Here is a 53,943-nt window from a genome sequence, read left to right on the forward strand (position 1 = left end):
ATAGGACTCAAACGACTAACGTTGGATTTTATTGATTTCTTTAGTGAATGCATTCAAACTTTTATCAGATGGATACAGATCCAATTTACTTATCATCAATCTTTTATAAATTTCCTCGGGTAGAGTAGATTGAGACAAGAGAATATATACAGTTTATTTAATTTAAAATTTGACGATTTGATTACTTTTTACCCAGGCCCTTCCAAAGTGTATCCGCAAGTACGACAGTACATGCTGGATGCCTACGATTCTGGTATTCTGAGTGCCAATCACCGTAGCTCTGCTTTTATGCAGATCTGTGAGAAGACACTTGGCTTGTTACAGGCAAAACTCAACATTCCAGAAACCTATTCTGTGGTGTTTGTCTCTTCGGCTACGGAATCCTGGGAGATAATCGCCCAGTCCTTTACCCAAAAGTTCAGCCACCATTACTATAATGGAGCATTTGGACAAAAATGGTATGAGTATGCTCACAAGATTGTTCCGCAGGCTACTTTTCAAGCATTTGACAGCAATCAGAATCCTGTACTAACAGAGGTTCCAGAAGAATGTGATGTGATCTGCCTTACAAAAAATGAGACTTCCAATGGCACACAGCTCCCTGCTGCATTTATTGAATCTGTAAGAGCAACCTATCCTGATAAATTACTAGCAGTAGATGCTACATCTTCTCTGGGAGGAGTGGCACTCAGAATCGAAGAGGCAGATATCTGGTTTGCTTCTGTTCAGAAATGCCTGGGTCTGCCTGCTGGGATGGGTTTACTGATTGTTTCACCCAAAGCATTGGAACATGCCAGAAAGATCAGCGATAAACGGTTCTATAATAGCTTCTTGTTTATGTATGATAACATACAGAAGTACCAGACCCATTATACTCCCAATGTATTGAATATTTACTTGCTGATGCGGGTGTTGGAGTCAGTAGAACCGCTGGATAGCATTGCCGACAAAATCCGGCAACAGGCAATACATTGGTATTCATTCTTTGATAATCATCCTGTACTAAAACCATTGATACAGAATCCGCAAGTTCGTTCGGATACCGTGATTACGATTGGTGCTACAGAGGATAAAATCACCTTCATAAAACAAGCTGCACAGAAGGAAGGCATTGTGTTGGGTAATGGATACGGTGACTGGAAATCCAGTACTTTTCGTATTGCTAACTTTCCAGCAATTACACAACAGGAAATTAGTCAGTTGCAAACTTTGCTCAAAGATATTGACAAGTAAGCATTTACATTGTTGTACCAACTTTTTCAACAAACTATCTCTTTATGTTTAATCTAAAAGAAATTTTTTCAGTTACCCTCATTCTTTTCTCTGTAATTGATATTGTAGGTTCCATTCCTATTGTCATTGATCTGCGAAAGAAGAACGGCAAAATCGAATCTGAGAAAGCTACCCTGGTGGCGGGTTTGCTGATGGTAGTTTTTCTGTATCTGGGTGAATCTATTCTCAGACTTTTCGGGGTAGATGTACAATCTTTTGCCGTTGCCGGAGCTATTATTGTCTTTCTGATTGGGATGGAAATGATATTGGGACGGCATATTTTTCGTCCGGATACAGACAATAATACTTCTTCTATTGTCCCTCTGGCATTTCCATTGATTGCCGGAGCCGGAACTATGACTACGATCATCTCTTTGAAATCAGAATACCAGACTCCCAATATTTTAACAGGAATATTACTTAATCTAATCATAGTCTATCTGGTCTTGCGTAGCTCAGAGTGGATTGGCCGTAAACTCGGAACTGCCGGAACAGAAATGTTACGGAAGGTTTTCGGAATTATTCTGATTGCTATTGCCATCAAGCTTTTCAGAGGAAATCTGGGAATCTGACAGATTACAAAGTTACTTACCCTACAAACCATACCATGAATCAACCTGTTTTACTGATTATTGATGCGCAGAAAGGAATAGATGAGGCAACCCATTGGGGAGGAAACCGGAATAACCCCGAAGCAGAAAGGCGGATTTTGCAACTATTAGAGCATTGGCGGAAACAAAAATGGCCTGTTTGTCATGTATACCATGACTCAGCACATCCGCAATCACCCTTTTATCCTGGTAAAGTGGGCAATGAGCATAAGCCCGGATTTGAACCTTTGTCACACGAAGTTGTATTACGAAAGTCTACTACCAATGCGTTTATAAATACTAACCTTGAATTATACCTATCCCGCAATCAGTTTTCTACATTGGTGGTGACTGGTTTTGTTACCAATAATTCCGTAGAAGCTACTGTTCGTATGGCAGGTGATTCCGGATACGCCGTTTGGGTAATTTCTGATGGAGTGGCTACTTTTAATAAAAAAGGGCTGGATGGTCAGGTGTATGATTCTGAGTTGGTGCACACCATCAGTCTGGCCAATATGCAGGGAGAATATGCGACAATTATAAGTACAGAAGAATTATTATCAAAACTACCTGAACTCTACCAATCGTGAGATTAGATACTATATACCTCTAAAGTCCTGATACAAGTAATCATTACCTCATTACCTGAAACCTAACCATACTGATGAAAAAATACGCATTACAGATTGTATTGCTTCTGAGCTTTTATTCCTCTTTTTCCCAGCAAATCATTACCCGAGATCCTGAAATTGCTGCATTGGTCAGCCAGGTATCCAGGGATTCCCTTCAGGCCTATGTAAACAAGCTGGTTAGCTTTGGAACACGACATACCATGAGTGTCACAAACGATAAAAAGAAAGGCATTGGTGCTTCCAGACAATGGGTGCTTAGCAAGTTTCAGCAATTTGCCAGCCAGTCAGAAGGTCGGATTACGGCTATGATTGATACTTGGACACTCAAAGCCGATGGGAAGAGGGTAGACAAAGACCAGGAGATTGGTAATGTGATGGCAACCCTTAAGGGAACAGACCCATCCGATAACCGGATCTTTATTGTGAGCGGGCATATTGACAGTCGGGTCACAGATGTAATGAACCGTACAGCTGATGCTCCTGGAGCCAACGATGATGGCAGTGGTACGGCTGCTGTGATTGAGTTGGCCCGTATACTGGCTAAGTCTAAATTTTCAGCTACGATTATCTTTGTCGCAGTGAGTGGGGAAGAACAGGGTTTACTGGGGGCAGAGCATCTGGCAGAAAAAGCTGTGACTGAAAAATGGAATATAGAAGCAGTATTGAATAATGATATTATGGGTTCTAATAACAGCAATGAGACAAATATCATTGATAATACCCGGCTACGTGTATTTAGTGAAGGGCTACCTGCCTTTGAGATAGACAAAAAAGCTGCAAATATCCGCCAGTATGGATTGGAAAATGATGGCAAAGCCCGTCAGCTAGCCCGGTATGTAAAGGAAGTAGGAGAGCGGTATGTAGAAAATCTGGAGGTAGTGATGGTGTATCGTAACGACCGTTTCTTGCGTGGTGGAGATCATACACCATTTGTTACAAAAGGGTTTGCCGCAGTTAGATTCTCTGAGATGAACGAAAACTTTCTGCATCAGCACCAGGACTTGCGTACAGAAAAGGGAGTGGAATATGGGGACTTTAGCAAGTTTATGGATTTTGAATACCTGCGAAAAAACACCTGTATCAATCTGGCTAATCTTGCCAATCTGGCCAAGTCACCCGGAATGCCACGGGAGGTACTAATTGAGGTAAGTGGTTTGTCTAATTCTACTACGTTAACCTGGCAAGCTCCGGAAGCGGGTAAACCCAAAGGCTATTACGTATTGATGCGGGAAACGTATCAGCCATTCTGGCAAAAGAAATTTTTTACTACTGAACTGAAGCTAGCATTGCCCTATTCAAAAGACAATTACTTCTTTGCTGTGCAGGCCGTCAGTGAAAGTGGAAATGAAAGTTTGCCGGTAATTCCTTTACCCAAACGTTAATAAAACCGATGTTTCTGCTGTGAGAAACTCTCAGAAGTATTAACTTTCTGTTAAATTCCGATGGAGTGATGTATGGGAGCCGGATGTTGCTCTATCTTTGAGTAAGACTTTACATACCATCATCTATACAGACAACCTATTTTAGAACCAAGAAAATGGATACCCGCCGAGAGTTTCTCAAGAAAGCCGCTTTATTGTCTGGAGGTGCCGGACTTTGGAGTGTCTTACCTGCCTCGATTCAGAAAGCTTTTGCGATTGACCCCAAAGCAGGAAGCACTTACCTGGATGCCGAACATATTGTCATTCTGATGCAGGAAAACCGTTCGTTTGATCATGCCTATGGAACTCTGCAGGGAGTACGGGGCTTTAACGATCCCAGAGCTATCCGGTTGCCCAACAAAAATCTGGTATGGTTGCAAACCAATGTTGCCGGACAAACTTTTGCTCCGTTCCGCCTGAATATAAAAGATACCAAAGCTACCTGGATGAGTTCATTGCCACATTCATGGACAGATCAGGTAGATGCACGCAATGGAGGTAAATATGACAAATGGCTTACTGCTAAGCCATCGGGAAATAAAGAATATGCTCAGATGCCTCTTACTATGGGGCACTATACCCGTGAAGATATTCCTTTCTATTATTCGCTGGCAGATGCCTTTACGGTTTGTGATCAGAATTTTTGTTCCTCACTGACAGGAACAACCCCCAATCGTTTGTATTTGTGGACAGGGACAATCCGCGAAAAGCCGGACATGGCTGTGAAAGCGAATGTACGCAATGAAGATGTAGATTATGGGGTGCCTGCCAACTGGACTACCTTTCCGGAACGTTTGGAAGATAATGGCATTTCCTGGAAGATCTATCAGAATGAGATCAGCCTGCCAACAGGTTTTACGGGTGAAGAAGATGCCTGGCTGGCTAATTTTACAGATAACCCAATTGAATGGTTTACCCAATACCATGTAAAGTACTCTCCGGAATTTTACCGTTACCTGCAAAAACAGGAGAAAGTACTGCCAGAAGAAATCAAGGCATTGGAAGCAAAACTTCAGTCACTTCCTGCTACGGGTAAGGAAACCGAAGAAGTACAAAAGAAGCTGGAGGAAAAAAAGCATTGGTTGCCCATTGTAAAAGAAGAGCTGAAACAATGGACACCAGAAGGATATGCCAAATTAAGTCAGCGGGAAAAGAATCTGCACGAAAAGGCTTTTACCACTAATCGCAAAGATCCTCATTACCGTGAATTGACCACACTGAAATACAAGGATGGAGATGTGGATCGGGAAGTGCAGATGCCGAAAGGGGATACATTGTACCAGTTTCGGGAAGACGTAAAGAACAAACAGTTGCCAACCGTTTCGTGGATTGTAGCACCTGAGAATTTTTCGGATCACCCTGGCGCGCCGTGGTATGGAGCCTGGTATGTATCAGAGGTGATGGACATTCTGACCAACGATCCTGAGGTGTGGAAGAAAACTATTTTCATTCTGGCATATGATGAAAATGATGGATATTTCGACCACGTGCCTCCTTTTGTACCACCACATCCTGATAAGCAACAAACGGGGCTGGTTTCCAATGGCATTGATACACGGGTAGAGCATGTAACTATGGAGCAGGAGTTACAACGTAAAAGCAAAAACGCCAAACGGGATGGTCGGGACGGACCTATTGGCTTAGGATTTAGAGTGCCACTGGTTATTGCTTCTCCCTGGAGTCGGGGAGGGTGGGTAAACTCTCAGGTATTTGATCATACGTCTGTGTTACAATTTCTTGAGAAGTTCCTGAGCCATAAGACAGGAAAGAAAATTGAAGAAACCAATATCAGTGCCTGGAGACGCACTGTATGTGGAGATCTGACTTCCGTATTCCGGCCATACAACGGAGAAAAAATGACAATGCCTGCTTTCCTGGAAAAAGATACTGTCATTGAAGGAATACACAAAGCCCGATTCAAAAAGCTACCTTCTGATTTTAAACAACTCACACCAGAAGAGATCCAACAGATCAATCAAAATTCTGCTGGTTCGGATTGGATGATTAAGCAGGAGAAAGGTATCCGTCCATCTTGTGCCTTACCGTATCAGATATATAGTGATAGCCAGTTAGTAGCTGAAAAGAAATCTGTACAGATAACGTTTGACGCCCGGAAGGAGATTTTTGGGACTGCATCCGCAGGTGTTCCTTTTTATGTGTATGCCTCTGGTCTGACTAACCCAGATGCTTTGCCCAGAAATTATGCTGTTAAAGCAGGAGATAAGCTTACAGATACCTGGTCATTGACAGACTTTGACAATCAGAAATACCAGCTTCAGGTATATGGACCAAATGGCTTTTTCCGGCAATTTTCTGGTAACGCCAATGATCCCTTACTGGATATACAGTGTGCCTATCAGCGTCAGGGAGCTAACCTGTTGACTGGTAATGTGGAGATTGTGTTGAGCAATCTGGATAAGAGTCATTCTTATCTGGTAGAGATAAAAGATAATTCCTACTCGGGTACAACAAAAACGCAAGCGCTGGAAGTAAGTAGCTCCAAAAAAGGAAAAGCAGTCGTTGTATTAGATTTGAGCAAAAGTTTTGGCTGGTACGACTTCAGCGTGCGTATTGCTGGTAATGGTGTGTTTGAGAAACGCTATGCCGGAAGAGTTGAAACTGGAAAGCCTTCACAAACTGATCCATTGATGGGACGTGTAGTAGTATCGTAAGCAAAAGTATACCAAACAGGTTCGTTTCGAATCTTGAATAAGAATAAAACCCAAGCCTATACTTTTGAGAAGTATGGGCTTGGGTTAATTTTTGAGAAAGCTTTCTTTTTCTTCTCAGATTCCAGCACTTTTCTTATAGCTTCTTCATTTTTCGCTTGTTCATTTTCAAAGTTGGTTTAAAGTCCAGAACATATCTCTTCTTACCGTCCTGTCACTTTTTTGCTTGCCCAAAAAAGTAACCCAAAAAGGGCACTTTCTGCCGAACCTCCCACCCGCAAAGCCATGGGCTTTCCTCGCGGCAGAAAGATTGCCAGCGCACAGTTACGACCTTCCACGATTATAGTCATCACAACTCTCTTTGTATCATCTATAAGATAATTGTAGGCTTTGTCTTATAACTCAACTATCACATGGACACAAAGGGATTTCTGGTCACTTCAATCGTGTGAGGTAGTGTAGGTGCGTGAGGATAAAAATTCCGCGGGCCTAGCGTTAGCCCTGCGGGGCGAAGCTTTGGAATTTTTTGCCCTTTTTTGCTTCGTTTTTTGGGCAAGCAAAAAATGAAGAGGCCTGTGGAAGAATGAAGTAAGGGACTATAAACAAACCTAGGAAAAGATAAGCACAAAAGTGACAGGGCGATAAGAAGAGATATGTTCTGGACTTTAAACCAACGCAGGAAGAGATCATGAAAAAAATGAAGAAGCTGGTGAAAGTATAATGATTAGGAAAATAAAGAAATAAAGGTTGAGAGAGACTTAAAAGTAAGTATTCTATACAAACCAAGAGACTATACTCTTTTCAAAAACATATGCGATCAACAAATAAGTTTATTCATTGATGGCATAAATAAAACCTACCCCTGTCTCTCCGGTTTCCAATTCAAATTGGGCTAATAGTCGTCTGTATTCTTCACCTTCAAATTCATCCAACGCTGCCCAGTTTTTAACTAATTCATCTGATGAAAGAACATATACGTTTATCTCTTGTTGCTCTTCTATCCCTACATGTTTAAAGCCCGGATACCCTTGCACTGCTCCCCAGCCTTCATTGTATAATTTTCCTCGGATAGTTCCTTTCTGCCATCTTCCCTGAATATGTTGTACTATATGGTGATTGGGTTTATCTGGAGCCAGTGTACCATAAACAATCAATGATTTTTCAGGTCTATAGGTCTTTAGAAAGTTTCTTTCAACTTCAGTGAGATCCAGACTACCAAGTGTCTCTGCACTTACAGTCTGGATGTTCTTTTTATTATTCAGTTCGTTAATTAGTTTATCCGATTGCATAGGCTATGGTTTGTTGTTTCTCTATAGTATTCTATCATCTGGTAGTAAACAGTATGTTCTGCTAACAAGTTATATTACAAGATCTATTCCTGAGATAGTATCACGTTTATACTTTGGATTTGAGTCGACTTAGTGTTTCCTGAGAGAGATTAAGATACGAGGCTACTACTTTATTGGGTAAACGCTGTACAATAATGGGATTTTCTTCCAGAAGTTGTTTATAGCGTTCTTTCGCAGTCATAGTGACAAAGCTCATCAGTCTTTGAGTATTGTGGACATAGGCTCTCTCCAGGTAACTACGATAAAATTTTTCCCAAACCGGGATATGTTCCAGCAAGTGATAAAAATCGGTACGACTGATATACAAAACTTCAGTATGTTCCAGAGCCTGAATAGATTCCAGAGAAGGTTCTTCGGTAATGAAACTGCTGAGTGCTGTGGCAAACTTATTTTCAAATGCAAGATACCGGGTAGCTTCCTGTCCATCGGGCTGAATGAAAAAGATACGCAAACAACCTTTGTTAATAAAAAACATACGTTGGTTTACTTGTCCTGATGGAATCAGAATCTCATTTTTGACAGGTTTCAACGGATGAAAGTAAGCGAGAATATAATCTAACTCTTTTTCTGAAACCGAAATGATTGTACGAATATAGTGGGCAAGCTGGGTTTTACTCATAGCATCAGGTATAATGCAAAAGTAAGCCATTACCCTTTAATCAGCACAAAGTTATACAAAGGTTTCTTTGGCGAGAGGAATTGACGAGGGGATAAACATTTGACGAATAAAGAGAAAAGACTGTCTTAAAATGTGTAAGACAGTCGGCAGATCTATCGTTGGAATCTGTTCTCTTTGATGTGTCGCTTATATTGGATTGATTGCCGACTATTCTCTTATCGCAATTTTTTCAGCCAGTTTCCGGGCATTAGGAATAATCAGAAAAGCAGATACATAAGCTACGGGAGCCATGATAATCCAGGTATTGAAAAACCGGATGTGCCAGTTTTCGCCAAATCCGTAGGTACGCATCAGACCTACAAACGCCATGATCAATGTCATAGGCACTACAACCAAAAGTGTGTTGATGTACTTGAAATGCTTCTTTTTCATTGTATAACTGTGTTTGTTTAACGGAGCAAAATTGGGAAGAAGAAAAATGCAAACCTTTGACCCAGATCAATAAATTACAGCGTCTGCTGTAATGGATACAATTTTAGAAGAGACTCTACTTTGCCGGGAAGAGTAACTCTCTTAACATTAAAAATCTTTCGTTTCTACACTGTTTACTTTAAAATCTAAGTAATTCGGTAGTCTGATTTATGAAAGAAGTCCTTTTTCAAGCTATTGCATAGAATGCCATGTTATGTTGCATCCTTAGTACGTACCTGAAGAAATAAGCATATGGATAGGTTACAAAGAATGGAAGATTACTTACTAATAATCATAACCATTTATAACTCTATCATTCAGACAATTATGAAAACTTCAAAGAAATTGTTCTTGTTTATTTTAACAGTAGGTAGTTTCACTTTTAGTTGTAAGAAGGATGACCCTAATGGGGGATTCTCTGAAGAAATTAACAATATAGTACCTGCTGAGGTCATCTCAACCATTCGTAAACAAGGAATGACTATTTACGAAGGCAAAACCCCACCCCAAATCGAAGGTATTTATTTGTTTAGCGACAACGTATTGTCAGGAAGTACCATTGAAGATGATGAAATTGGTGAGATATATGCGGATTATCGTTATCAGTTTTATGAACAAGACCAAACTACACTAGCCGTAAAGACAAGTTTTCGTGGGTATAATAGGAAAGGGGAACTCCTAAGTGAAGGTATTGGAAAAGGCTCGTTCATCTCTGGAAACAAAAACGTTTTCTCTGTTTTTTCGGAAGAACATACTACTTCCAGCACAGGTGCAACTTCGGTGATTCTGACCATTTATTCTGGTGAATATACGGATACAGGTATCAAAAACTTTCAATATGCGTTTTATATGAAAGATAAAAATGATCCCAATAATGATTTGATTGACATCGGATCGACCCGGGTTTTTAAAGACGGCGATGGAATATCAGAACCAATGAGCAATCTAAGGGTAAGTTTTGAAGAGGGTCTAAAGCGAAATCCTTCACAGGCAGTGATGAAAGAAAACTCAGGGCGTTACTAGTGTAGCCTTGTTTGGCAGGTAATTCATACCTGTAGATAATAACTTGACATACTCATTGTTGAACGAAGCACCCAGATTTTAGGAGTTTGATTTAGGGAAGGTTTAGAAAAATCTTCCCTAAATCTGTAGGTGCGCATCGACAATGCTTAGTTAGAAACACTACCTTGTTATCGTAAATAGTTTCAAACGCCAAAATGTGTTAAATGAGTATCCAGATACTGATAGGCAAATGCCTCACATTCCATTTGGTGTGAGGTGGCTCTGGCTGGAGCATCCATTACAAAATGGCGAATAAGCTGCATTAATCGCAGTTTCTCCTGATGAAAGTCTTTAGGACTGTTAGAGTGTAAGGATTGCTCAGATTTAAAAAAACGCCCCATCGAAAGTTGGGAAAAGGGACGAGGGGGAGTCGTTTTTCCGAATGCCAGTTCCAGCTTTTCAGCACAGTCTGTCAACATTTGGGTTGCGTTTTTTGTACCTGCTTGGGTTAGAGTATAGGGAAACAGCTGATCAAGTCGTTTCAGGAGTAATTCAGCATGGGTTTCGATAAACAAAACAGGCACAAGCTGGTCATTGATACGTTGGGTTTCCATACGGTTCAGGCGTAGTAAAGAGTTTGATGACTCAAAAATAGTCCTCCTGTTGACAGCCCTATGTCAGTAGGTTTTGAAAAGTTTTCTATCTCAATCCTTCTTTGATGTTGAAATAGCTTACAAGCCTCGTAAGAAATATAAAGTATTATTAAACTAAAGTTAGTTTGGTAAACGTATCCTGTAACAGATTGAAAATGGTCAGGTCGTCGGATACTTTACCAAATCCTGTAATAAGCCGTATTACCTGATTGGCCATAAGTGTACCTATCACACCAGGTAGAACACCTATGACACCTACTTCACTGCAATTAGGTACATCTTCGGGATTGGGTGGTTCCGGATAAATGTCACGCAGATTTTTACCACCCTGGTAATTAAACACAGCCAGTTGACCTTCAAATTTGAAGATACTTCCGTATACCAAGGGTTTGTTATATTTCACACAGGTATCATTGACCAGATAGCGGGTGTGAAAGTTATCAGAACCATCAATTACCAGATCATAGACGGAGATAAGATCTTCTGCATTTTCTTCATGGATCATGACTGGATGAACGTCAAAGCGGACATATGGATTTTGTGTCTGCAGTTTTTGGGCTGCCACCTCAGCTTTGAGTTTACCTATATCTTCTGTATGATACAGAATCTGCCGATGGAGATTGTGTAGTTCTACTTTATCAAAGTCAACAATGCCAATAGTACCTACACCTGCCGCTGTTAGATATTGGAGAATGGGGCAGCCTAACCCTCCTGCACCTATGACCAGTATCCGGGCTGTCTTAAGTTTTTCCTGTCCTTCGATGCCTACCTCTGGCAACATTAGCTGGCGACTATAGCGAATAAGTTCGTCGCGTTCAAAGTTTTTCATATGTATGATGTGATGTTAATCTATCCATTATCCCCAGTAACTTCTATCCCAGTCTTTCCACACTGGTTCATAGCCCTGGTCTGTAATGACCTGTGCCATTTCCTGAGGACTACGTTCGTCTGAGATTTCAAATTGTTCCAGTGTGTCTGGTTCTACTGCATACCCACCCGGATTGGTTTTGGAACCTGCACTGATGGTTGTAATCCCCAGTGAAAGGATATGATTCCGAAACTTCTCTGACTCTCGTGTAGACATAGAGAGTTCTACCTCTTCACTAAAAAGCCGATAGGCACAGATCAACTGAACCAGTTCGCGGTCTGTAATAATATATTCCGGGGCGGTAATACCTTCTGCCGGACGGATGCGTGGAAACGAGACAGAGTACTTTGTTTGCCAGTAGGTTTTTTGCAGGTAGTCCAGATGAAAGGCACAAAAAAACGAATCTGTACGCCAGTCTTCCAGGCCTAGTAAAGCTCCCAGTCCAATTTTATGAATCTGTGCTTTACCCAATCTGTCTGGTGTCTCTAAGCGATAGTAGAAATTTGCCTTCTTGCCTTTAGGATGATACGTTTTATATCGCTCTTTGTGATAGGTTTCCTGATAGACAAGTACCGAATACAATCCTTCCGGAATCAATGCTTCGTATTCATGCTGCTCCAGGGGTTGTACCTCAATGGAGATATTGGCAAAGTGGGGACGAAGCAGACGAATGGCATTTTTGAAATAGTCCACATGTACGGTATGATTGGCTTCCCCTGTTACAAGCAGAATATGATCAAACCCCATCTGTTTTATTACAGATGCTTCCTGAAGAATTTCTTCATCCGTAAGGGTACGTCGTTTTACTTTGTTGTCAAAGCTAAAGCCACAATAGGTACAGATATTCTGACACTCATTGCTTAAATACATAGGGGCAAAGAGTTGAATTGTCTTACCAAACCGTTTCAGAGTGGTTTGACGACTTAACCGTGCCATGGATTCCAGATAGGGGAGAGCAGCAGGCGAAATCAGTGCTTTAAAGTCTTCCAGTGTGCGCTTTGAGGAGGACAATGCTTTTTCTACATCTGTCTCTGTCTTGGCATAGATAGACGATTTTACCTGTTCCCAGTCCTGTTTGTCAAAAAGAGTCTGAAAGTTAGTCATCTAAAAAAGCAGTTAAAGGGCTGGAAGCTATTGCATGAGTCACCAATTTGGCCAGACAGGCATCATGGGCTATACGGCCACATTCGGTAGCTATTTTAAAGGCTGTTGCCATCTGAACCGGATTTTCAGAAGCTGCAATGGCTGTATTAACCAGTACTGCATCTGCGCCCAGTTCCATAGCTTTGGCTGCATCGGAAGGCGCTCCAATACCTGCATCAATAATGACTGGAACATTGCTTTGTTCGATGATGATTTCAAGAAAGTCCAGGGTTCTTAGTCCCTTGTTGCTACCAATGGGCGAACCGAGAGGCATCACAGCTGCTGTACCTACTTCTTCCAGTCGTTTGCATAAAACCGGATCTGCATGAATGTATGGCAATACAATAAAACCTAGTTTGGCCAGTTCTTCAGTGGCTTTAAGGGTTTCTATCGGATCGGGCATCAGGTACCGTGGATCGGGATGTATTTCCAACTTTACCCAATTGGTTTCCAAGGCTTCACGTGCCAGTTGGGCTGCAAATACGGCTTCCCGTGCATTGCGTACACCGGATGTATTGGGTAGCAGATTGATTCTGGGATGTTTCAGGTGATCCAGTAAGCGATCCTGGGGATTATGAACATCAACCCGTTTCAGCGCTACCGTGACGAGTTCTGTGCCTGATGCCAATATGGCATCCTGCATTTGTTGGGCAGAGGCGAATTTTCCGGTGCCTAGAAAGAGGCGGGAGGAAAAGGTTTTTCCTGCTATGGTAAGTGGGTTTTTCATTGCTTTTTGTTTACGTTAATGTGATACTAAGTTCTCTGAGTACTTTTCTACATTTTGCTTTGTTTATTTATCCAAAAGAGCCTAGTATTCCTAAGTTTCTTTATTGTCACTATCATCATTTTTCTTGCGGCCCCTTCATTTTTTGCTTGCTTGTATTCATATTGTTTTAAAGTCCAAAACATATCTCTTCTTACCGCCCTGTCACTTTTTTGCTTGCCCAAAAGAGGACAACAAATGAGAATTTGTTGGGCCAGCATGTGTGCCAGCCGCAAAAAAGTCACTTTTCTCCGATCCTTCCTCCCGCAAGGCCAAAGGCCAACCTTGCGGAGAAAAGATTCCCTACGCACCTCCACGACCACACACGATTGAAGTGATCATAACTCTCTTTGTAACTTCTTTGTATTAAATATTAACTCTGCTTTTTCCTTCTGAAAAGTTCATCCCTTCTCTGTCTTCCTGAAATAATTACTGCCTCTTTTTTTGTCCTCCTGAAAGGAGCTCGTGGCAAGACCGGCGACCTTTACGATTGGAGTGTATTTCTTCTCCTAGAAACCAGAGATCACTCTATTTGTCACAAGGTTCTTTCAGAAGGACAGCGAGGGAGAATTCCTTTCAGGAGAACAGCAGCGTGGCTTAATATACATAGTTGCTTTAGTTGATAAGTAGGACTATGCCTGAATCTGTTCTTCATCCAGTAAAGCTCTGAGGTTTGTGACCAGGGTTTCTTTTTCTGCACTTTGTGTGATTAAGCCTGATACGGCTATTCCGTGTACTCCTGTTTTGAGTAAAGCGGGAAGATCTTCCTGTTGTAATCCACCAATGGCAATAATCGGGATAGAAATGGCTCTGGAACGGAGTTGATGCATAATGGCATGGTATCCTTCCAGGCCTAGTATTGGGCTGAGTTTTTCTTTGGTGATAGTAAACCGGAAGGGACCCAGGCCCACATAGGTACATTGTTCCTCTACCCGCTGAAATATATCTTCCAGGGTATTGGCTGTTCCTCCAATGATTTTATCGGGACCAACGATCTGCCGGGCCTCTATTACGGACATATCTGTGAGACCAAGATGGACACCATGTGCCTCTACTGCATGGGCAACATCCGGGAAGTCGTTGATAATCAGTTTCGCCCTATAGGGTTCGCACAAGGCTCTGATGGCAATAGCTACCTGTTCTACTTCCTGGGCCGGCACATTTTTCCAGCGCAGCTGTATCCAGTCGCATCCAGCATCCAGGGCACGTTGAATGTTGCGTAATTGTTCGGCTGGACTATGCCCCTGAGAGATATAATGAAGTTTACTTACCATGGTTGTTATTAGTAGGTGTCTGTAATGTGCTTTAAACTTCTGAATCGTTGTACTGCTTTCTGTGGTTCTGTCCATAGAGTACCCAATACGGCTACACCTTCAAAACCATAGGCTGCTGCCTGGTGTATATTGGTTTCATCTATACCCCCTAATCCAATGCGTTTCGCTTGAGTGGATTGGCGTGGCGGTAATCGAAAATCATTTGATACAACAGCCGTATACCCTTGTTTGGAAATGCTGTTGAAGACAGGGCCATAAAACACATAATCAAACTGCTGAGCTGTAGTATTATAGTCACTAAGTTGGTGCAGGGAAGTTGAAAGCGTAATATCCTTCTGCCGATGCAAAGACAACTCGGTTTGTGAAACTGTTTTTCTATTTGCCTCAGTGTAATGCAGACGTTGTAATCCTAATTCCTCTGCCAGTTCATGGTGCTGATGAATAGTAATCTGACTTCGGTAGGGAAGCGCAATAGCCTGTATAAGCTCTGCTACCTGATCAGCAGACCATTGAGGTTTACGACAGTGAAATACAGACAATCCTTCCTCAAAAAGAACATTGACTATCTGTGCTTCTTTCTCAATAGCTTCCGGACTGGATAGTACAATAAGATCCATAGCTGGTATCATTTTAAACCTGTTGTGGTTCATTTACAGGAACCACAACAGGCCATAGTGAATAACTTACAAGTACAGTTCGCTTCCCTGTTGTTTAAATTCCTCCGATTTCTCTACCATATTCTTTTCTGCAAAGTCACGGATTTCCTGAGTAATATGCATAGAGCAGAATTTAGGTCCGCACATAGAGCAGAAGTGGGCGACCTTGGCCCCGTCAGCAGGAAGCGTTTCATCATGAAATTCGCGTGCAGTATCTGGGTCCAGTGAAAGGTTAAACTGATCTTCCCAGCGAAACTCAAAGCGGGCTTTGCTCAGGGTGTTGTCCCGGTATTGTGCTCCCGGATGTCCTTTTGCCAGGTCGGCTGCATGAGCGGCAATTTTATAGGCAATTACTCCATCTTTTACATCTTTCTTATTTGGTAGACCCAGGTGTTCTTTGGGCGTAACATAACAAAGCATAGCTGTACCAAACCAACCAATCATGGCTGCACCAATAGCAGATGTAATATGATCATAACCAGGAGCAATGTCTGTTGTTAATGGCCCTAATGTGTAGAAAGGTGCCTCATGGCATTCTTTCAGTTGTTTGTCCATATTCTCTTTGATCAGATGCATAGGCACATGGCCGGGGCCTTCGATGATAACCTGTACGTCATGTTTCCAAGCTATTTTGGTGAGTTCTCCTAAGGTCTCCAGTTCCGCAAACTGAGCTGCATCATTGGCATCGGCAATAGAACCCGGACGCAAACCATCACCCAGAGAGAAAGAAACATCATACTGTTTCATGATTTCACAAAGTTCCTCAAAGTGAGTATACAGGAAGTTCTCCTTGTGATGCGCCAGACACCATTTGGCCATAATAGAACCGCCTCTGGAAACAATACCTGTGACCCGTTTGGCTGTAAGTGGAATATAACGTAACAACACCCCTGCATGAATGGTAAAATAATCCACACCCTGTTCAGCCTGTTCGATGATCGTATCCCGAAATATGTCCCATGTCAGTGCTTCCGGACGACCGCCTACTTTTTCCAGCGCCTGATAGATAGGGACTGTTCCGATGGGTACAGGGGAATTGCGTATAATCCACTCACGGGTTTCATGTATATTTTTGCCTGTAGACAAATCCATGATGGTATCTGCTCCCCAGCGACAGGCCCATACAGCTTTTTCTACTTCTTCTTCAATGCTGGATGAGACTGCACTGTTGCCCAGGTTGGCATTGATCTTCACCAGAAAGTTGCGTCCGATGATCATTGGCTCACTTTCCGGGTGGTTGATGTTGGATGGAATTACAGCTCTTCCTGCTGCTACTTCCTGTCGTACAAACTCTGGTGTAATGAGTCCTTTGGGTGTGTTGGCTCCAAAAGAATGGCCTGCGTGTTGTTGGGTCAGGGTTTCGTATTGTCCATTTAATACTTCTTTCAAATAGTCAATACGCTGATTTTCCCGAATGGCTATGTATTCCATTTCAGGTGTAATGATTCCTTTTTTGGCATAGTGAAGTTGAGTGACATTGCTTCCTGCCTTGGCACGTAATGGTTTTTGAATATGCTCAAACCGAAGATGATCCAGCGAGGTGTCATACAGTCGTTTTTTGCCATAGTCAGATGTAATCTCAGGAAGTTGCTCTACATCTCCCCGTTTCGTAATCCAGCTTTGGCGTAAGCGAGGCAATCCTTTGCGTACATCAATAGCAATAGCCGGGTCTGTATAGGGGCCACTGGTATCATATACCGTAACTGGAGCATTCGTTTCTTTGCTGCCGGATGACAGTTTGGTATCTGTTAGAGAGATTTCGCGCATGGCTACCTCAATGTCATGCAGATTACCTTTGACATAGATCTTTTGTGAGCCCGGAAACGGATCACAGGAAATGGTGTGTGTGGATGGTTGTTCGGTTGTCATGGAATTATCCTCCTTGAGTAGCTTTGATGAGTAATACGTTGTCGTTGGGATGTAGCGTATGAGTGCTCCAGTTGGGTCTGGGTATGACAGCCTGATTGATTGCAACCGCAACTCCTTTTTGTTTATCAGGCAAAACAATATCCATCAATTGCTGCACAGTGCAATTGTCCGGAAAGGTCTTTGATTCTTGGTTAAGTATGATGTCCATTCCTGAAAATAGGTTATTGACTTCAGGAGTGGCTACACAGGAGGAGAATGCTATGGATATAGCACTACTATAATGTGTTGCGGTACTTTTCCCTTCGCCGGTACTAACCGGATCAGGTTCCAAGGGTATCATCTCAGCCAGTTAAGGCACCCCTAAAGCTTAGGACAAAGGTATAAAAACTTGTTTGAACTTTCCTAGAAAAAAGTTTTGAGCTTTGATTTAATTAGATAGGTATCTTTTTTACTAAAAATTATTTTTCCGATGAAACATCAGATAAGATCGGGAGGAAACTGTTATTTTTGTGATCTTATACGATCAATCCACACTCTATGAAATCTTATTGTATCCTGCTTTTTGCAGTTATTTGTTTTATTAGTATTTCTTGTAAAAAAGATGACCCAGCTGTAATAGAGCCGAAATTTGGCTGCAAATTGATCAAACTGGCAAATGAAACGGGGGAATATGTTGAATTTACCTATGATGGAGATAGATTATCAGGATCTTCAGTTGTTGATAAAAACGGAAAACTTTATGAGAAAAGCATCTTGGTATATGATTCGAAAGGGTATATACAGCGAATAAATTTTTATAAAGATGGCCTTACAGAAACAGATCCTTCCAGTTATTGGGATATGAAGGTAGATGGGCAAGGCAGAATTATAGAATCGAAATTATATAGTAAAATAAATTCAAACTCAAATTACGAAACAAGTCTTTACTCATCTAACGAATATAATGATAAGGGACAAATTAGTAAGATAACATCTGACCCTACCTATTATCGGAGATATGTTTATGATACTAATGGAAACGCGGTTAAGTCGTATGATTATAATAGTTCTAATAAAGTAGAATATCTGTCCTATCAAACAGTTTTTGATACAAAGCTTAATCCAGCGAATAATAATCCTCTTTATCAATATCTGCTTCTTTTTGGTTTTTTTGATGTGTATTCTACCAATAATGTACTGGAAGCAAAATATTATAACTATGATGGGGGCTTAAGACTCAAAACAACATGTTCTTATACTTATAATGATCGAGGATATCCTGCAGAGGTAGTTCGTACAGATAGTAGTAATTATACTATTTCAACCCAGAAGAGTATCTACACCTATAGTTGTAATTGATTCCAATTAGGAAATACAGTTCATTGTTTATTGTTAGACTGCATAGTCTTGTCTATAGTCATATTTTTCTGACTAATTGACTGATGGATGAATAGTAACCAACTTTGCTGTCGAGTTACAAATTAATCCTACACAAAGAGTTATACATCATATCTGAATCATTCTGAAAAACAGGTGTTTTGAGTAAGGGTGTCAACGATAAACAGAAAAATACAATGAACCAGGAAATCAAAAATCCACTTTTATGTGATCCTGCAAGTGGTGTATGTGAAATACCAGCAGGAGATGAGGAGACCGAATCTGTAAAAGTGGTGGCAGATCAGAAGCCTGTAAAGATACTTTACTATACGGATCCAATCTGTTCAACCTGCTGGGGTATTGAGCCGCAATTACGAAAGTTGAAACTAGAGTACGGCAAGTACATTGATATCGAGTATCGTATGGGAGGACTACTGCCAGACTGGAGTTATAACAGTGGAGGAATAAGTAAACCCAGTGATGTGGCGCATCATTGGGACGAAGTGAGTTTGTACTATGATATGCCGATTGATGGCGATGTATGGCTGGAAGATCCACTGGATTCTTCGTATCCTCCTTCTATTGCAGTAAAGGCAGCAGAGTTACAGGATAAGGAAAAGGCTGTAGCCTTCCTGCGTAAGCTGCGTGAATTTGTCTTTTTGGAGAAAAAGAACATTACCCGATGGGAGCATATACAAAAAGCTGCAGCAGCCGTAGGACTAGATACTTTTCAGTTAAAAGAAGATTTTGAAGGAAAAGGAAAGCAACTATTTGAAGAAGACTTGTCCTATGGTCGGTCACTGGGGGTAAGAGGTTTTCCAACTATGTTCTTTTCAGATGCAGACAATAATCAATGTATGGTGTATGGGTTTAAACCCTATGAGATCTTTGAAGGTGCTGTCCAGAAAGTATTTCCTACTGCCAAAAAACAAAAGATTGTTATTGACTCGCCTTTTTCTGTTTTTACCCATTATCCGACATTGACCCCAAAAGAGTACGCTGTTTTGGCTGACATATCTGTAGAAGAGGGAGTTAATCAACTTGAAAAGTTAGTGCAGGAAGGAAAGCTGGAGAAGCACGCCATTAAAACCGGAACTCTCTATAAAGTAAAATAAGGTTTGAGTATGTCTCTACAACAAATGCCAGTCCAATAGCAAGGACTAGCATTTGTTGTATTTATCTTTTCATGTTGTTATTAATGTAATCTTGGAGTGCGGACTGTTCTGCTTTTTCGTAGGGAAATGGTTTTGTTTTTGGGATATTTGACTGTAAAAGCAATTTTGTATTTGACAATTTCCCCTGGTGATATCTGACGTTTCCATTGTAATCGTCCGGATGGTGTATCCAGTTCTGCTCCGGAAATTTCGTCTGTGTCTACACTAATATCACTTTCCTGAGATATAGGTACCTGATCCTGAATTTTGATTTGAAGAGGGGTTGGTCGGTTGTTTCGAATTGAAATTTCGTAGACCAGCGCTTCGCTTTTCTTTCCTCCAATGGATTTGTTTGCTGCAAAATCTTCGACTTTGGTCCGTTTCACGATTACCTGATTATCACGCCCAAGAGACAAGTCTAGTGTATCTCCCAATAGCTGTGTATTAATGTTGGATTCACCTATGTATGTATTTCCAAAATACACATTGGCTTTGCCATCGATAAGATTTAGTTGTTTCCAGCCTGTAACTTTTGCTAGCAGAAAAGCACTCATATCCACTTTGGGAATGGTAAGATACTCGTATAGCGCATTCAGATTGTGATCGGAAATATGAATCTGATACGAATCTTTGTTGGTTGGAATTGTATGGACCTTGTCTATTTTAAATGTCGCAGCCAATTCAGAAACTGTTATTCCTTCATCACCTGACGATCCCTCTTCCTTAGCAGACCAGTTTTGCTGATTAAAAAGTTGATTTTGTACTAATCCTTCATTGGCTCCAGAGTTATAATTTAAAATCCAGGTGCTAAGATAGGGTCGGGATGCTTCCAACGAAGGATCAGCCGTTGACAAAGTCAGTTTAACATCTTTCCAGTCTATCCCTGTGCCATTGTAAATACGTGCATTGTATTTAAGTGAGACCGGCTTACTGATATCGGTTGCAATCAAATCGTAAGTAGCTTCCCAGCCAGCATTATGAACAATGTACCGGATTTCAAATTCTACACGTTGCTCGGTAGCTGAGGATACTACAAGGTTAATTTCTTTTCGTCTGGTATCTATTTGTGTCTTTAAATGTTCGGATTGCTTGGAAACAGAATCCAGACTAACAGACAGACTTTTTAATTGTATATTGAGTGTAGTAAGTGAATTATTGATTTTGAGGGTTCGGTCACGATAAAAATCAGCAGCTTTCATTAACTCAGTTATGGTAGTTCCACTCTCTTTTCCACCTAGTTTCTGATTTTCGCTTAGGAGTTTCTTTTCTGTATTGTATGCATCTATCTGATTGGTCACCAGTTCAATCTGTTGTTGAAGTATTTTTATACTATCTGTTTGCCTTTTGATTCTTAAATCCACTTCTTCAGGAGTTATTGTTCTTGTTCCTGTAGATATGGATAATATTTCTACCTCTCCTTTGGGAGTTATCTGTATACTCCTTTCTTCCAGGAATGGAGACAGACCTTTAAAGTTTATGGTATTTTTCCCTTTGATAAGGCGTATTGCCTGGCTATTTTTGATTTCAGCCCCATCCAGATAGACAGTTACCTCCTCTATTCTGGATTCTGTTTGAATACTTTGAGGCTGTTGAGCTTGGGTAAGGTAGTAAGTAGATAACAGAAAAAGGAGAAAGACTATTTTTTTCATAGACGGATTCGGCTAAAAAGTGTATAAAGTTTATAACTTCCCAAAAATACGGTCTTTTTGGTCAATGAATAATGTATTATAGACGTAAAACATACGTTATTTTTTATCAACATATGATGAAACTTATATTTGCATTCTTTTGAGAAATAAGGTCTTGATTACAATCTAACCACCAACAATTCTATGTCAAATCTACAACCTACTATTCATCCTTCAGTCCGTATCATGCAAGGAGTTATCATTGAAGGAGATGTGACCATTGGCGAAAATACCTATATCGGAGCTGGAACTATTATTACTGCCAATGGTGGCTCTATTCATATTGGTAACAACACCGTGATTATGGAAAATGCCATTATTCGTAGCAATAAGAAGTTTTCCTGTTCGATAGGAGATAATGTATTGGTAGGACCTAAAGCCTGCATTACGGGAGCTATTATTCATAAAGCTTGTTTTATTGCTACCAATGCTACTATCTTTCATGGAGCCGAATTATCCAATGGAACTGTCCTAGCTGTAAATGGAATCATTCATGTAGGGACATTCTGTCCAGAGAATACATTTATATCTATTAATCATATTGGCTTTGGAAATCCTGTTAAAGTGTACGGGCCAGGAGAGATACAGGAATTTCATGCAGAGCTACGAAAAGTAGGATTTGTCAAGTATGTGTATGACATAGATACTACAGGGCTATCCAATACTGAATTGTATACCAAGTTGACCGAAACTTTTCTGGCTAATCTCTGAAACAGCTAAACATGGTCATCTCAAATTTTGAATGAGAGTTTGTAAAAAAATCTCTGTAGTTGAGTTTGTTCAGATTCCAGAACATTTCTCTTCTTTCGGCTTCTTCATTTTTTGCTTGCCCAAAAAACGAAGCAAAAAAGGGCACCTTTTCCCGATCCTTCCGCCCGCAAGGCCAAAGGCTAACCTCGCGGGAAAAGGAAGGCCTACGCACCTTCACCACCTTCCACGATTGAAGTGACTGTTGCTCTCTTTGTGACATGTGCTGGTGGAGTTTTTATAAAGTTGAGTTTTTAGGAAACCGCATATATCATCTTTTGGACGCTACAAAGAGAGAGATGATGCCTTTAAGCGCAGACCGCTGTAGGTGTGCGTTGGCAATCTTTTTGCCACGAGGAAAGCCCCTGGCTTGTGGGCTGGAGGTTCGGCAAAAAGTGCCCTTTTTTGCTTCGTTTTTTGGGCAAGCAAAAAATGAAGAAGCCGAAAGAAGAGTGAAGAAAGGGACATTAAACAAATAAAGGCAGAGACAACTAAAATACTGAAAGAACTATGTCCTAGACTTTAAACCTACTTCGAATACAAACAAGAAAAAAAATGAAGAGGCCGGCGGAAGAGTGAAGAAAGGGGTAATAAACAAACTCAGGAAGAGAAACTTTAGACAAAGCAGAACAACAAAGTCGGCAAGCAATCAAAAGAAAACCAGAGTCTATACTTTTAAAAAGTGCAGACTCTGGTTGCAAGATCATACTTTATAAAAAGCAATTATAACATCACAGGCTGACCTGTACGTACCGATTCGTCACAGGCAAACGCGATACGAAGACTATTTACAGCATCTTCTACATGATCTGTAAGATCAACATTTTCTGTAATAGCTTTCAGAAAGAAACGTTGCTCCCGGTTACACAACTCCTGATGATCTGGTTCATCAGTCAGGTTAATCCACTCATCAGGTTTGGTGAATTCATTATTGCCATTAATAGCCGCATGGTGTAATCGTAGTGATTCGGTTTTTGTGTGAGAATCCACATTGTCTGATTTTCCTGCGCCACCAGCATCTTTGGCTACAATAGAGACACAACCTTTAGGACCGATTACATCTTTGACGAAGAAGGCTGTTTCACTCATCATCGGTCCCCAGCCGGCTTCATACCAACCTACTGAACCATCCTCAAAGCGAATCTGTAACTGACCGTAATTATAGTTTCCAGCAGGAATGTCTTCTGTCAATCGTGCTCCAATGGCATTGACCTGAACTGGTTTAGAGCGTGTCATCTGACACATGACATCAATATAGTGTACACCACAGTCAACAATCGGACTCAGGCTTTTCATCAGGTTACGGTGTACATCCCACATATACCCATGACTTTGCTGATTCAAATTCATTCGCATTACCAGCGGTTTACCTATCTGTTGGGCAATCTCTACAAACTTCTCCCAGGAAGGATGATGGCGTAGTATATAACCTACTACTACTTTCTTCCCTGTTTTCTTTGCTACCTCTGCTACCCGTTGTGCACCTTCAACCGTATCAGCCAGAGGCTTCTCAATAAATACATGACAACCAGCTTCCAGCGCCATGATGGCAAACTGTTCGTGTGTATCCGGATAGGTCGAGATACATACTGCATCAGGTTGTGTATCTTTCAATGCTACAGCATAATCGCTAAACAACGGATAGCCACCACCTAACCGTTGGTTCAATACTTCTTTGCTTTTTCCCGTCGAGACAATTCCGCAGATTTCAAATCCGTCGATGGACTTATAGGCTAGGGCATGGGAGGCTCCCATGTTGCCACAGCCTACTACTAATACACGTAAAGGTTGATTTTGCAGTGACATTTGAATTGAGCTATAAATGAATTAAATAAGATACGACTTCGCTTTAATGGCTTAAAACTATAGATTTCCTGTTATATTTATATTATACATTAAAATATTTCTCTAAAAAAGAGGTAGAATTAATTTTTTTAGTTTTATTTACAACATTGTGAAAATATTTTTTTAATCCAAGTACTTCGATACCCCTATAACTGGAGGCTATAGCTGATAAAGAAATAGCCTCCATTTTATAATAAAGAATATTAACAAGGTAGTTGACTAGTTAACAAATAAATAGTATCAGTTAGTTTGATAAAAACGTACATTCGGATATATACACCCGTAAGCGTAAAAGTGAGACAATTGCCGGAGGATTGAATCCGGAGATCAGGTAAAAGATTTTGTTGAAACAGTACTTTAATTATAACCCATCCAATACATTTATTTTATCATGCAACGACGTTCTGCACTCAAAAATGTGGTAGCAGTTCTAGGCGGTATGGTCGCATTACCTGCCTGGGCTACTGGTTGGACGCCTGAGTCTCTTGGACTCGTTTCCGGCTTAGCCTCAACAGAAGAAGCATTACTGGCTGAAATCGTAGAAACCATCATTCCGGAAACCAGTACACCAGGAGCCAAATCGCTGAAAGTACATCAATATGCTATGCGTATGATTACTGACTGCTATGGTGAAACGGCACAAGTCAATTTGAAACAAGGACTTGTACTGGTAGATCAGAATGCCAGACAAGGGTACAACAAACCATTCGCTGAATGTGATGCCAGACAACGCCTGGATACCTTATCCAAAATGAAAGACTCTGCTGATCCTGGAGCAAAGCAATTTATCAGCATGGTTAAAAGTCTGACTATTCAAGGTTATATGAATTCCGAATATGTGCAGATGAACCTGAGAGGTTATAATATGGCTCCTGGATTTTTCCACGGATGTGTACCACTGAAGAAGTAAATCTTTTCATTTTCTATTCCAGAATTTTGTCATGGCTTTCTTAACTATAGATTCAATCAAAGAACGTACCTTCGACGCCATTGTAATCGGCTCAGGTATCAGTGGTGGCTGGGCTGCCAAAGAGCTTTGTGAAAAAGGATTAAAGACATTGGTGTTAGAGCGGGGGCGGGATGTAAAACATATTACAGACTATCCAACCACGATGATGAATCCGTGGGAGTTTGAGCATGGAGGACGTTTACCCAAATCCGTCACAGATGCCAATCCCATCGTAAGCCGTTGTTATGCGTTTAATGAAGATGCCGCTCACTTTTTTGTAAAAGATGCCGAACATCCATATGTACAGGAAAAACCATTTGACTGGATACGTGGCTATCAGGTAGGAGGGAAGTCCTTGATGTGGGCACGTGGTACGCAGCGTTGGTCACAATATGACTTTGATGGCCCTGCCCGTGATGGATTTGCTGTAGAATGGCCTATTAGCTATACAGAACTGGCCCCGTGGTACAGCCATGTCGAACTGTTTGCGGGTATTAGTGGAAATAAAGACGGATTGGCTCAATTACCAGATGGCGAATTTCTTCCACCTCATGAGCAGTCCTGTGTGGAGAAGCATTTTACTGACCAGATGGCCAAACACTACAAAGGAACCCGCCCTATTATTATCGGACGTTGTGCACACCTGACCAAACCTAAACCCATCCATTTTCAGCAGGGGAGAGCGCAGTGTCAGAATCGGTCGCTTTGCCAGCGGGGGTGTCCATATGGTGGGTATTTCAGCAGCAATGCCTCTACATTGCCCTGGGCTGCCAAAACCGGAAAGATGACATTGCAACCCGATTCTGTGGTACACTCCATTATCTTTGACGAAAAGAAAAATAAAGCGACCGGAGTACGGGTTATTGATGCTCATACCAAACAAATGACTGAGTATTATGCCCGCGTGATTTTTGTGAATGCAGCTTGTTTGAATAGTAATCTGATTTTATTAAACTCAACCTCACATCGTTTTCCGAATGGCCTGGGTAATGACAATGGATTATTGGGCAAGTATATGGCATTCCATAATTTCCGTACTACTATCTCGGCAGAATATGAAGGATATCTGGATACAATCACAGAAGGTATTCGCCCCAATGGCAGTTATATCCCACGATTCCGGAATGTATTTAAACAGGAAACAGATTTTCTGAGAGGATATGCTGCTGGTTTTAGTGCTTTCCGTATGATGGATACAGACACTTCCGGTATGGGGGAAGAGCTGAAGACAAACCTGACTGCTAAAAAATATGGTAATTGGAGGGCAGGTTCGCATATGATGGGCGAAACCATTCCGAAAGAGACGAATTATGTAGCATTAGATCCAAACCTGAAAGATCCATGGGGTATACCACAACTGCGTGTTTCAGTTGCTTATGATGACAATGATGAAAAGATGATTCAGGATTTTCATACACAAATGACAGAGATGTTGACCTTAGCTGGATTTAAAAATATCAAAACCCATGATAATCCGAATAAAGCACCAGGTCTGGATATACACGAAATGGGTGGGGTACGTATGGGCAAAGATCCTAAAACATCTTTGTTGAATAAGTGGAATCAATTGCACGCCTGTAAAAACGTTTTTGTAACAGACGGAGCCTGTATGACATCTACTTCTACACAAAACCCATCGCTTACTTTTATGGCTCTTACGGCTCGTGCAGCAAATTATGCTATAACAGAATTCAAAAAAGGAAATTTATAAGCAAACAATAATCACAACCTTACCCTTATTTTATTTCTATGCAGCGTTTAAAATTCGCTTTCCTTGCCGCCGGACTATTGATTGGTCTTGTCGCGTACTCACAACAATCCAAAAAAGAAAAATGGACATCCTTGTTTAATGGGAAAGATCTGAAGGGATGGAAAGTATATGGTACCGAAAAATGGTATGTCGAAAAAGGCGAGTTAATCTGTGAAAGTGGGCCAGACAAAGGATATGGCTATCTGGGCACAGATCAGTCCTATAAGGATTTTGAACTGACACTGGAGTTTAAACAGGAAGCCAATGGCAATAGTGGTGTGTTTTTTCATTCCAGTCTTGAAGGTACCAAAATTACTGGCTGGCAGGCTGAGGTAGCACCTCCCGGTCACTGGACGGGTGGTATCTATGAGTCGTATGGCCGGGGTTGGTTAATTAAGCCGACAGACGACAAAGACAAGGCACTGAAAATGGGAGAGTGGAACACTATGAAAATAAAAGTGTCTGGTGGACAGGTCACTACATGGGTGAATGGCCAGGAAATGATTACATTCTCAGATGATAAAATTGGGGCTGCCAATGGAATCATTGCCCTTCAAATCCATGATGGGGGAGGTATCAAAGTAAAATGGCGCAATATCAAGATCCGAACACTGTAGTTTTACTCTGCTAACGAATACACAAAGACCTCTCAATCCGGGAGGTCTTTTTTTATGCCATTAACATTCCGATAATGAACAATTTGTAGCCGTAAAGTTAATGTTACCAAACTATAGCATGAGGTAACTATTCCTGCCTGTACTTCCTTTCTCTTGGAAACCCCTGCACTGGTATAATCTGATACAAATAGACTTACTTTTAGCGTATAAATACTCTTTTTATCCCTAAAGTTTTGGTAGGTGTCTGATCCTATCTAAAGGCCTGATGGCTTGTAATTTTATAATACCTTATTAACAATCTGTTAATCCCTTGCTGGTTTGAATTTCTCAATTTTGTGGCTTCAAAAACAAACCCTTACAAACTATTTCATCAAATGAAAAACAATACAAGGTCTATTGTATTACTTCTTTTGTTTTTGTTGTCCTATGGCTTTACTACTTTTAGTGTAAATGCTCAAACGACACAAGCCTCTATTACAGGTATAATTCTGGACAATCAGAAAAGCCCACTTCCGGGTGCTACTGTTCAGGTTAGAAATGCATCTACCGGATTTACTACTGCCACCACTACCAGTGCACAGGGAGAATATGTATTCAAACAACTTCCATTGGGTGGACCTTATACGGTTACTGTAACATTCGTAGGATATAGTCAACATCAAAAAAGTAACTTGTTTCTAAACCAGGGTGATGCCCTCCGGATTAATGTAAACATGCAGGAAGATGCTCAAACGCTGGATGCCATAGAAATTACAGATTCCGGATTGAAAAACAAAACGGAAGATCTGGGAGCATCTACAGCCATCACTTCCAAAAACATCACCCAATTACCTGTTAATGGACGTAGTTTTACTTCGTTGATGGATCTTTCTCCATTGAGCAGAGGTGGAAATATTTCCGGTCAGTTGGGATCTTCTACAGGATATACCATTGATGGTATGAACTCTAAGAATCCTACTTCAGCCGGATCTACGACCAGCCGAAGTGGTTCTCCTTATTCTATTTCTATTGAGGCTGTGCGTGAGTTTAAAGTAGTAACAAACCAGTATGATGTTACCTATGGCCGTAATGGAGGGGGTGTTGTAAGTGCGGTAACTAAATCGGGAACCAATACATTGAGTGGTAGCGTGTTTGGATACGCTCGCGCAAACTGGCTGGCAAGTCGGTATGATATCAGAGGAAATCGACGCAACAATGATTACTCTACGTATCAATATGGCTTTTCACTAAGTGGGCCTATTATCAAGGATAAACTGCATTTCTTTGTAGTTTGGGATCATCAATTGGATATGCGTTCACTGGTTATTGCTGATATTCGTTCTGACGCCGATGAATATCGTTTGAATATTACCAGAAGTACATTGAATAATTTTGTAGATATTGCTCGTAGCAAATATGGTGTTTCTAATGACCGCCAGTATGGTTCTTTTGATAAACAACGTGGTTCTGATGCTGCCTTTCTTCGTTTAGATTGGCAGATTAATAAAAATAATTTGTTGACACTTAGAAATAATTACACCCGTGATCTAAACAAGTTAGGTCTGGTAGATAATAGTACTATTAATTTGTATGAATCAACTGGAAACGATTTTAACGTCGATAATAGTTTACTAGCAACTTTGCGGACTTCCATCAGTCCTCGTCTGACCAATGAGCTAAAAGTACAACATTTGTATACTTATCAGAACAGCTCTCCAGGTGATCAATTACCCTCAGCAAATATTCCCAGAGCAATAGTGGAAGGAATTACATCCGTAATGAAAGATAGCTCTACCAAGTCTGTTCCCACTGTTCAGATCGGAGGTCATCGGTTTGCTCAGGAAAGATTTACTAATAACGTAGTGCAATTAATTAATAACCTGTATTTTAATACCAATAAGGTTGAATACACATTTGGTATTGATTTGATGTACACCAGAGCCCACTCCTTGTATGGTAGTGAGGTAAATGGTCGTTTTCACTTTGCTTCTGATAAAGATGCGGATGGAAAAACAATCTCTGCAATACAAAACTTCCAGAATCTAAAACCATACCGGTATTTCCGTGAGGTCCCTCTAATGGATGATCCTAGTGCCCGTGCTAATACCTATAACCTGGGAGTCTATGGACAATTAAAAACAAGGCTTACCTTGGGGTTAGACGTGACGGCGGGATTGCGATTGGATTATGCTATTTACCCATCTGCTCCATTAAATCAAACAGTATTGAATGATTTAGGCTTACGTACTGATAACAAGCTAAAGTCCTTTATTGTACAACCTCGGGTACAGTTTAACTGGAATGTGAATGACAAAAACAGGGATTTCATTCGTGTAGGCGCAGGTATCTTTGCTTCTGATATTAATAACTATATGGTTATCAATAATCTAACTTTTGATGGAAGACATTATGGCACAGTAGATGTAAGAACACCCAATGTGCCTGTACCTGATTTCTTTGCCTATCGTGAAAATTCCGCCAGTGTACCTACGTTGTCTCAGTATCAAATACCAACCATTAACATGAATGGGAAAGATGTAAAAGTACCATTGGTTTACAAAGGTAATATCTCTTATACCCGTTATATAAATGATCGCTTAAAGGTTAGTTTAACAGGATTTGCTACATTAGGACGACATAACTATATGTATGTTGACAGAAATATGTCAAAAACACCTTTCTTCACACTAGCCAATGAAGCAAATCGGGGGGTGTATGTGCCTGCTGAAACCATTCCTCAAGGAAATGGCTCGGCAGACTGGACTCAGGGGCGTATCTCTAAAAACCTAGGACGTGTATTGGAACTAACTAGTGAAGGAAAAATAAATCAGTTTGCAGTTGTATTGGACGGAACCTACCAGTATTTCAAAGATGGGGAAATTTCTGTAAGTTTTACATGGAATGATACAAAGGACAATACTTCCTATAATGGGAATGTGGCGAATACAGCAACACTGTCATTGCCTGTGAAAGATGACCCTCGTGATCTAAGTAAAATGACCTATTCTGATAACCAATTCCGTAATAAGCTGGTTATATATGGTTCATCACCAAGCATCTTTGGTTTTGTAGTGGGGCTGCGTTATTCTGGTATTGGCGGAACTCGTTATAGCTTGTTATCTGGTGCAAACACAAATGGAGATTTTGTGGCTACCAATGACCTAGCTTATGTGTTTGATAGAAATAGTGCGGAAGTTCCTGAAAGTGTAAGAAAAGGATTACAGACAATCATTGATAATCCCAATGCAAGTCAAAGTATTAAAGACTATATTAACCAGTCTACAGGAAAAATTGCAGAAAGAAATGGTGGTATAAATGGTTTTTATGGCACATTTGATCTGCGTGTTACAAAGAAATTTAACTTCTCTAATAAAAGTAATCTTCAGTTATCTGCGGATATCTTCAATGTGATGAATATGATCAATAGAACCTATGGAACCAATAAATCACTGGGTAATCAGTCTTTGTATGCTTTAGTATCTGGTAATGGCTTTAATAAAACTACTAAAGAGTTCAACTACCGTGTTAACTCACCTGGAGTATTGACTCCTTCCGGAGATCCATTCCAGGTTCAGCTTGGTATCCGTTATGGTTTTTAATCTTTTTTGAGTCTCGATTTGTGTATACTATTAAATCCTCTTTTAGTAAAAGAGGATTTTTTTATTTTTTAGGTGTAAGTATTTGATAATGAGTTCTGAGCGTAGTTTTGATATTTTTGGAGAAAGCTTGGGAATTTCGTATTTTTAAGGTATGAAAACTCACCGTCAAAGTGCTATGAATACAACTACTCAGGAACTTATTCAGGAAAACCGATATGCTTATTATGATCTGGTAGATTATGATATCCGTCTGGATAAAGAGATCCATCTGATGAAGAAGCGTATTGCTAAAATTGCCATTAACGAAGTTAAATACCAGGCGCGTCAGCAGTTTCTGGATCGCTACCTGGCTGATTTAGAACAAAGGAAAGAAGTGTTTCAGACAGAGGATAAACCTGAAAGGTATAAAAAACGTACACTAAAGCGACTACAGAAGGAGATAGATAAGACTCGTGGACAATGGCATGCCAATCGCTGGCGGCTGAGTGTGGTGTATAAGCACAAGAGGAAAGATAATCCTGCCAAATTGATCCTCAAAGAAATCAAACAGGCTGAAGTACAAGTGCGTATGCAGGCTATAAAACAAGCTATCTTGAAATTGGAAGAGTTAGAACATGTAGTGAAAGAGAGTCTTGTTATAAACGAAGAACCTGCTACAGTTACTACTCTTTCAGAAAATAGGATTGTAGCTATATCAGTACATAAGCATACTACATGTATCCGCGTACAAAAAGAGGGTGTTTGCACCTTCAGTGCTACTATACCTTTGCCTTATGGTGAGACGATCACTTGTTTTAACCTACAAGCAGCCTGATTTCCTACCTGCATAAACAAAAAAAGCCGATACAGGATGCATCGGCTTAGGTATGAGTATTGTCCAGATTTTACTGGCCTAATATATACGCAAACATCAGTGGTGCTACAATGGTAGCATCTGATTCTACAATAAACTTAGGTGTAGTAATATCCAGTTTACCCCAGGTAATTTTCTCATTAGGCACAGCACCTGAGTAGGAACCATAGGATGTTGTAGAGTCAGAAATCTGGCAGAAATAAGACCAGAAAGGAACATCATGCATTTCCATATCCTGATACAACATTGGTACTACACAGATAGGGAAGTCACCCGCAATACCTCCACCAATCTGGAAGAAACCAATGCCTTTTCCTTCACAATTTTTAGTATACCAGTCAGCCAGGAAAGTCATGTATTCAATACCTGACTTCATGGTTGAAGGCTTCAGTGTTCCCTTGATACAATAGGAAGCAAAGATGTTTCCCATAGTAGAATCTTCCCAGCCTGGTACTACAATCGGTAGATTTTTCTCAGCAGCTGCCAGCATCCAGGAGTTTTTAGGATCAATTTCATAGTATTGTTCCAGTTCACCTGAATTCAGAATCTGATACATATATTCATGTGGGAAATAGCGTTCGCCACTTTGTTCCGCTTTGCTCCAGATACCAATCAGGTGTTTCTGTAATTTACGGAATGCTTCTTCTTCCGGAATACAGGTATCCGTTACACGATTGTAATGATTTTCAAGCAGATCCCATTCATCCTGAGGGCTTAGGTCACGATAGTGAGGTACACGTTTGTATGAATTATGTGCTACCAGGTTCATCAGATCCTCTTCCAGGTTGGCACCTGTACAGGAAATAATATGCACTTTATCCTGACGAATCATTTCAGCCAGAGAGATGCCTAACTCTGCAGTACTCATGGCACCTGCCAGGGTGATCATCATCTTTCCATTGTCCAGCAAATGCGTTTCGTATCCTTTTGCTGCATCTACCAGAGCTGCTGCATTAAAGTGCAGGTAATTCTTTTCTATAAACTGAGAAACAGGTCCTTTCATGGATTGATATTCTATTTTTTGAGATGAATAATGAAATTTTGCGCAAAGGTAAAAACTTTTACCCGGTAATTGGCTATTCTGTGCAGATCTTAATAAAAAGTTGATCCTGTGTAAACAGAGGATAAGACTAGTTTGTTCACTATTTTGGGGAATGCTCCCGGAGGTAATCATTTTTGAAATGGCCAGCCTGCATACCCTATCAATAAAAAAGCCACTATAGAGTGAATAGTGGCCAAAATCGTCGAAGCGAAGAGTAAAAGTTTGTTTGATACGTATGTATTAAAAAACGTCCTTAATCTCATATTTTCTGTCCCGGAAATGAAATGTATCCCCTTTTTTCATACCTACCATCGCTTGAAAAATCGGAGCAGAGATAGAGATAGGGAAAAAAGTTTCACCATCCAGCACCACTTTGTTCATGCCGATTGCAATAAAGAAATGTTGGGCAGAGGTTTTGACAACAGATCCTTGTTCAATTACAGATTTGAGATCATAGGCTGGAACACTTTCAAGCAGTTCCAGATCATTTTGAGAATTACGCCATTTGATAGCATACATATCTCTGGTCTGGTGCATTTGTTCCCGATATGACTCTGTCATTTCCTCAGGGCTACCTTCTTCACTGTTTGCATTTTCCTGAGCTTCCAGCATGGCTTCCTTTGCCGTTTTTACTATTTCCTTCTGTGTATCAATGCAAGCTTCAAATAATTTTCTCTTCAGTTCTAAGTTGTCCATTCTAAGTATAATTTAGATAATTACAAGTTCAAAAAGTAAAAGATTGATCCCTAAAAAATAATGCCATCAGGTGAATGAGAGATGCATAAAAATACATCGACTCGTCAATCTGTAGATGACTGACCAACCTTCCGTTTCCATTTTATGTAAAGGAGCAATGTGTAGTTTGAAAAAAACTTTTACTTTAACGCAAATACCCTACTTTTGGTTTGGCTAATTGCCCGGATTTTGCAAATTGGCGCGCAATTTAAAGATTTTTTTAAATAATACACCAGCCTCAAAGGGTTTTGTGACAATGTCATGCATGCCAGCTGCCAGTGCCTGTTCATGATCTCTATCATCCAGACTGGCTGTCATGGCAATGAGTGGTATGTGTTGTTTATCAGGGAGATGGGTGCGAATATGACGGGCTACTTCATAGCCATCCATGTCAGGCATCTGGAGGTCTATCAATACGGCGTGATATTCCGTTTTTTTGAGTAATTCAATGCCTTCCTGTCCACTGCCTGCAAGCTCTGCTTTCGCATTGGATGAGGCATTATGGACTGTACTTTGTGCAATTAGCCTGTTAAGCGGATTGTCGTCTATAATTAATAGTACAAGAGGGGTTTCAGGAAATGATGCAGGTACTGTTTCATTTTTCTCTGTTACTGAATACACCCGGTAGAAAGGAAGAGCCACCGAAAATACAGAACCTATACCTGGATGGCTTTTTACAGCAATATTTCCTCCCTGCATTTCAACCAGTTGCTTTACGATCGCTAAACCCAGCCCTGTACCACCATACATCCGGGTGGTCTGGTCTGAAGCTTGGGTAAAGCCTTCAAATATGCTTGAAAGCCGGTTTGCCGGAATACCAATACCTGTATCTTCTACTTCGAAGAGCAAGGCTATCTGTTGCTTTTCAAGTTTCAATGTCCGAATACGAAGTGTAACACTCCCCTTTGGGGTAAATTTGACTGCGTTACTCAGCAGGTTGAGTAGAATCTGATTAAGTCGTACAGGATCACCCAGAAACAGTGTTGGTACATCTTCCTGTATGTCTGCCTTCATTTCCAGCTTTTTTTCTGTGACCTGAAACTGTAGGGTTTCAAACAGATGCCGGACACATTCCTGCAGATTGATCTCTACCTGTTCGAACGTAACCTTTCCTGCATTGATTTTAGACAGATCCAGAATGTCATTTATAAGCACAAGCAGATTTTCTGCTGATTCATGAATATGGCGTATATAATCCGATTGAGTCTGAGTTGTATTTGTTTTTTCCAGAAGTTTAGCAAAACCTATCACAGCATTCAAAGGAGTACGTATTTCATGACTCATGGTAGCCAATACTTCCTCTTTTACCTTTTGATTGCGCTCTGCATTGTTTTTTTCCTGCTCTATCTGAATCTTCTGCATCTGGATACTATGAATTCTGTCAACGAGTGCCAGTGATATCAGGATAACATCTGTAACCGAACCTATCTGTAAGCTTTTGAGTGTAAATGTGTTGCTGGGTATTAGGCCAAATGCATTCAATACGGCAATACCCACACTGATTAACATTACTGTCCAGGCTAGTAATAGATAACCTGCAGAGAGATTGCCTTTCTGATAGGATTTGATTGAAATACTTAAAATAATGATAACAAAGATGGCTGCTGTGATTGTGAGTAAAAGCATGTTGAGAGACAGATCCGGTAAGAACGCTCCCAATATTATCTCCACTAAAGTTATAATAATAAAATAACGGCCTACATTATACCAGGTGGGCAAGGTTTTGCGTAAGTGGAGAAATTGCAGACAAAAGATAACAATCATAATGGCTGTTAAATTTCCCGTTATAAAAACAGCTCTGTCTGACCACCAACTGGGAGATGACCATAACCATTCGTTTCCATATCCACTGAGAGAAAGTAGAAAGAAAGCAATCAGAATCAGATATAATACATAATAAAGATAACTCAGGTCTCTGAGAAAGACATATAAAATAAAGTTATAAATAGCCATCACAAAAAGAATCCCATAAAAGATTCCCTGCCAGAACTGTTCACTATGATCTTTTTTCTGAAAAAAGGTTTCGGACTCAATGAGGACAGGCAGATCCAGAGGGCCATCTCCCCATACATACAGATAATAGGTTTGAGGAGTAGCAGATTGTGGTTTTATGCTAAATATAGGATACTTATAGGAGTAGAGTTTAGTAGTTTGTGATCCCAACTCCTGTACTTGAAATCCGGAATCTCCCTGAGGAATATACAATCTAGCATGAACCAGCAACGGATTGTGTATGGAAAGAATCCAGTTTTTATCAGGAGGAGACAGAATAGTAAACCGTAGCCAGTAACCTGCCTGGCTAAAGCCCAGACTAAAACTGGGATGAGATACAAACCTGTTTTGGAAAACAGGAGATTGTATCTGTGTAATGCTGAGCGATCGGGAATCATCTTTCAGCATTTTCAGATAAGGGTTCAGGTTATAAGTTACTGAATCATTCTGAAGTTTTAGACTATTTTGGGCATTGCTTATCGGTAATAAAAATAATTGAAATATCCAGACTACTATGCTATAAATGAAAATTCGCATAAAGGGTTGACAAACAAATAATAAATTATGTACAATTTTCTGGAGAAAAGACTCATCATGCAGAAGATTGGCTATTGATCAGGGATAATTAAACTTCCCTTGTATAGTTGCTGGTTAATTGTAACGCAAATATAGACTTTTGTTGAAAAAATTCAATTTAATGTTTGCGTGATATAGTAAACATATCTTAAAAGTGAGGTTTGTATCATATGTTTTTGTATTAAAATGTATTTTTTGACTTGTGAAAAAGGTGTTAATAAATGTATGTGTCTGTTGTATAGTGAGTTATATTCAAAGGTTTTATTCTTGTTTCTACCAAAAAATGCTATTGTGTTGAGTACGGATAAGTAAGGAAATAGTTACTATAAAACAGATTTGATTTTCTTTTCCTATCTTCCCACCTTTGCAGTTGAACAATCCGCTAGTATTATGACAGAATCACAAGCCCAGTCGCGCATAAATGAGCTTACTGAAAAGATAAATTATTACAACTACCGTTATTATCAGGATAGTATATCTGAAATTTCTGATTACGATTTTGATGTCTTACTGGAAGAATTGACAGGTTTGGAAAAACAATTTCCTCAGTTTCTTCAGCCTGATTCTCCTACGCAACGTGTGGGTGGGACTATTACAAAAAACTTTGCTTCTGTTAAGCATAAGTATCCTATGTTATCACTGGGTAACAGTTATTCAGAAGAAGAAATCAAAGATTTTGATACCCGCATCCGTAAATTGATAGATCATGAGTTTGAGTATGTATGTGAACTGAAGTTTGATGGAGTGGCATTGAGTCTGACATATAAAAACGGAGTGTTGGAGCGGGCTGTAACACGTGGTGATGGCGTACAGGGTGATGATATTACAGCCAATGCCCGAACCATCCGATCTATACCATTGAAGATTTATGGTGACAATATTCCGGCTGAATTTGAGGTAAGAGGAGAAGTGTTTATGCCCTGGAAGGTTTTTGAACAACTGAATCAGATGCGGGAGGATATTGGAGAAGCGTTGATGGCAAATCCCCGCAATGCTGCTTCCGGTACATTAAAATTGCAGGATTCAACAGAGGTGGCTAAACGGCAACTGGATTGTTACATATACTACCTTTTGGGTGAGAATCTGCCTTATCAGACTCACTCTCAGTCAATGGAACAACTAACAAAGTGGGGATTTCAGGTATCGCCAACCTATCGGGTTTGTAAGACTATTGAAGAGGTAATGGATTATATTCATTACTGGGATACAGAAAGATTTAACCTGCCTTTAGGAACAGATGGAATCGTGCTGAAAGTTAATGCCTTTGAGACACAACAAGAGTTGGGATTTACTGCAAAAAGTCCACGCTGGGCTATTGCCTATAAATACAAAGCACTAGGCGCTGCTACACCCCTGGAGTCAGTAAGTTATCAGGTTGGTCGTACAGGAGCTGTTACACCTGTGGCTAATCTAAAGGCTGTATTGCTGGCTGGTACAACTGTGCGAAGAGCCTCATTGCATAATGCCAACGAGATTGCCCGTCTGGACATTCATGAAGGAGATACATTGTTTATTGAGAAAGGGGGAGAGATCATTCCTAAAGTGACAGGTGTTGATCTGACTAAACGGAACGAGGGTTCTGCTCCCGTACAGTTTCCGACAACCTGTCCAGCCTGTAATACTGCATTGGTACGTATTCCGGGAGAGGCTGCCTATTACTGCCCTAATGAACTGGAGTGCCCTCCACAAATTAGAGGTCGTATTGAGCATTTTATCCAGCGTAAGGCAATGAATATGGATAGCCTGGGCGAAGGGAAAATTGAATTGCTCTATGATAAGGGTTTGGTGCATAGTCCTGCTGATTTGTACAAGTTAAATTACAATCAGCTTTTTGGATTGGAAAAAGTGATTACCAACCCAGACACTGGAGAAGTTCGACGGGTTTCGTTCAAACAGAAGACAGTCGAGAATATGCTGACTTCTATTGAAAAATCCAAGACTGTTCCTTTTGATCGGGTATTGTTTGCTTTGGGGATTCGTTATGTAGGAGCAACCGTTGCCGCAAAGCTGGCCGCCTATTTTGGAAATATAGATGCTATCTATCAGGCAACAGTTGAGCAACTGATGCAAGCACCTGAGATTGGCGGTAAAATTGCTGAGAGCATTGCCCGCTTTTTTTCCGAGCCACGAAACGTTGAGTATATACAGCAACTAAAAGAGGCTGGCGTACAGATGCAGATGGAGATGCGGGAACTGGTTATGGAGAGCAATGCACTGGAAGGCAAGTCATTTGTCATATCAGGTGTATTTGTGCACTTTGATCGGGATGTGTTAAAAGACAAGATTATTGCCAATGGAGGAAAGGTCTTAAGTGGTGTATCTGGAAAGCTGGATTTTCTGCTGGCAGGTGAGAATATGGGACCATCTAAACTGGAAAAGGCAGAGAAACTTGGTGTTAAGATCATTTCTGAGCAAGACTTTCTAACCATGATAGGAGAGACTGCCGAATAGTATTATCAAAAAACGGATTGTTACTTACAAAAGTGACAGTTTAGAAACAACCACTGCAAACGAAAAATGAAAATCGCTGACTATTTTCTGAAACGCAAGACAGATCAACTGATCCGAAAAGGGAGGTTACAGGAAGCTGTCATGGTTCCTATACCAGAAGTAAAAGATATTGGTATTCTTTTTCTTGAGGAAGAGGGCCAACATCAGGCTTTGAATCAGTTTGTTGAAGGCTTGATGAAGGATCATAAAAGAGTACGTGCACTGACATTCTTTGAGAATTATCACAGTAATCCGTATCAGTTTAAGTTCGATTTTTTTACAAAAAAAGAAATCTCTTTGTTTGGCGACATACAGAATGAAAAAGTAAGTCAGTTCATTGATTTTCGTTTTGATTATTTATTTTGCGTAAGCAGGCAAGTTTTTTTACCTTTCGAATATATTCTGATGCAAAGTCATGCTAAGTTCAGAGTAGGATTTCATGAGGAAGGCAAAGAGTATTTGTTTGATCTGATGGTTGAACCTCCACAGGATGCTTCTCTTCAGACCTTGCTGGCCCAGTTATATGAGTACACTCAAAAAATTAGTTTAAGCTTACATGAACACTAAATTTTATGGAACAGGCGTAGCGCTGGTAACGCCGTTTCAGGAGGATCTTTCCGTTGATTTTCCAGCCCTTGAGCGATTGCTTGAACATACCATCTCTGGTGGAGTAGATTACCTTGTTGTTATGGGTACTACTGGTGAGTCTGCTACTGTAACCAAGGCCGAACGAAAGGAAATTCTGAATTTTGTCAGAGAATATAATGCTGGACGTTTGCCTATTGTATATGGAATCGGAGGAAACAATACAGCTTCTTTACTGGATACTATTCAGGAAACAGATTTTAAAGATGTAGATGCTATCTTATCTGTGAGCCCTTATTACAACAAACCTACACAAAGAGGGATCATGGCTCATTATGAAACTGTAGCCAATGCTAGTCCGGTACCTGTAATTCTGTACAATGTCCCAGGACGTACAGCGTCTAACCTGACGGCTGCCTCTACTCTTGTACTGGCTCAGCATAAAAATATCATTGGTGTAAAAGAAGCCTCAGGCGATATGTCTCAGGGTATTGAGATTGCTCGCGATAAACCGGCTGATTTTCTGTTTCTGGCAGGAGATGATATGCTTACCGTGCCTATGACTACTTTTGGTGCAAAAGGGGTAATCTCTGTAATTGCCAATGCATTGCCTCAGCTATTTACCCGGATGGTAAATGAATCGCTTACCGGTAACTATACACAGGCTATGCCTTATCTGTTTCAGCTTTCACGGATCAATGATCTGATGTATGAAGAAGGCAATCCTGTAGGAGTAAAAAGTGCATTGAAATCATTAGGGATTTGTGAAGATCAAGTTCGGTTACCATTGGTGTCAGCCTCCGACTCATTAACGGCTCGTATCAAACAGACGCTGGCTAGCATGCAATTGCCTGAATTTGCCTAACAAGAGAATAGATATCTATAAAAAGAAAAGCCTGTGGGAACACAGGCTTTTCTTTTGAACTCTGATCATATATAGATCAGCTTTAAAAATAAAAGAAGTCTGAATCTACAATCCAGACTTCTTTTATTTTTAAAGCTGATTATTTTTCAGCGTTTTTCTTGTCTTGTACTTCAGTTCTTATTTCTTGAGCCAAAGTTTTTAGTTGTTGCATTCCTGCTCTTACACGTGTTCCTGCTGCTTGGTTTCCTTTGTCGTAGAACTTTTCAAAATCGCCTTCCAATGACAGTACTAGGTCTCTAATTTGCTCAAATCGTTTCATTCGATTGTGATTTTAGGTTATGGATGTATAATACTTTTGAACGCCCGAAATTACAGATTTAAATATTGCAGTCAAATATTTATAGGAAAAAAAGGCCTTTTTTTTGAAAAAAACGAAGGTTTTATAAAGATTCAAGGTTCGAAGGTGATATTTTCGGGGCAAAACGGAGAGGCTTATCCCTTATTTGACCATCTTCGAACCTTGATCTGAAGGGAATTATACATTCACCATCATAGGTACTTCAGTACTAGCGTATACTCCGCTACGCAGCTTGTCTGATATTTTATCAAATGCAACCAGCGTTTTTTCTACATCTTCCAGCGTATGAGAAGCTGTAGGGATAAGACGTAGAAGAATCATATCTTTTGGTACAACCGGATAGACAACCACAGAGCAGAATACACCATGATTTTCACGAAGGTCAATAACCATATTCTGCGATTCCGGAATAGTTCCATTCAGCATAACAGGTGTTACTGGTGATTCGGTAGTACCAATATTATACCCATGCTCACGCAATCCGTTCTGAAGTGCATTTACTACTTTCCATAGATTTTCACGTAATTCAGGTTGAGTACGCAGAAGTTCCATACGTTTCAGTGCACCAATTACCATTGCCATAGGCAAAGACTTGGCATAGATTTGTGAACGCAGGTTATAACGCAGATACATCAGAATGTCTTTCTTTCCGGCCACAAATGCGCCGAAGCCTGCCATAGACTTGGCAAATGTTGAGAAATACAAATCAATATCTTCTTGTACACCTTGTGCTTCACCTACCCCTGCACCTGTTGCACCCATTGTTCCAAATCCATGTGCATCATCTACCAGCAAACGGAAATCGTATTTTTTCTTCAGTTCAACGATTTCTTTTAGTTTACCCATAGCGCCTGTCATACCAAATACACCTTCCGTAATAACCAGAATACCACCCAGATTACCTGACTCTTGTTGTTTCTTTACGGCACGTTGCAGATTTTTCTCCAGATCCGCTATGTTGTTGTGGAGGTACTTGTATGTTTGTCCAATGTGCATACGAATGCCATCGATAATACAAGCATGAGCTTCTGCATCGTATACAATAATATCGTGGCGATCTGTCAGCGCATCAATAACGGACATGATACCCTGATAGCCATAATTTAATAAGATAGAATCATCTTTTTTTACAAACTCTGCCAGTTCACGTTCCAGTTGCTCATGGTAAACACTGTTTCCTGACATCATACGAGCTCCCATAGGTAAAGCCAAGCCATACTGTGCCGCAGCTTCTGCATCCGCTTTACGCACTTCCGGATGATTAGCCAGACCCAGGTAGTTATTTAAACTCCAGTTGAGCAACGTTTTTCCACGAAACTTCATATGCGGACCAATCTCTCCTTCTAATTTTGGGAAAGTAAAATACCCGTGCGAGTTATCAGAATGCTTTCCAATGTTTCCTGGATTCGCAATACGCTTTTCAAAAATATCCACGTGACAAAACGTTTATAAATGAACTAATAGAGAAAATTACAATTGGGATGTTAAGAAATTGTTATAAAAATCGGGCAAATATAGAGGAAAATTAGGAAAAGGCAACCTGTCTATGTCAAAAACCTGAGAGTAAGAGCTAATAAGCCCTGGATTTGTGACTATCTGGTACTTTTTAGAGATAATATAGGAATGCAATTTTACCTTTGTTTTTCCCTTATTGTTTTTATATGAAGTACATTATCCGTTTTCTTTTTCTTGTTCTGGGTATTATTTTCCTGACAGGTAAAGTCTTTTTGGACAATAGATACGCTAGCCAAGTATATGATACACATGATAACACATACCATTCATATCCTGATTATTCCCAATGGATAGGTAATCTGATTGTCATTGTCAGTATAATCGTTGGGATTATATATTTTTTTGCTTCTTTCAGAATTAGATTGAACTATTGGCTATTTTTTCTGCATCTGATAATGCAAGTTGTACTATTTTTTAAAATTCCATTATTCTCAATTGTAGCTTTCATGGGATTTCATAGACGGTACGTATCTCTAAATGGTTTCAATGGAAATGTAATAGATGAGGAAGCTGTTAAGATATGGAGTGGTGCTTTTTTAGCTATACAACTTATTCTTAGTATAAACCTGGTGATATCCACAAGAGAAAAAGATATCCCTTCTACGAAAGATCTTCATTCTTAGTAATTGAATTTCAATCAGTTTGTATAAAACTTTGGAAAATAGTAGTTCTTTACGAGCAAAAACTTCTACTTTTGCGTTTATCTATGTAAACCAGATTCACACTCGTACGTGAGTCGCTAAAACCCATTTTTATGTCAGATCAAATCAAAATTACCCTGCCTGACGGAAGCGTTCGTGAGTTTCCGAAAGGTTCCAGCAGTATGGACGTTGCTTTGTCCATCAGCGAAGGATTGGCCCGTAATGTGCTGTCCGCTAAAGTAAAAACAACTTCTATGGCAGAAGGACAGGTATGGGATGCTTCCCGCCCTATTGATGAGGATGCAGAAGTAAAATTATTGACCTGGAATGATGAAGAAGGCAAAGCTACTTTCTGGCATTCGTCTGCTCACTTAATGGCTGAAGCCATCGAAGCTTTATATCCCGGAACAAAATTTGGGATTGGACCTGCCATTGAGAAAGGTTTCTATTATGATATTGATTTAGGTGATAAATCATTGACTCAGGAAGATTTCAAGCGTATTGAAGATAAAATGCTTGAACTGGCCCGGCAGAAAGAAGAGTTTAAACGTGAGTCGATAAGTAAAGCAGATGCTATTGCTTATTTTAAAGAAAAGGGTGATGAATACAAGTTGGAGTTGTTGGATCGTCTGGAAGATGGAAGTATCACTTTCTATACTCAGGGTAACTTTACTGATTTGTGTCGTGGACCTCATATCCCTAACACAGGTGTCATTAAAGCGGCTAAGTTAATGAACGTAGCGGGTGCATACTGGTTAGGACAGACTGACCGTAAACAGTTGACTCGTGTGTATGCCGTCACTTTCCCAAAACAGAAAGAACTGGATGAATATGTGCATCTGTTGGAAGAGGCGAAGAAACGCGATCACCGTAAACTGGGTAAAGAACTGGAACTGTTTACTTTCTCTGAGAAGGTAGGAGCTGGTTTACCACTGTGGTTACCAAAAGGGGCGTTATTACGTGAACGTCTGGAAAACTTTATGCGTCGTGCCCAGGTAAAAGCAGGATACTCACCTGTGGTTACCCCACACATTGGAAGCAAGAAGTTATATGTGACTTCAGGCCACTGGGATAAATATGGTAAAGACTCTTTTCAGCCTATTCACACACCGGAAGAAGATGAGGAGTTTTTGCTGAAACCTATGAACTGTCCGCACCACTGCGAAATTTATAAGTCCAAGCCACGTAGTTACAAGGAGTTACCTTTGCGGCTGGCTGAATTTGGTACTGTATATCGGTATGAGCAGAGTGGGGAATTACATGGTTTGACTCGTGTAAGAGGATTTACTCAGGATGATGCACACATTTTTTGTCGCCCGGATCAGGTAGAAGATGAGTTTAAGAAAGTAATTGATCTGGTACAGCATACCTTTAAGTCACTTGGCTTTGAAGATTATACTGCCCAGGTTTCTCTGAGAGATCCAGAGAACAAACAGAAATATATTGGAACAGACGAGCAATGGGAGAAAGCAGAGAACTCTATTCGCCGGGCTGCTGCTGAAAAAGGGTTGACTACTGTAGAAGAACTAGGTGAGGCTGCTTTTTATGGTCCCAAGCTGGATTTTATGGTAAAAGATGCATTGGGCCGGAAATGGCAGCTGGGAACTATCCAGGTAGATTATAACCTGCCTGAACGTTTTGAACTGGAATACATTGGTGCAGATAGCCAGAAACATCGTCCGGTTATGATTCACCGTGCACCATTTGGTTCACTGGAGCGTTTTATAGCTGTATTGACTGAGCACTGTGCAGGTAATTTCCCATTGTGGCTGGCTCCGGATCAGATTGCTGTATTGCCTATTTCTGAAAAGTATACAGAGTATGCTCAGGATGTGTTTAGTGCATTACAACAAGCCGACATCCGTGGATTTATGGATAACCGGGATGAAAAGATCGGAAAGAAAATCCGGGATGCAGAAGTGCAAAAAGTGCCTTTTATGTTGATAGTAGGAGAGAAAGAGCAGGCAGATCAGAAAGTTTCTGTACGTCGGCACGGCCATGGTGATTTGGGTAGCTTTACCCTGCATGAGTTTGTCGAAATCTTCCGCCAGGAAGCAGAGAAACATTTGCAAACTGTTTAATATATAATCTAGACTATAAAACAAAACCCTCATGTTTACATGAGGGTTTTGTTTTATAGTCTATTGCGAATTGACAAATTGATTCAATCGATCTATTAGTTGATCAACGTGTTCCGCTCTGGTATGAAGGCTGGTAACACCCACACGCAATACCTTGCCATACTCTGCAATAGGAATAGTGGAGAGCCAGAAGTTTCCTTCCTGTTCTACCTGTTTCTGTATTTTATCTGTAGAAATAATCCCTGATAGAATAGCAGGATGAGTAAAATTAAGTACAGCTACCGGACTATCGTTGATAATAAGCCAACCAGATGCCATTAGTTTTTCTTTCATGTATTCTGCAAGCTGACACTGGTACTCCATTTGTGTTGCGATGGCATTCTGCCCTTTTTCTGCCAGTACCATAAATAGTTTCAATCCGATAAATCTTCTGGACCATTGCAGACTAGTGGCATAGGGTTCCGTTTGCAGATGAGATGGCATATAGGCTGCCGGAATATTGAATGCTGTTTGCACAGCTGTACTATGTTTAGTAAAGAACATACCCGCTCCCATAGAAGTGGATAGCCATTTGTGTGCATCAATGGTTATTGAATCAGCCTGTTCAATACCATTTAGATACGATTTAAGCTTCTCAGATAGTACGGCTGCTCCAGCCCACGCAGCATCTACATGAAACCAGAGATCATATTTCTCTGCTAACTTTGCTAGTTGTGGTAGAGGGTCGATGGTTCCACTACCTGTTGTACCTGCAGTACCTATCAAAACAGCAGGGTCGTAACCAGCCAAAATATCTTTCTGAATTTGTTCTTCCAGATGGAACAGACTTATCTTTAACGACTTATCAAGAGGAATCTTTCGTAATGTTTTAGACCCTAACCCTGTATTTTTCACAACCTTATCAAACGAGTTGTGTCCCGCTTCAGAGATGTATACAACAGGTTTTTTTTCCAAGGCCCAAACTCCTTCTTCAACATACGCAGGATACCGATGTGCTAATGCAGCTAATAATCCCATATGATTGGCTTCCGAACCTCCAGAGGTGAAACAGGAGTAGTAATCACCTGAGTAGCCAATATGTTGAGCCATAAAGTCAAGTACATGTTTTTCAATGGCATTGGCAGCAGGCGAATGAGAGTGTACTGCCAACTGAGGATTGTATAAAGCTACCAGCGCATCCGCAATAATAGAAGCCTGAGTGGTGGCAGGATTATACAAACCAAAATAACCAGGATGAGGTACATGAAGATTGCCTTCTTTGAGAATGTTACTTACCTGTGTAGTAAGGGTAGCTAGTTCTATAGGTTCCTGAAAGTCATAGGAATGTAGCCGTTTTTCAAGCTGCTTTGTTGTGATATGAGGTGCAATTGTATGAGGAAAGATCTGACTCTGATAGCTTTCTATGATTTCTTGCAGAAGTGAAAGTGGAGTTTGCATGGCTCTTTGATAGTATAATGTAAAGATACCAGAACCTGATGGCTTTTGAACGGTTGTTCGATAAAAGTAATCACAAGACGAATTCATTTCTTCATCTTGTAATTACATAAAAGCCATCCACTAATCACAATTACAACTAATACCTGCTTTGGCAAATGTACCTTCAGTAGCATAACCATCTCGTTTCCACCAATCCAGTCCGCCAATAAGTTCTTTGACAGTTACTCCTAATTTGGCAAGTTTATAAGCACCTTTGGTAGATCCATTACAGCCAATGCCATCACAATAAGTGACATAGATATAGCTAAGATCAAGCTGTTTGACCGTTTCTTCATTCATGGTTTTGTGATGAAAGTTTTGGGCAACCGGAATATGTTCATTGGCATAGGCTTCGGGTGAACGAACATCCAGAATAATAATCTTTTCATTGTTCAGAATAGCCTGGTGAGCATCCCAGGAATCAATTTCATAGGCTAACTTGTCTTCGTAATGTTTTACATGTGCATTCATAACGGTATGGGTTTTGGTGATGGATGCAAAGCTAGTGAGTGCGGAAATGGCTCAAAAACGAAAAGATTTCATGTCCATTATCAAATTTTTTCATGAAAAACCCTGAGGTGCAAATAGTACCTTTGCCGATATTCTTTTTGTTAAAATATAAAGTAGGAATCAAGACTGTCAATGGAGATCCGTCATCTGAAATTAATAAAAGCGATTGTAGAGGAAGGAAGCATTACAAAAGCGATAGATAAGCTGCATCTAACTCAATCTGCCTTAAGCCATCAACTGAAAGAGGCTGAATACCAGTTAGGAACGAAGATATTTGTACGATTAAACAAGAAGTGGATTCTAACTAGTGCAGGGGAGAAGATATATACTCTGGCTAATGATATTCTGACTAAACTTTCAGAAACGGAGCAGGAAATCAAACAGTTGGTGTATGGAGAGGTAGGGGAGATTCGTATCAGTACAGAGTGTTATACAAGTTATCACTGGCTGCCTTCTCTGATGCGTCAGTTTCATGTACTGTATCCTAATGTAGAAATCAAGATTGTCATGGAAGCTACCCATGAGCCGTTACAAAGGCTAACAGAAGGTATGCTGGATATTGCTATTAGTAGCGATCCTGTCAAAGACGAGAATATCAAATACATTGAATTATTTCAGGATGAGATGGTTGCGGTAGTACCAGACGAACATCCCTGGGTAAATAAAAGATTTGTAGAAGCACAGGATTTCGCAGACCAGAATCTTATTATTCATTCACTTCCCTTAAAAACGGTGACTATCCACCAGCATATATTGGCACCTGCCAATATATCACCTAAGAAGATTATCATTCTTCCGCTGACAGAAGCTTCACTGGAAATGGTGAAAGCTGATATGGGAGTAATGGTAATGGCTAAGTGGGCACTGCAGCCTTATTTACATGCAGGTAATCTGAAAACTGTTAAGATTGGCAAAAATGGATTGAAGCGAAAACATTATATAGCTGTTTTGAAAAAGCGTCAGTATCCGGCGTATTTCAATCATTTTATAGATTTTTTACAAAGCGAAATAAAAGTAGGATGAGTTATCATTTTCGTATATGTCAGCTGGAAGATATAGATGCTTTACTGATATTATGTCAAGAACATGCAGAATATGAGCAGACTAATTATATGTTGGAAGGGAAGAAAGAAGTTTTTCAAAAGTTGCTTTCACTCGAGAATTCTCCTTTGCATTGTTGGATAGTGGAGGATGGGAGAGAGATTATAGGGTACTTTACCTATACATTTGATTTCTCAACCTGGGATGCGGGCTATTTTTTACATCTGGATTGTTTGTACCTAAAACCATTCTGTCGTGGTAAAGGGATCGGATATTCTATCATGCAATGGCTGAAGAAAATAGCCGTTGAAAGATCTTGTGTAAATATACAATGGCAGACTCCAGTTTTTAATGAAAATGCTATTCGGTTTTATAAATGCATTGGTGGTAAAGGAAAAGAGAAAGTCCGTTTTTCTTTATCTATTTAACAGATAACCAATACACTACTTTTTTATTTACTACGATTAAATTCTGGAAAGTCCGATTTCTTCTTATGATGAGATAGATCAGGCTTTGGGTATTTTTTATTGCTCCTTGTGTATAAGAGATGATTTTTTTAAATTAAACTTTCAATATGTTTTGAAAATAAAATATATTGTCACTAGCTTTGCATAGTTAAATCCAAGGCAAAGGTATCATGACAGATCAATTAAAAAGGCACCCATTTCCTGTTGTTGCTCACTTTAAATTTTCATTGGTACTATCTTATGCATTACCTCAGGAAGTATTGCGTCCCTTGTTACCTCCTCATCTGGAATTAGATACTTTTAATGATTTTGGTTTTGTAACAGTGGCAATGGTGCAAACAGAAAATCTGCGTCCGGCAGGATTTCCTGAGTGGATGGGACAGAATTTCTTTTTAATCGGTTATCGTTTGTTTGTTCGTTACCATACTACCAATGGGAAGAGGCTGCGTGGATTATACATTCTCCGATCAGAAACAGATAAACTACTGATGAAGACATTGGGAAACATGTTAACCCATTACCAGTATGCGTTGACAGATATTCAGTGGAACATGAAAGAGAAAAACATATCTGTATTCAGTAGGACCTCAGATTTACATGTAGAGGTACAGTGGAATGACGAGCATAGCCAGCTGCCTGAAAATTCCGTATTTGCTAACTGGAAAGAGGCTCGTCGTTTTGCCGGGCCGCTACCTTTTACCTTCGATTTTAAGCCAAAGACTAATCACATGACTATCATTGAAGGTGTTCGTGAAAACTGGACTCCCTTGCCTGTAAATGTACAAGCTGCCAGAATTGGTTTTCTGAACAATACTCCTTTTGACCACCCTGAATTACAATTATCCAATGCATTTGTGGTACAGAACATTCCGTATCGATGGGAGAAAGGAAGGATAGAAAACGTATTACAATAGGGTGATAGAAGTCAAATTTGATCTAATCTGTATAGTATAACATGGAAACATCCTATCAAAGAAAATATTGGGAAGGCGTAGTAAACATAATACGATTCAACTGGCATTTTTATGTGCTGGCTTTTGGAATAGTGTTAGTTGTCTGTATCCTGATTTACCTAGATGTGTTTACAGGATTAATACAGCCTATTGCTGGTATTGGCACAGGAATCGCATTCTTTTATCTGCTAGGTTCTTTAGTGGTGTCGCATTTTATCTACGACCGATCCGATTTATACAAGCTGACTTGGCTAAACCGCTTGCAACTATCTGGAATTGGAACATTTGTGAATATACATTCCGGATTTGATGAGACTAGTTTGCTATTACAGCGTTTTTTTCCAGGTGCAGACTGGAAGATCTTAGACTTTTATGATCCAGCAAAAAATACAGAGATTTCAATTAAACGTGCCCGCAAATATAAGCCTGTAGTAGCAGGAACAAGAACTGTTCAGACAACAAATTGGAATTTGTTGTCAGGTTCTGTCACTACTATCTTTGGATTTCTGGCTATTCATGAGATTCGCACACCGGAAGAAAAGGTTCTTTTTTTTCAGGAAGCATATCGTGTGTTGGAGAAAGAAGGACATTTCATATTAATAGAACATTTAAGGGATAGAAATAACTTTCTAGCGTATGGACCTGGCTTTTTTCACTTTTTTTCCGAAAGATCATGGAAAGAAGCATTTAATAAAACCGAGTTTTTACTGATTGATCAGTTTCGTATCAGTCCATTTATTAGTGTATTCGTATTGAAGAAATAAACTAACTCTTACTTATGGCTAATGGTTTAATTCTACATCTGCATATTATTGGATGTCTATTACTCTTACTGGCAGTTGTTCACCTTGATTTTCCCAGACGCTTCAGCTGGAAGATTGAATTGTCTTCTTTGTCATTAATGAACAGACAAATGATTCAGGTTCATACCTTTTTTATTGCCTTGTTTGTGGGATTGAATGGTCTATTATTCTTATCAATGGCGGAAGAATTACTACAACCTTCCCCTTTAGCTCGTGCTATCACTATTGGCTTACTTGTTTTTTGGGGATGTCGGTTAGTGTTTCAATTTTTGGTATACGATTCTGCACTTTGGCGAGGCAAGCGTTTTGAGACTATTATGCATATTATATTTAGTCTATTCTGGTCTTATTGCCTGGTCATCTTTATTCTACTATTCACCATACAAATACAATGAACCCAGGATTACTATTCTTTTTGAGGTTAGTGTTATGCCTCAATTGGTTGTATCAAGGACTTTACCTCAAACTAATTAAAGTTGACAAACATCATCTGGATGTAGTAAAGGGGCTTGGAGAGGGTATATTATCTGCTCAGCAATTTTTGTGGATAATAGGCATTGGCGAAACTATACTTGCTTTAGGAATATTGAGTGGTTTATACTACAGGTTTGTTTCCTGGTTTCAAATAGGGTTAATTTTACTAATGAATATAATAGGTATTTTGTTTAGTGGCGCTATAGAAGCACCTATTGGCTTATTAATTACAAACCTACCTTTGCTTTGTTGTGCTTATATTATAGGAAAATATGGTCCCGGAAAATTTCTTTAAACTATACTATTGTGAGTCATAAACAAGTCTCATCTTTCTGGAAATGGGGACGATTGGGAAAGAAAAGGATTAGTCAACCTCGTTTGTTATTTGGCCAGGTATGGGAAGATCCGGTGGTTGAAGTAGCGTTATTAAAGCAGGTTCCTGATCCTCAGCATATTTGTGTGGTAGCATCAGCAGGATGTACAGCTTTTAGCCTGGCTGGCCATACTTCAGCACAAATAGCCGCAATTGATATCAATACTGCTCAGATTTACTTTTGTCAGCTTAAGTCTGCATTGCTGCAAGTACTTAGTTATAAAGATTTTTTAAATGCTCTGGACAAGAATGCTGAGTCTTTCTATAAGAAAGTAGAAAGACTATTACCTGATGAAACGCAACAATATTGGTCTGATAATCTGCATTTACTGAGCAGAGGTATGAATCATGCCGGTTTTATAGATCGGAAGATGACTTGGTTTTCTACCGTTTTTTTGAAACTTGTTTCTTCTTCAAATTTGTTTCATCAATTTTTGAATTTGACTGATGTAGAACAACAAAAGCAGCAATTTCCTGTTGTGCTAAAAGAGAAACGTTTAAAGAGGATAGTCTCTATTCTGTTAAGCAAGACAATTCTTAAGTGGATATTCGGAAAAGAGGTGATAAGTCGTTTACCTACGGATTTTTCGCTGTATATTTTCAACAAATTACAAACCTGGTTTACAACTACACCCTTACATAGCAATCCGTATATATGGCAGACATTCCTGCAAAGCTATAATTACGAGTTAGAAAATACACTGCCTTTATATTTGTGGCCTTCTGTCTATAAACATATAAAAGAGAAACTATCCAATATTCATTGGATGCAAAGTGATATGGTAAATTATCTGACAACACAACCCGCTGCCAGTATCCATTTCTTTGCAATGTCTAATATTCTGGAAGCAATGGATGAGGTTTTTACAGCAAGAGTATTGAAGGAGATCAGGAGAACTGCATGTCAGGATGCATTGATTGTATTTCGGTATATAGTTTTAGACCCAGATGTCTATATACAGCAATTGGTTGGTTTCGAGTTAATTAATGCAGATGAATATGTAATAAAAGAACAGGAAAGAAGCGGTATCTGCAACAATTTTAGAATATATAAAATCGTATCTGCCATTAAATAAAATTCCTCTGTCATACTGATTGACAGAGGAATGACTGGTAATGTTATGTTTAAAATTCTTTTATTCTTTATCCAGTAATCTCACCAGTAGTTTGTCTATTCGATTACCATCCATATCTACAATTTCAAAAGATAAGTTATTCCACTCAAATTTTTCACCAGTCTTAGGGATTTCATGGGCTATATTAAATATTAACCCTCCTAAAGTATGAAAGCCTGCCCGTTCTTCCGGATCAACATCTCCCATTTCAAAATATTGAAGAAATTCTTCAAAGGACATTAGACCATCAACCAGAAACGTTCCATCCTCACGTTCTACAATTGTATAACTTTCATCTGTTGCAGGTTCCAGTTCACCTACCATGGCCTCAAATAAATCTTTAAGCGTAACCAGTCCCTGTATGGTTCCAAACTCATCAACTACCATGGCAATTCGGTTTTTGGATTTCTGAAACTGTTCCAAAACCCGAAATGCTTTCATGCTCTCAGGAATAAATAAAGGTTTTTCTGCTATATTTTGTAAGTCTACAGTACCATTCTGCAAAAGAGTTTGTAGAAATTGTTTAGTAGAAACAATTCCAATAACATCGTCCAGGGAATCATTACATACAGGAAAATGACTATAAGGAGCTTGCATAACAGTTTCTTTTATGTTATCAAACTCATCATTACTATCAATCCATTCAATATCAAGTTTATTGGTCATGATAGATCCGACCCGTCTGTCACTTAATGTAAATACCCGATCTACTATTTCCTGTTCTACTTCTTCGAATATACCCATATTGGTTCCCTGAGCTACCAGCGATTTAATTTCTTCTTCTGTTACAGAAGGCTCATCAGAAGGTTTTATCTGAAATAGCTTTAATAACAAGTCTGTAGTTATACTCAAAATCCAGACAAATGGGAGAAAGAGCTTAGATATCAGATTCATTGGGATTGCCATAACCCGGGCAATGCCTTCAGGGAAGTTCATGCCGATTCGTTTTGGCACCAACTCTCCTAATACCAAAGAGAAAAATGTAATGGCTACTACAATTACAGAGAATGCAATTTCATTGCTGTAGGGTCTGAGTTGCTCAAATTGAGCAATCCATACAGCCAGATTTTCTGATAAACGTGCTCCCCCAAATGCTCCGGTTATAACACCTATTGTTGTAATACCCACTTGCACAGTAGAGAGAAATTTATTAGGATCATTGGCAAGTGAAAGTGCTACCTCCGCATTACGATCTCCTTTTTGTGCATCATTTTCGAGCCGGGATTTGCGAGAGGACACAATGGCAATCTCCGCCATTGAAAAAATACCATTGATTAAAATAAGTAAGAGGATGAAAAAAACCTCTGATGCCATGTAAAGGGATAGGATGATTGAGGGCGCAATATAGGAAATTCTGATATTATTTTCAGGAATGCTCCTTCAGTTTGCCCTCATATAACTTATTTTCCTTCAATGTGTCCTTCTTTAAGTAATGTTATTTTACTCTGTATAGAGGTTACATTGCATACAATAATATGCCTTAGTTGGATAGCTAACTTACTTCTTCTTTTTCCTCTATTGGCTAGTATTTCTTTTAAAAGAAGCAACAAAATTACTTTTCTCACAATGCATTGACTTGAATACATCCAGTCTAGTATACATATACATATAAAGATGAATTGTATAGCTACTGCTAGATAAGAGTGCCATAATTTAAAAATACGAGATCAAAACTGACATGGTAAGAAACATACAGAAAAGACCAAGAAATGCTGAGATTTCTCCAGGAACTTTGAGGTTGAATTGTAAGAAGAGATTTAGAGTGATTTACCTAGGGTGAAGGAAGAGTATGAAAAGGAAGATCACTAGTCTCTTTAGTAGTAAGCAAATCCATAATGCATCTGATAACACAGCTATACTGATAAACATGTCAAAACAATTACTCTACAGACTTGCTATTACGAGCATCCTTTGGATGATTACAATAGCGTATACCAACGCCCAGAGTTTATACTGGGTAGGAGATGGCGGATCATGGAATGATGACAGCCACTGGTCTGCTACTTCAGGTGGAAGTGGAGGGGCAGGTGTGCCTGCCACTACCAATGCAGCCATCTTTGATG

At 39.9% G+C, this 53,943-nt stretch carries 48 protein-coding genes and 1 riboswitch; of the genes, 26 read left to right on the forward strand and 22 right to left on the reverse strand.

Annotated elements, in window-relative coordinates:
- Positions 1-177 precede the first annotated feature (177 nt).
- The 5 genes from QNI15_RS35620 to QNI15_RS35640 all read left to right on the forward strand — a co-directional run bounded on the left by QNI15_RS35620 (position 178) and on the right by QNI15_RS35640 (position 6,587).
- A complete protein-coding gene (locus tag QNI15_RS35620; RefSeq protein WP_314036676.1) occupies positions 178-1,233 on the forward strand; it encodes an aminotransferase class V-fold PLP-dependent enzyme in 1,056 nt (351 codons plus the stop codon).
- A 44-nt stretch (positions 1,234-1,277) separates the two neighbouring features.
- Positions 1,278-1,844, forward strand: coding sequence for a MarC family protein (locus QNI15_RS35625; RefSeq protein ID WP_313989406.1), 567 nt, complete (start codon positions 1,278-1,280; stop codon positions 1,842-1,844).
- 35 nt (positions 1,845-1,879) lie between these two features.
- Positions 1,880-2,452, forward strand: a complete 573-nt coding sequence (locus tag QNI15_RS35630; RefSeq protein ID WP_314036678.1) for a cysteine hydrolase family protein — start codon at positions 1,880-1,882, stop codon at positions 2,450-2,452.
- Between the two features lie 74 nt (positions 2,453-2,526).
- Positions 2,527-3,876 carry a M28 family metallopeptidase gene (locus tag QNI15_RS35635; protein ID WP_314036680.1) on the forward strand — a complete coding sequence of 450 codons (1,350 nt, stop codon included), beginning with the start codon at positions 2,527-2,529 and terminating at the stop codon, positions 3,874-3,876.
- Positions 3,877-4,031: 155 nt separating this feature from the next.
- Positions 4,032-6,587 (forward strand): phosphocholine-specific phospholipase C, encoded by a 2,556-nt coding sequence (locus QNI15_RS35640; protein ID WP_314036682.1) that lies wholly within the window; start codon positions 4,032-4,034, stop codon positions 6,585-6,587.
- A gap of 200 nt (positions 6,588-6,787) precedes the next feature.
- Here QNI15_RS35640 and QNI15_RS35645 read toward each other — a convergent pair whose 3' ends face one another.
- From QNI15_RS35645 to QNI15_RS35660, 4 genes are all read right to left on the reverse strand, one after another.
- Positions 6,788-6,934: a hypothetical protein gene (locus QNI15_RS35645; RefSeq protein WP_314003501.1), complete on the reverse strand. Its 147-nt coding sequence runs from the start codon at positions 6,932-6,934 to the stop codon at positions 6,788-6,790.
- A gap of 480 nt (positions 6,935-7,414) precedes the next feature.
- Positions 7,415-7,873 carry a gamma-glutamylcyclotransferase family protein gene (locus QNI15_RS35650; RefSeq protein WP_314036684.1) on the reverse strand — a complete coding sequence of 153 codons (459 nt, stop codon included), beginning with the start codon at positions 7,871-7,873 and terminating at the stop codon, positions 7,415-7,417.
- A 106-nt stretch (positions 7,874-7,979) separates the two neighbouring features.
- Positions 7,980-8,552, reverse strand: a complete 573-nt coding sequence (locus QNI15_RS35655; RefSeq protein WP_314036686.1) for a Crp/Fnr family transcriptional regulator — start codon at positions 8,550-8,552, stop codon at positions 7,980-7,982.
- A gap of 207 nt (positions 8,553-8,759) precedes the next feature.
- Positions 8,760-8,984: a DUF2798 domain-containing protein gene (locus tag QNI15_RS35660; RefSeq protein ID WP_314036688.1), complete on the reverse strand. Its 225-nt coding sequence runs from the start codon at positions 8,982-8,984 to the stop codon at positions 8,760-8,762.
- Positions 8,985-9,350: 366 nt separating this feature from the next.
- On the opposite strand from QNI15_RS35660, the gene QNI15_RS35665 reads away from it, so the two are divergent.
- Positions 9,351-10,046, forward strand: a complete 696-nt coding sequence (locus QNI15_RS35665) for a hypothetical protein (RefSeq protein WP_314036690.1) — start codon at positions 9,351-9,353, stop codon at positions 10,044-10,046.
- Between the two features lie 182 nt (positions 10,047-10,228).
- On the opposite strand, the gene QNI15_RS35670 is transcribed toward QNI15_RS35665, so the two are convergent.
- The 8 genes from QNI15_RS35670 to thiS all read right to left on the reverse strand — a co-directional run bounded on the left by QNI15_RS35670 (position 10,229) and on the right by thiS (position 17,459).
- Positions 10,229-10,639, reverse strand: coding sequence for a hypothetical protein (locus QNI15_RS35670; protein WP_314036692.1), 411 nt, complete (start codon positions 10,637-10,639; stop codon positions 10,229-10,231).
- 148 nt (positions 10,640-10,787) lie between these two features.
- Positions 10,788-11,507, reverse strand: a complete 720-nt coding sequence (locus QNI15_RS35675) for a HesA/MoeB/ThiF family protein (RefSeq protein WP_314036694.1) — start codon at positions 11,505-11,507, stop codon at positions 10,788-10,790.
- Positions 11,508-11,534: 27 nt separating this feature from the next.
- A complete protein-coding gene (thiH, locus tag QNI15_RS35680; RefSeq protein WP_314036696.1) occupies positions 11,535-12,650 on the reverse strand; it encodes a 2-iminoacetate synthase ThiH in 1,116 nt (371 codons plus the stop codon).
- Complete coding sequence (locus QNI15_RS35685; RefSeq protein WP_314036698.1) at positions 12,643-13,416, reverse strand: thiazole synthase; 774 nt, start codon at positions 13,414-13,416, stop codon at positions 12,643-12,645. The genes thiH and QNI15_RS35685 overlap by 8 nt, the downstream gene beginning before the upstream one ends.
- A gap of 668 nt (positions 13,417-14,084) precedes the next feature.
- Positions 14,085-14,726 (reverse strand): thiamine phosphate synthase, encoded by a 642-nt coding sequence (locus tag QNI15_RS35690; RefSeq protein ID WP_314036700.1) that lies wholly within the window; start codon positions 14,724-14,726, stop codon positions 14,085-14,087.
- Positions 14,727-14,734: 8 nt separating this feature from the next.
- Positions 14,735-15,343, reverse strand: coding sequence for a thiamine phosphate synthase (locus QNI15_RS35695; RefSeq protein ID WP_314003478.1), 609 nt, complete (start codon positions 15,341-15,343; stop codon positions 14,735-14,737).
- Between the two features lie 66 nt (positions 15,344-15,409).
- Positions 15,410-17,251: a phosphomethylpyrimidine synthase ThiC gene (gene thiC, locus QNI15_RS35700; RefSeq protein WP_314036702.1), complete on the reverse strand. Its 1,842-nt coding sequence runs from the start codon at positions 17,249-17,251 to the stop codon at positions 15,410-15,412.
- A 4-nt stretch (positions 17,252-17,255) separates the two neighbouring features.
- Positions 17,256-17,459 (reverse strand): sulfur carrier protein ThiS, encoded by a 204-nt coding sequence (gene thiS, locus QNI15_RS35705; RefSeq protein ID WP_314003474.1) that lies wholly within the window; start codon positions 17,457-17,459, stop codon positions 17,256-17,258.
- A gap of 72 nt (positions 17,460-17,531) precedes the next feature.
- Positions 17,532-17,623: riboswitch (TPP riboswitch) on the reverse strand.
- A 165-nt stretch (positions 17,624-17,788) separates the two neighbouring features.
- On the opposite strand from thiS, the gene QNI15_RS35710 reads away from it, so the two are divergent.
- Together QNI15_RS35710 and QNI15_RS35715 are read left to right on the forward strand one after the other, a co-directional pair.
- Positions 17,789-18,589 carry a hypothetical protein gene (locus tag QNI15_RS35710; protein WP_314036705.1) on the forward strand — a complete coding sequence of 267 codons (801 nt, stop codon included), beginning with the start codon at positions 17,789-17,791 and terminating at the stop codon, positions 18,587-18,589.
- A 215-nt stretch (positions 18,590-18,804) separates the two neighbouring features.
- Positions 18,805-19,722 (forward strand): ClpXP adapter SpxH family protein, encoded by a 918-nt coding sequence (locus QNI15_RS35715; RefSeq protein WP_314036707.1) that lies wholly within the window; start codon positions 18,805-18,807, stop codon positions 19,720-19,722.
- Between the two features lie 80 nt (positions 19,723-19,802).
- Here the strand turns inward: QNI15_RS35715 and QNI15_RS35720 are convergent, their stop codons facing one another.
- Complete coding sequence (locus QNI15_RS35720; protein ID WP_314036709.1) at positions 19,803-21,410, reverse strand: DUF4139 domain-containing protein; 1,608 nt, start codon at positions 21,408-21,410, stop codon at positions 19,803-19,805.
- A 183-nt stretch (positions 21,411-21,593) separates the two neighbouring features.
- Here QNI15_RS35720 and QNI15_RS35725 point away from each other — a divergent pair, with 183 nt between their 5' ends.
- Positions 21,594-22,160 (forward strand): gamma carbonic anhydrase family protein, encoded by a 567-nt coding sequence (locus QNI15_RS35725; RefSeq protein WP_314036711.1) that lies wholly within the window; start codon positions 21,594-21,596, stop codon positions 22,158-22,160.
- A 759-nt stretch (positions 22,161-22,919) separates the two neighbouring features.
- On the opposite strand, the gene QNI15_RS35730 is transcribed toward QNI15_RS35725, so the two are convergent.
- Positions 22,920-24,002 carry a Gfo/Idh/MocA family protein gene (locus tag QNI15_RS35730; RefSeq protein ID WP_314036713.1) on the reverse strand — a complete coding sequence of 361 codons (1,083 nt, stop codon included), beginning with the start codon at positions 24,000-24,002 and terminating at the stop codon, positions 22,920-22,922.
- Between the two features lie 430 nt (positions 24,003-24,432).
- Here QNI15_RS35730 and QNI15_RS35735 point away from each other — a divergent pair, with 430 nt between their 5' ends.
- The 5 genes from QNI15_RS35735 (at position 24,433) to QNI15_RS35755 (ending at position 31,749) form a co-directional block, all read left to right on the forward strand.
- Positions 24,433-24,951 (forward strand): gluconate 2-dehydrogenase subunit 3 family protein, encoded by a 519-nt coding sequence (locus tag QNI15_RS35735; protein WP_314036715.1) that lies wholly within the window; start codon positions 24,433-24,435, stop codon positions 24,949-24,951.
- A 31-nt stretch (positions 24,952-24,982) separates the two neighbouring features.
- Positions 24,983-26,701: a GMC family oxidoreductase gene (locus tag QNI15_RS35740; RefSeq protein ID WP_314036717.1), complete on the forward strand. Its 1,719-nt coding sequence runs from the start codon at positions 24,983-24,985 to the stop codon at positions 26,699-26,701.
- 38 nt (positions 26,702-26,739) lie between these two features.
- Positions 26,740-27,357, forward strand: a complete 618-nt coding sequence (locus QNI15_RS35745; RefSeq protein WP_314003459.1) for a 3-keto-disaccharide hydrolase — start codon at positions 26,740-26,742, stop codon at positions 27,355-27,357.
- 374 nt (positions 27,358-27,731) lie between these two features.
- Positions 27,732-30,935, forward strand: coding sequence for a TonB-dependent receptor (locus QNI15_RS35750; RefSeq protein WP_314036719.1), 3,204 nt, complete (start codon positions 27,732-27,734; stop codon positions 30,933-30,935).
- Between the two features lie 151 nt (positions 30,936-31,086).
- On the forward strand, positions 31,087-31,749 hold the full coding sequence (locus QNI15_RS35755; RefSeq protein ID WP_314036721.1) for a hypothetical protein: 663 nt from the start codon (positions 31,087-31,089) through the stop codon (positions 31,747-31,749).
- A gap of 70 nt (positions 31,750-31,819) precedes the next feature.
- Here QNI15_RS35755 and QNI15_RS35760 read toward each other — a convergent pair whose 3' ends face one another.
- From QNI15_RS35760 to QNI15_RS35770, 3 genes are all read right to left on the reverse strand, one after another.
- Positions 31,820-32,791, reverse strand: a complete 972-nt coding sequence (locus QNI15_RS35760) for a deoxyhypusine synthase family protein (protein WP_314036723.1) — start codon at positions 32,789-32,791, stop codon at positions 31,820-31,822.
- Positions 32,792-33,070: 279 nt separating this feature from the next.
- Complete coding sequence (locus tag QNI15_RS35765) at positions 33,071-33,526, reverse strand: hypothetical protein (RefSeq protein ID WP_313989594.1); 456 nt, start codon at positions 33,524-33,526, stop codon at positions 33,071-33,073.
- A 213-nt stretch (positions 33,527-33,739) separates the two neighbouring features.
- Entirely contained in the window at positions 33,740-36,094 is a 2,355-nt protein-coding gene (locus QNI15_RS35770) for a hybrid sensor histidine kinase/response regulator (protein WP_314003453.1), read from the reverse strand.
- 429 nt (positions 36,095-36,523) lie between these two features.
- Here QNI15_RS35770 and ligA point away from each other — a divergent pair, with 429 nt between their 5' ends.
- The 3 genes from ligA (at position 36,524) to dapA (ending at position 40,073) form a co-directional block, all read left to right on the forward strand.
- Entirely contained in the window at positions 36,524-38,584 is a 2,061-nt protein-coding gene (gene ligA, locus QNI15_RS35775; protein WP_314003451.1) for an NAD-dependent DNA ligase LigA, read from the forward strand.
- Positions 38,585-38,650: 66 nt separating this feature from the next.
- Positions 38,651-39,190: a DUF6913 domain-containing protein gene (locus QNI15_RS35780; RefSeq protein WP_314003449.1), complete on the forward strand. Its 540-nt coding sequence runs from the start codon at positions 38,651-38,653 to the stop codon at positions 39,188-39,190.
- Complete coding sequence (gene dapA, locus QNI15_RS35785) at positions 39,180-40,073, forward strand: 4-hydroxy-tetrahydrodipicolinate synthase (RefSeq protein WP_314003447.1); 894 nt, start codon at positions 39,180-39,182, stop codon at positions 40,071-40,073. Before QNI15_RS35780 ends, dapA begins: the two co-directional genes overlap by 11 nt.
- 139 nt (positions 40,074-40,212) lie before the next feature.
- Here the strand turns inward: dapA and QNI15_RS35790 are convergent, their stop codons facing one another.
- Both QNI15_RS35790 and QNI15_RS35795 read right to left on the reverse strand, forming a co-directional pair.
- Positions 40,213-40,392, reverse strand: coding sequence for a histone H1 (locus QNI15_RS35790; RefSeq protein ID WP_313989584.1), 180 nt, complete (start codon positions 40,390-40,392; stop codon positions 40,213-40,215).
- A 216-nt stretch (positions 40,393-40,608) separates the two neighbouring features.
- Entirely contained in the window at positions 40,609-41,865 is a 1,257-nt protein-coding gene (locus tag QNI15_RS35795; protein ID WP_313989582.1) for an aminotransferase class I/II-fold pyridoxal phosphate-dependent enzyme, read from the reverse strand.
- Positions 41,866-42,700: 835 nt separating this feature from the next.
- Between QNI15_RS35795 and thrS the strand changes: the two genes are divergently transcribed.
- Positions 42,701-44,668 carry a threonine--tRNA ligase gene (thrS, locus tag QNI15_RS35800; protein WP_314036725.1) on the forward strand — a complete coding sequence of 656 codons (1,968 nt, stop codon included), beginning with the start codon at positions 42,701-42,703 and terminating at the stop codon, positions 44,666-44,668.
- 60 nt (positions 44,669-44,728) lie between these two features.
- Here thrS and QNI15_RS35805 read toward each other — a convergent pair whose 3' ends face one another.
- Positions 44,729-46,192, reverse strand: a complete 1,464-nt coding sequence (locus QNI15_RS35805) for a pyridoxal phosphate-dependent decarboxylase family protein (protein ID WP_314036726.1) — start codon at positions 46,190-46,192, stop codon at positions 44,729-44,731.
- A gap of 33 nt (positions 46,193-46,225) precedes the next feature.
- Complete coding sequence (locus QNI15_RS35810) at positions 46,226-46,615, reverse strand: rhodanese-like domain-containing protein (protein WP_314036728.1); 390 nt, start codon at positions 46,613-46,615, stop codon at positions 46,226-46,228.
- Between the two features lie 171 nt (positions 46,616-46,786).
- Between QNI15_RS35810 and QNI15_RS35815 the strand changes: the two genes are divergently transcribed.
- From QNI15_RS35815 to QNI15_RS35845, 7 genes are all read left to right on the forward strand, one after another.
- The gene (locus QNI15_RS35815) at positions 46,787-47,677 is read left to right on the forward strand and encodes a LysR family transcriptional regulator (RefSeq protein ID WP_314036730.1); all 891 of its coding nucleotides are present in this window, start codon (positions 46,787-46,789) and stop codon (positions 47,675-47,677) included.
- Entirely contained in the window at positions 47,674-48,123 is a 450-nt protein-coding gene (locus QNI15_RS35820; protein WP_314036732.1) for a GNAT family N-acetyltransferase, read from the forward strand. The genes QNI15_RS35815 and QNI15_RS35820 overlap by 4 nt, the downstream gene beginning before the upstream one ends.
- A 209-nt stretch (positions 48,124-48,332) precedes the next feature.
- The gene (locus QNI15_RS35825; RefSeq protein WP_314036734.1) at positions 48,333-49,076 is read left to right on the forward strand and encodes a DUF2071 domain-containing protein; all 744 of its coding nucleotides are present in this window, start codon (positions 48,333-48,335) and stop codon (positions 49,074-49,076) included.
- 41 nt (positions 49,077-49,117) lie between these two features.
- A complete protein-coding gene (locus QNI15_RS35830; protein WP_314036736.1) occupies positions 49,118-49,879 on the forward strand; it encodes a methyltransferase in 762 nt (253 codons plus the stop codon).
- A gap of 14 nt (positions 49,880-49,893) precedes the next feature.
- Positions 49,894-50,313 (forward strand): hypothetical protein, encoded by a 420-nt coding sequence (locus tag QNI15_RS35835; protein WP_314036738.1) that lies wholly within the window; start codon positions 49,894-49,896, stop codon positions 50,311-50,313.
- Positions 50,310-50,687, forward strand: a complete 378-nt coding sequence (locus QNI15_RS35840; protein WP_314036740.1) for a DoxX-like family protein — start codon at positions 50,310-50,312, stop codon at positions 50,685-50,687. The genes QNI15_RS35835 and QNI15_RS35840 overlap by 4 nt, the downstream gene beginning before the upstream one ends.
- 11 nt (positions 50,688-50,698) lie before the next feature.
- A complete protein-coding gene (locus QNI15_RS35845; protein ID WP_314036742.1) occupies positions 50,699-51,841 on the forward strand; it encodes a DUF3419 family protein in 1,143 nt (380 codons plus the stop codon).
- A 60-nt stretch (positions 51,842-51,901) separates the two neighbouring features.
- On the opposite strand, the gene QNI15_RS35850 is transcribed toward QNI15_RS35845, so the two are convergent.
- Positions 51,902-53,194, reverse strand: a complete 1,293-nt coding sequence (locus tag QNI15_RS35850) for a hemolysin family protein (RefSeq protein ID WP_314003424.1) — start codon at positions 53,192-53,194, stop codon at positions 51,902-51,904.
- Between the two features lie 553 nt (positions 53,195-53,747).
- Here QNI15_RS35850 and QNI15_RS35855 point away from each other — a divergent pair.
- The coding region (locus QNI15_RS35855) for a hypothetical protein (protein ID WP_314036744.1) at positions 53,748-53,943 on the forward strand (196 nt) is incomplete at its 3' end.

The sequence above is a fragment of the Xanthocytophaga flava genome (assembly GCF_030068545.1).
Lineage (GTDB): Bacteria > Bacteroidota > Bacteroidia > Cytophagales > 172606-1 > Xanthocytophaga > Xanthocytophaga flava.

Bases quoted from the DNA above. Each gene is read 5' to 3' on its own strand.
- QNI15_RS35810 (WP_314036728.1), bottom strand. From the start codon at position 46,615: ATGAATGCACATGTAAAACATTACGAAGACAAGTTAGCCTATGAAATT.
- QNI15_RS35770 (WP_314003453.1), bottom strand. From the start codon at position 36,094: ATGCGAATTTTCATTTATAGCATAGTAGTCTGGATATTTCAATTATTT.
- QNI15_RS35790 (WP_313989584.1), bottom strand. From the start codon at position 40,392: ATGAAACGATTTGAGCAAATTAGAGACCTAGTACTGTCATTGGAAGGC.
- QNI15_RS35780 (WP_314003449.1), top strand. From the start codon at position 38,651: ATGAAAATCGCTGACTATTTTCTGAAACGCAAGACAGATCAACTGATC.
- QNI15_RS35815 (WP_314036730.1), top strand. From the start codon at position 46,787: ATGGAGATCCGTCATCTGAAATTAATAAAAGCGATTGTAGAGGAAGGA.
- QNI15_RS35675 (WP_314036694.1), bottom strand. From the start codon at position 11,507: ATGAAAAACTTTGAACGCGACGAACTTATTCGCTATAGTCGCCAGCTA.
- QNI15_RS35745 (WP_314003459.1), top strand. From the start codon at position 26,740: ATGCAGCGTTTAAAATTCGCTTTCCTTGCCGCCGGACTATTGATTGGT.
- QNI15_RS35710 (WP_314036705.1), top strand. From the start codon at position 17,789: ATGAAATCTTATTGTATCCTGCTTTTTGCAGTTATTTGTTTTATTAGT.
- thiS (WP_314003474.1), bottom strand. From the start codon at position 17,459: ATGGACATCATACTTAACCAAGAATCAAAGACCTTTCCGGACAATTGC.
- QNI15_RS35850 (WP_314003424.1), bottom strand. From the start codon at position 53,194: ATGGCATCAGAGGTTTTTTTCATCCTCTTACTTATTTTAATCAATGGT.
- QNI15_RS35835 (WP_314036738.1), top strand. From the start codon at position 49,894: ATGGCTAATGGTTTAATTCTACATCTGCATATTATTGGATGTCTATTA.
- QNI15_RS35630 (WP_314036678.1), top strand. From the start codon at position 1,880: ATGAATCAACCTGTTTTACTGATTATTGATGCGCAGAAAGGAATAGAT.
- QNI15_RS35665 (WP_314036690.1), top strand. From the start codon at position 9,351: ATGAAAACTTCAAAGAAATTGTTCTTGTTTATTTTAACAGTAGGTAGT.
- QNI15_RS35830 (WP_314036736.1), top strand. From the start codon at position 49,118: ATGGAAACATCCTATCAAAGAAAATATTGGGAAGGCGTAGTAAACATA.
- QNI15_RS35685 (WP_314036698.1), bottom strand. From the start codon at position 13,416: ATGAAAAACCCACTTACCATAGCAGGAAAAACCTTTTCCTCCCGCCTC.
- QNI15_RS35765 (WP_313989594.1), bottom strand. From the start codon at position 33,526: ATGGACAACTTAGAACTGAAGAGAAAATTATTTGAAGCTTGCATTGAT.
- QNI15_RS35650 (WP_314036684.1), bottom strand. From the start codon at position 7,873: ATGCAATCGGATAAACTAATTAACGAACTGAATAATAAAAAGAACATC.
- QNI15_RS35670 (WP_314036692.1), bottom strand. From the start codon at position 10,639: ATGGAAACCCAACGTATCAATGACCAGCTTGTGCCTGTTTTGTTTATC.
- thiH (WP_314036696.1), bottom strand. From the start codon at position 12,650: ATGACTAACTTTCAGACTCTTTTTGACAAACAGGACTGGGAACAGGTA.
- QNI15_RS35825 (WP_314036734.1), top strand. From the start codon at position 48,333: ATGACAGATCAATTAAAAAGGCACCCATTTCCTGTTGTTGCTCACTTT.
- QNI15_RS35690 (WP_314036700.1), bottom strand. From the start codon at position 14,726: ATGGTAAGTAAACTTCATTATATCTCTCAGGGGCATAGTCCAGCCGAA.
- ligA (WP_314003451.1), top strand. From the start codon at position 36,524: ATGACAGAATCACAAGCCCAGTCGCGCATAAATGAGCTTACTGAAAAG.
- QNI15_RS35725 (WP_314036711.1), top strand. From the start codon at position 21,594: ATGTCAAATCTACAACCTACTATTCATCCTTCAGTCCGTATCATGCAA.
- QNI15_RS35840 (WP_314036740.1), top strand. From the start codon at position 50,310: ATGAACCCAGGATTACTATTCTTTTTGAGGTTAGTGTTATGCCTCAAT.
- QNI15_RS35625 (WP_313989406.1), top strand. From the start codon at position 1,278: ATGTTTAATCTAAAAGAAATTTTTTCAGTTACCCTCATTCTTTTCTCT.
- QNI15_RS35640 (WP_314036682.1), top strand. From the start codon at position 4,032: ATGGATACCCGCCGAGAGTTTCTCAAGAAAGCCGCTTTATTGTCTGGA.
- QNI15_RS35695 (WP_314003478.1), bottom strand. From the start codon at position 15,343: ATGGATCTTATTGTACTATCCAGTCCGGAAGCTATTGAGAAAGAAGCA.
- thrS (WP_314036725.1), top strand. From the start codon at position 42,701: ATGTCAGATCAAATCAAAATTACCCTGCCTGACGGAAGCGTTCGTGAG.
- QNI15_RS35730 (WP_314036713.1), bottom strand. From the start codon at position 24,002: ATGTCACTGCAAAATCAACCTTTACGTGTATTAGTAGTAGGCTGTGGC.
- QNI15_RS35805 (WP_314036726.1), bottom strand. From the start codon at position 46,192: ATGAATTCGTCTTGTGATTACTTTTATCGAACAACCGTTCAAAAGCCA.
- QNI15_RS35655 (WP_314036686.1), bottom strand. From the start codon at position 8,552: ATGAGTAAAACCCAGCTTGCCCACTATATTCGTACAATCATTTCGGTT.
- QNI15_RS35750 (WP_314036719.1), top strand. From the start codon at position 27,732: ATGAAAAACAATACAAGGTCTATTGTATTACTTCTTTTGTTTTTGTTG.
- QNI15_RS35720 (WP_314036709.1), bottom strand. From the start codon at position 21,410: ATGAAAAAAATAGTCTTTCTCCTTTTTCTGTTATCTACTTACTACCTT.
- QNI15_RS35660 (WP_314036688.1), bottom strand. From the start codon at position 8,984: ATGAAAAAGAAGCATTTCAAGTACATCAACACACTTTTGGTTGTAGTG.
- QNI15_RS35735 (WP_314036715.1), top strand. From the start codon at position 24,433: ATGCAACGACGTTCTGCACTCAAAAATGTGGTAGCAGTTCTAGGCGGT.
- dapA (WP_314003447.1), top strand. From the start codon at position 39,180: ATGAACACTAAATTTTATGGAACAGGCGTAGCGCTGGTAACGCCGTTT.
- QNI15_RS35635 (WP_314036680.1), top strand. From the start codon at position 2,527: ATGAAAAAATACGCATTACAGATTGTATTGCTTCTGAGCTTTTATTCC.
- QNI15_RS35760 (WP_314036723.1), bottom strand. From the start codon at position 32,791: ATGAAAGGACCTGTTTCTCAGTTTATAGAAAAGAATTACCTGCACTTT.
- QNI15_RS35755 (WP_314036721.1), top strand. From the start codon at position 31,087: ATGAAAACTCACCGTCAAAGTGCTATGAATACAACTACTCAGGAACTT.
- thiC (WP_314036702.1), bottom strand. From the start codon at position 17,251: ATGACAACCGAACAACCATCCACACACACCATTTCCTGTGATCCGTTT.
- QNI15_RS35740 (WP_314036717.1), top strand. From the start codon at position 24,983: ATGGCTTTCTTAACTATAGATTCAATCAAAGAACGTACCTTCGACGCC.
- QNI15_RS35645 (WP_314003501.1), bottom strand. From the start codon at position 6,934: ATGACTATAATCGTGGAAGGTCGTAACTGTGCGCTGGCAATCTTTCTG.
- QNI15_RS35820 (WP_314036732.1), top strand. From the start codon at position 47,674: ATGAGTTATCATTTTCGTATATGTCAGCTGGAAGATATAGATGCTTTA.
- QNI15_RS35715 (WP_314036707.1), top strand. From the start codon at position 18,805: ATGAACCAGGAAATCAAAAATCCACTTTTATGTGATCCTGCAAGTGGT.